Source organism: Streptococcus sp. CL5.50 (genome assembly GCF_049738015.1).
GTDB lineage: Bacteria > Bacillota > Bacilli > Lactobacillales > Streptococcaceae > Streptococcus > Streptococcus mitis_CA.
Genome location: NZ_JBKOTR010000007.1, coordinates 1 through 57,671 on the forward strand (window position 1 = coordinate 1; position 57,671 = coordinate 57,671).

54 protein-coding genes and 3 pseudogenes (1 of these 57 running past the window's edge) are annotated in these 57,671 nt (G+C 36.5%); 3 read left to right on the plus strand and 54 right to left on the minus strand.

The features are described from left to right. Positions 1-15 precede the first annotated feature (15 nt). The 26 genes from ACLNCV_RS05600 to rexB form a co-directional block, all read right to left on the minus strand. Positions 16-1,149 carry a helix-turn-helix domain-containing protein gene (locus ACLNCV_RS05600; protein WP_084926367.1) on the minus strand — a complete coding sequence of 378 codons (1,134 nt, stop codon included), beginning with the start codon at positions 1,147-1,149 and terminating at the stop codon, positions 16-18. After that, entirely contained in the window at positions 1,130-1,801 is a 672-nt protein-coding gene (locus tag ACLNCV_RS05605) for a hypothetical protein (protein WP_084926366.1), read from the minus strand. The genes ACLNCV_RS05600 and ACLNCV_RS05605 overlap by 20 nt, the downstream gene beginning before the upstream one ends. A gap of 519 nt (positions 1,802-2,320) precedes the next feature. Next, the gene (locus tag ACLNCV_RS05610) at positions 2,321-2,758 is read right to left on the minus strand and encodes a MepB family protein (protein ID WP_424844955.1); all 438 of its coding nucleotides are present in this window, start codon (positions 2,756-2,758) and stop codon (positions 2,321-2,323) included. A gap of 88 nt (positions 2,759-2,846) precedes the next feature. Beyond that, positions 2,847-4,397: a ClC family H(+)/Cl(-) exchange transporter gene (locus ACLNCV_RS05615; protein ID WP_049515231.1), complete on the minus strand. Its 1,551-nt coding sequence runs from the start codon at positions 4,395-4,397 to the stop codon at positions 2,847-2,849. 16 nt (positions 4,398-4,413) lie between these two features. Beyond that, positions 4,414-5,193, minus strand: coding sequence for a ribonuclease HII (locus ACLNCV_RS05620; RefSeq protein WP_261029183.1), 780 nt, complete (start codon positions 5,191-5,193; stop codon positions 4,414-4,416). Further along, positions 5,180-6,031, minus strand: coding sequence for a ribosome biogenesis GTPase YlqF (gene ylqF, locus ACLNCV_RS05625; RefSeq protein ID WP_261126119.1), 852 nt, complete (start codon positions 6,029-6,031; stop codon positions 5,180-5,182). Before ylqF ends, ACLNCV_RS05620 begins: the two co-directional genes overlap by 14 nt. A gap of 235 nt (positions 6,032-6,266) precedes the next feature. Next, a complete protein-coding gene (locus ACLNCV_RS05630; RefSeq protein WP_150923062.1) occupies positions 6,267-7,376 on the minus strand; it encodes a glycosyltransferase in 1,110 nt (369 codons plus the stop codon). Positions 7,377-7,386: 10 nt separating this feature from the next. After that, a complete protein-coding gene (locus ACLNCV_RS05635; RefSeq protein ID WP_150923060.1) occupies positions 7,387-8,937 on the minus strand; it encodes a lipopolysaccharide biosynthesis protein in 1,551 nt (516 codons plus the stop codon). Further along, positions 8,938-9,900 carry a capsular polysaccharide synthesis protein gene (locus tag ACLNCV_RS05640; RefSeq protein ID WP_424844956.1) on the minus strand — a complete coding sequence of 321 codons (963 nt, stop codon included), beginning with the start codon at positions 9,898-9,900 and terminating at the stop codon, positions 8,938-8,940. A gap of 5 nt (positions 9,901-9,905) precedes the next feature. Then, positions 9,906-10,901 carry a galactofuranosyltransferase gene (locus ACLNCV_RS05645; protein ID WP_424844957.1) on the minus strand — a complete coding sequence of 332 codons (996 nt, stop codon included), beginning with the start codon at positions 10,899-10,901 and terminating at the stop codon, positions 9,906-9,908. 1 nt (position 10,902) lies between these two features. Then, on the minus strand, positions 10,903-11,877 hold the full coding sequence (locus ACLNCV_RS05650; protein ID WP_424844958.1) for a glycosyltransferase family 2 protein: 975 nt from the start codon (positions 11,875-11,877) through the stop codon (positions 10,903-10,905). A gap of 13 nt (positions 11,878-11,890) precedes the next feature. Next, positions 11,891-12,850 (minus strand): glycosyltransferase, encoded by a 960-nt coding sequence (locus tag ACLNCV_RS05655; RefSeq protein ID WP_261141828.1) that lies wholly within the window; start codon positions 12,848-12,850, stop codon positions 11,891-11,893. After that, a complete protein-coding gene (locus ACLNCV_RS05660; RefSeq protein WP_084926357.1) occupies positions 12,843-13,853 on the minus strand; it encodes a glycosyltransferase family 2 protein in 1,011 nt (336 codons plus the stop codon). Before ACLNCV_RS05660 ends, ACLNCV_RS05655 begins: the two co-directional genes overlap by 8 nt. A 39-nt stretch (positions 13,854-13,892) precedes the next feature. Then, positions 13,893-14,858: a glycosyltransferase family 2 protein gene (locus ACLNCV_RS05665; protein WP_424844959.1), complete on the minus strand. Its 966-nt coding sequence runs from the start codon at positions 14,856-14,858 to the stop codon at positions 13,893-13,895. 14 nt (positions 14,859-14,872) lie between these two features. Further along, positions 14,873-15,982, minus strand: a complete 1,110-nt coding sequence (locus ACLNCV_RS05670) for a CDP-glycerol glycerophosphotransferase family protein (RefSeq protein ID WP_424844960.1) — start codon at positions 15,980-15,982, stop codon at positions 14,873-14,875. Beyond that, entirely contained in the window at positions 15,979-17,058 is a 1,080-nt protein-coding gene (locus ACLNCV_RS05675) for a glycosyltransferase (RefSeq protein ID WP_424844961.1), read from the minus strand. The genes ACLNCV_RS05670 and ACLNCV_RS05675 overlap by 4 nt, the downstream gene beginning before the upstream one ends. 1 nt (position 17,059) lies before the next feature. Continuing rightward, a complete protein-coding gene (tagD, locus tag ACLNCV_RS05680; RefSeq protein WP_000832254.1) occupies positions 17,060-17,458 on the minus strand; it encodes a glycerol-3-phosphate cytidylyltransferase in 399 nt (132 codons plus the stop codon). After that, positions 17,455-18,288, minus strand: coding sequence for a glycosyltransferase (locus tag ACLNCV_RS05685; protein WP_261050986.1), 834 nt, complete (start codon positions 18,286-18,288; stop codon positions 17,455-17,457). The genes tagD and ACLNCV_RS05685 overlap by 4 nt, the downstream gene beginning before the upstream one ends. 16 nt (positions 18,289-18,304) lie before the next feature. Then, on the minus strand, positions 18,305-19,405 hold the full coding sequence (locus ACLNCV_RS05690; RefSeq protein ID WP_084926355.1) for an EpsG family protein: 1,101 nt from the start codon (positions 19,403-19,405) through the stop codon (positions 18,305-18,307). A gap of 30 nt (positions 19,406-19,435) precedes the next feature. After that, on the minus strand, positions 19,436-20,089 hold the full coding sequence (locus ACLNCV_RS05695; RefSeq protein ID WP_045611653.1) for a CpsD/CapB family tyrosine-protein kinase: 654 nt from the start codon (positions 20,087-20,089) through the stop codon (positions 19,436-19,438). Between the two features lies 1 nt (position 20,090). After that, positions 20,091-20,795 carry a YveK family protein gene (locus ACLNCV_RS05700; RefSeq protein ID WP_084926354.1) on the minus strand — a complete coding sequence of 235 codons (705 nt, stop codon included), beginning with the start codon at positions 20,793-20,795 and terminating at the stop codon, positions 20,091-20,093. Positions 20,796-20,837: 42 nt separating this feature from the next. Then, positions 20,838-21,413 (minus strand): sugar transferase, encoded by a 576-nt coding sequence (locus tag ACLNCV_RS05705; RefSeq protein WP_052691054.1) that lies wholly within the window; start codon positions 21,411-21,413, stop codon positions 20,838-20,840. A gap of 233 nt (positions 21,414-21,646) precedes the next feature. Beyond that, a complete protein-coding gene (gene cps4B, locus ACLNCV_RS05710; protein WP_060628350.1) occupies positions 21,647-22,378 on the minus strand; it encodes a capsular polysaccharide biosynthesis protein Cps4B in 732 nt (243 codons plus the stop codon). Between the two features lie 305 nt (positions 22,379-22,683). After that, positions 22,684-23,862, minus strand: coding sequence for a hypothetical protein (locus ACLNCV_RS05715; protein WP_084926353.1), 1,179 nt, complete (start codon positions 23,860-23,862; stop codon positions 22,684-22,686). A gap of 17 nt (positions 23,863-23,879) precedes the next feature. Continuing rightward, positions 23,880-27,530 (minus strand): helicase-exonuclease AddAB subunit AddA, encoded by a 3,651-nt coding sequence (gene addA, locus ACLNCV_RS05720; protein WP_084926352.1) that lies wholly within the window; start codon positions 27,528-27,530, stop codon positions 23,880-23,882. After that, positions 27,527-30,802, minus strand: coding sequence for an ATP-dependent nuclease subunit B (rexB, locus tag ACLNCV_RS05725; RefSeq protein WP_424844962.1), 3,276 nt, complete (start codon positions 30,800-30,802; stop codon positions 27,527-27,529). Before rexB ends, addA begins: the two co-directional genes overlap by 4 nt. 116 nt (positions 30,803-30,918) lie before the next feature. Between rexB and ACLNCV_RS05730 the strand changes: the two genes are divergently transcribed. The 3 genes from ACLNCV_RS05730 to ACLNCV_RS05740 all read left to right on the plus strand — a co-directional run bounded on the left by ACLNCV_RS05730 (position 30,919) and on the right by ACLNCV_RS05740 (position 33,541). Further along, positions 30,919-31,728 (plus strand): HAD family hydrolase, encoded by an 810-nt coding sequence (locus ACLNCV_RS05730; protein WP_424844963.1) that lies wholly within the window; start codon positions 30,919-30,921, stop codon positions 31,726-31,728. A 141-nt stretch (positions 31,729-31,869) separates the two neighbouring features. Next, on the plus strand, positions 31,870-32,778 hold the full coding sequence (locus ACLNCV_RS05735; protein WP_424844964.1) for an ABC transporter ATP-binding protein: 909 nt from the start codon (positions 31,870-31,872) through the stop codon (positions 32,776-32,778). 10 nt (positions 32,779-32,788) lie between these two features. Continuing rightward, positions 32,789-33,541 carry an ABC transporter permease gene (locus ACLNCV_RS05740; RefSeq protein ID WP_424844965.1) on the plus strand — a complete coding sequence of 251 codons (753 nt, stop codon included), beginning with the start codon at positions 32,789-32,791 and terminating at the stop codon, positions 33,539-33,541. Positions 33,542-33,581: 40 nt separating this feature from the next. Here ACLNCV_RS05740 and ACLNCV_RS05745 read toward each other — a convergent pair whose 3' ends face one another. The 28 genes and pseudogenes from ACLNCV_RS05745 to ACLNCV_RS05880 form a co-directional block, all read right to left on the minus strand. Continuing rightward, positions 33,582-34,460, minus strand: coding sequence for a sensor histidine kinase (locus ACLNCV_RS05745; RefSeq protein WP_424844966.1), 879 nt, complete (start codon positions 34,458-34,460; stop codon positions 33,582-33,584). Then, positions 34,457-35,158, minus strand: a complete 702-nt coding sequence (locus ACLNCV_RS05750) for a response regulator transcription factor (protein WP_424844967.1) — start codon at positions 35,156-35,158, stop codon at positions 34,457-34,459. The genes ACLNCV_RS05745 and ACLNCV_RS05750 overlap by 4 nt, the downstream gene beginning before the upstream one ends. 190 nt (positions 35,159-35,348) lie before the next feature. Then, positions 35,349-36,224: an N-carbamoylputrescine amidase gene (gene aguB / locus ACLNCV_RS05755; protein WP_424844968.1), complete on the minus strand. Its 876-nt coding sequence runs from the start codon at positions 36,222-36,224 to the stop codon at positions 35,349-35,351. A 9-nt stretch (positions 36,225-36,233) separates the two neighbouring features. Further along, the gene (aguA, locus tag ACLNCV_RS05760) at positions 36,234-37,319 is read right to left on the minus strand and encodes an agmatine deiminase (RefSeq protein WP_424844969.1); all 1,086 of its coding nucleotides are present in this window, start codon (positions 37,317-37,319) and stop codon (positions 36,234-36,236) included. Next, positions 37,316-38,443, minus strand: a complete 1,128-nt coding sequence (gene nspC, locus ACLNCV_RS05765; RefSeq protein WP_125443663.1) for a carboxynorspermidine decarboxylase — start codon at positions 38,441-38,443, stop codon at positions 37,316-37,318. Before nspC ends, aguA begins: the two co-directional genes overlap by 4 nt. Beyond that, positions 38,443-39,702, minus strand: coding sequence for a saccharopine dehydrogenase family protein (locus tag ACLNCV_RS05770; RefSeq protein WP_424844970.1), 1,260 nt, complete (start codon positions 39,700-39,702; stop codon positions 38,443-38,445). The genes nspC and ACLNCV_RS05770 overlap by 1 nt, the downstream gene beginning before the upstream one ends. Beyond that, positions 39,699-40,559: a polyamine aminopropyltransferase gene (speE, locus tag ACLNCV_RS05775; protein ID WP_000366713.1), complete on the minus strand. Its 861-nt coding sequence runs from the start codon at positions 40,557-40,559 to the stop codon at positions 39,699-39,701. The genes ACLNCV_RS05770 and speE overlap by 4 nt, the downstream gene beginning before the upstream one ends. After that, a complete protein-coding gene (locus ACLNCV_RS05780) occupies positions 40,560-42,020 on the minus strand; it encodes an aminotransferase class I/II-fold pyridoxal phosphate-dependent enzyme (protein ID WP_261049643.1) in 1,461 nt (486 codons plus the stop codon). 569 nt (positions 42,021-42,589) lie between these two features. Beyond that, a pseudogene (locus tag ACLNCV_RS05785) lies at positions 42,590-42,667 on the minus strand (type II toxin-antitoxin system death-on-curing family toxin); the annotation flags it as partial. A 32-nt stretch (positions 42,668-42,699) separates the two neighbouring features. Next, positions 42,700-43,416 (minus strand): alpha/beta hydrolase, encoded by a 717-nt coding sequence (locus ACLNCV_RS05790; RefSeq protein ID WP_424844971.1) that lies wholly within the window; start codon positions 43,414-43,416, stop codon positions 42,700-42,702. A 3-nt stretch (positions 43,417-43,419) separates the two neighbouring features. Beyond that, positions 43,420-43,731, minus strand: coding sequence for a hypothetical protein (locus tag ACLNCV_RS05795; RefSeq protein WP_125393774.1), 312 nt, complete (start codon positions 43,729-43,731; stop codon positions 43,420-43,422). 119 nt (positions 43,732-43,850) lie between these two features. Continuing rightward, on the minus strand, positions 43,851-45,593 hold the full coding sequence (locus ACLNCV_RS05800) for a glycoside hydrolase family 13 protein (protein ID WP_424844972.1): 1,743 nt from the start codon (positions 45,591-45,593) through the stop codon (positions 43,851-43,853). Positions 45,594-45,769: 176 nt separating this feature from the next. Continuing rightward, positions 45,770-46,261 carry a hypothetical protein gene (locus ACLNCV_RS05805; RefSeq protein WP_004254407.1) on the minus strand — a complete coding sequence of 164 codons (492 nt, stop codon included), beginning with the start codon at positions 46,259-46,261 and terminating at the stop codon, positions 45,770-45,772. Positions 46,262-46,324: 63 nt separating this feature from the next. Beyond that, positions 46,325-47,206 carry a diacylglycerol/lipid kinase family protein gene (locus ACLNCV_RS05810; RefSeq protein WP_261020222.1) on the minus strand — a complete coding sequence of 294 codons (882 nt, stop codon included), beginning with the start codon at positions 47,204-47,206 and terminating at the stop codon, positions 46,325-46,327. A 216-nt stretch (positions 47,207-47,422) separates the two neighbouring features. After that, positions 47,423-47,788 (minus strand): insulin activator factor, encoded by a 366-nt coding sequence (locus ACLNCV_RS05815; protein WP_261036536.1) that lies wholly within the window; start codon positions 47,786-47,788, stop codon positions 47,423-47,425. A gap of 46 nt (positions 47,789-47,834) precedes the next feature. Next, the gene (locus ACLNCV_RS05820; protein WP_424844973.1) at positions 47,835-48,278 is read right to left on the minus strand and encodes a hypothetical protein; all 444 of its coding nucleotides are present in this window, start codon (positions 48,276-48,278) and stop codon (positions 47,835-47,837) included. Between the two features lie 62 nt (positions 48,279-48,340). Continuing rightward, positions 48,341-49,003 carry a DUF443 family protein gene (locus tag ACLNCV_RS05825; protein ID WP_424844974.1) on the minus strand — a complete coding sequence of 221 codons (663 nt, stop codon included), beginning with the start codon at positions 49,001-49,003 and terminating at the stop codon, positions 48,341-48,343. A gap of 56 nt (positions 49,004-49,059) precedes the next feature. Continuing rightward, positions 49,060-49,707, minus strand: a complete 648-nt coding sequence (locus ACLNCV_RS05830) for a DUF443 family protein (RefSeq protein WP_424844975.1) — start codon at positions 49,705-49,707, stop codon at positions 49,060-49,062. A 94-nt stretch (positions 49,708-49,801) separates the two neighbouring features. After that, complete coding sequence (locus tag ACLNCV_RS05835; protein ID WP_424844976.1) at positions 49,802-50,458, minus strand: DUF443 family protein; 657 nt, start codon at positions 50,456-50,458, stop codon at positions 49,802-49,804. A gap of 49 nt (positions 50,459-50,507) precedes the next feature. Then, positions 50,508-51,164 (minus strand): DUF443 family protein, encoded by a 657-nt coding sequence (locus ACLNCV_RS05840; protein WP_424844977.1) that lies wholly within the window; start codon positions 51,162-51,164, stop codon positions 50,508-50,510. 126 nt (positions 51,165-51,290) lie between these two features. Then, a complete protein-coding gene (locus tag ACLNCV_RS05845) occupies positions 51,291-51,980 on the minus strand; it encodes a hypothetical protein (RefSeq protein ID WP_424844978.1) in 690 nt (229 codons plus the stop codon). Between the two features lie 235 nt (positions 51,981-52,215). Beyond that, a pseudogene (locus tag ACLNCV_RS05850) lies at positions 52,216-52,642 on the minus strand (DUF7668 domain-containing protein). A 29-nt stretch (positions 52,643-52,671) separates the two neighbouring features. Then, positions 52,672-53,526 (minus strand): annotated as a pseudogene (locus ACLNCV_RS05855) (ADP-ribosylglycohydrolase family protein). After that, complete coding sequence (locus tag ACLNCV_RS05860; RefSeq protein ID WP_424844979.1) at positions 53,520-54,344, minus strand: alpha/beta fold hydrolase; 825 nt, start codon at positions 54,342-54,344, stop codon at positions 53,520-53,522. The pseudogene ACLNCV_RS05855 and the gene ACLNCV_RS05860 overlap by 7 nt, the downstream one beginning before the upstream one ends. A 207-nt stretch (positions 54,345-54,551) precedes the next feature. Next, entirely contained in the window at positions 54,552-55,169 is a 618-nt protein-coding gene (locus tag ACLNCV_RS05865) for an RpiB/LacA/LacB family sugar-phosphate isomerase (protein ID WP_424844980.1), read from the minus strand. Positions 55,170-55,526: 357 nt separating this feature from the next. After that, positions 55,527-56,270, minus strand: a complete 744-nt coding sequence (locus tag ACLNCV_RS05870; protein ID WP_424844981.1) for a lysostaphin resistance A-like protein — start codon at positions 56,268-56,270, stop codon at positions 55,527-55,529. Positions 56,271-56,449: 179 nt separating this feature from the next. Further along, complete coding sequence (locus tag ACLNCV_RS05875; protein WP_424844982.1) at positions 56,450-57,058, minus strand: Type 1 glutamine amidotransferase-like domain-containing protein; 609 nt, start codon at positions 57,056-57,058, stop codon at positions 56,450-56,452. A 351-nt stretch (positions 57,059-57,409) separates the two neighbouring features. Further along, positions 57,410-57,671 carry the final stretch of an ABC transporter ATP-binding protein gene (locus tag ACLNCV_RS05880; protein WP_424844983.1) on the minus strand. 1,421 nt of this gene lie beyond the right edge of the window, so only the last 262 of its 1,683 coding nucleotides appear in the window; its start codon lies off the right edge, out of view — the gene reads right to left on this strand; its stop codon occupies positions 57,410-57,412.

Below are 57,671 nucleotides of genomic sequence, written 5' to 3' on the forward strand. Positions count from 1 at the left end.
TATTATTGAGACTTTTCATTTAACTATTCTTAATACAGGACCTTTTTGTGACAATTGATAATTATCATTAATTGAAATATCTAATGATTTTTCTAACTCATCTTTGGGTAGAGATAAGTTAGAAATTAGTTCATTTTTTTGTAAAATATCATTACTGATAATTAAGTCAAATACTTTACGGTAAAGACTAGGTTTCTCAAGAGTCAATTCATTGTCCAAAGGCTCACGCTTCTTCCATTTATTAAAGCCAATTTTCCTAAACAAATATAATTTTTGATCATCATTGATTAACTCTAACTGATAAGTTCTCATAATCATTGATTGAATAGAAACTTTCCAATATTTTTTTAACTCAATATAAAAGTCTAAATTAGTAGATAACAAAGATTTTAAAAAACCATTCTCAGGTAACAATAAACAAGAAGCAAAATAGTTTGCCTGATTCTCAATAATATTCTTTAATTCCTGAGAGGTATAGTCGTGAATACTTTCAATATCTCCATGAAGTAAAATATGACCTAATTCATGTGCAATATTAAAACGACGACGTACAGCAGATTCTCCATTATCTGTCAGCATGATATACGGTCTGTCTTCAATCCATTCTGACACTGCATCCAATTTGTCATCAGACATATTGGACTCAACAACAATAATACCATTAACTTCTGCAATCTCAGTGAGATTAGAAATTGGTATATCTTTACCTAATCCCCATAGTTCTCTTAATTCTTTAGCTTTTTCCTCAATATCGTTATTAGTAATATCGTAAATAGTTTTCGTTAAAATGTCAGGTAGAGTTAATTCAGGAAAATTAACATACTGAGACAGCAAATCATAAATTTCCTTTTGAAATTCTAACCTGACAGCTTGCATATCCCTTGCTCTTTTAGTAGCCGCAGATTGACTACGAAAAAAAGTGGCCCCTTCGTAAAACCTTTTAGGTTCAGAAGTAAAATAGGTGTATGGAAAATCTAGTTCAGCAACAATTGTCATTAACTTACTTGCTCCTGGATGTGTTTTCCCTAATTCATAATTAGAAATCATTTGTCTAGATATTCCTGTTCGTTCAGCCAATTCTTTTTTAGTTAATCCTCTGGCTATTCTAGCCTTTGTTAATTTAGAGGGACTAAATATTCCTTGTTCCATTTACTTCTCTCCTAAGAAGCTCTTCTGACAGCTCCGTTAAAGTCAAATCTAGTTTCTTTTGAGTGGTCTGCTCTTGGTCTTTCGAGGCAACAATCCGCTGGGCATTCATAATATCTACTTTCTCAATCCATTGCTCTGTATCAACATTTGGCAAACCCAGCTGAACAAATTGCAGGTGATGATTCTTTCCGCCGTATGTTAAGAGGAGAAACGGTGGGTTATCAGCATCATAATGCTTATTGATATCCTCTTGGGTTGTAAAAAGATCAAATTGTTTATTTTTCACACTAGCCACACTTCTGTGAAGAGCTTTTTTTGGCATTGTTTTTATACTTCTGGTTTTTACTGGAGAAATAATGGCTCCTTTTGTTTCAATCATCGTATAAGTATAGCCGTTCACTTTATTATTCACTGCAGATAACATTTGCACATCTGTTCTCATTGATGAATCTTCTAAAACTAATCGCAGCGCTACATCGACTAATGCTTGTCGGATATGCCCATAAGTCTTTCGCATTTCTGGGTGTCGCAATACTGGTGTGGTATCAATGAGTTCCCACAAAAAGCGATAGGCCTCCTTAATACTGTATGCTAATTCACCGGCTAATCGTGGGTCACACTCTGCTTCTAAATGAGTTCTTAAAATTCCCATCTTATCTCCTAACTATTAACTTTATTCATGTCATGTTAATAGTTTACCTTTTTTTTAAAAAAATGTCAACACAAAAACATACTAAGAATAGTAGGTAGAAAATTTCTGACGGGAAAATTACGCACTACTTTTTTGGGGGCAAAGTAAAGGTGTCTTTTTAAATCAAGAGGTTTTTCCAAAATATCCATTTACTATTTAATATTTAGTATTCCCATCGATACAAACCTTATACAATATTCTTTTTTAAAATAATGTACAAACATAAATAAAGTACTTTTTTCAATATATGTATTTTATGTTTCTATCCCAGTATTATCAAGGCTTTAGACTATGTAAGGTCAATTGTTCATAAATTTTTAGTTTTTTCATAACATGTTATAACTAAAAAATTTTTTCGACAAAAATTGTCTATAATGTACTTTATTCCTGAGAAACTAACACAAAGATTTGGTTCTTTTTTCATAAGAACCAAATCTTTGTGTTTGATATGAATCTACTAGAAATTTTTCAAAGTCATTCTTATAATTCAATTTCTCTAAAAATTTTCAATTGCCATTTTTGTGTTGATTGAGCCGTTGTATTTAAATTTGTGCACCAAGGCGGATAAAATCGCATGGACATTTTTTCTTTGCTGTTTTTTGTTGAGAGAATTTTCTTACAAATAGCAACTTCGTTTGGAATAATAAATAGCCCCTTTTTATCATTATCGATGACAACGATAACAAGTTCAGTTCCCAAATCTTCATTGGTATAAGGAGTGTTCATGTTATTTTTGTCTTTTTTCCAAAAAACTGTAAAATATCCTTCTTTTTTCGGTGTTCTTTTTGCTAAGCGGCATCTTTTATATCCTTGCTCATCCTTTATTTTGATAAGAATACCTTCGTATTTTTCATTCCACTTTTCTTTAATGAATTCAAAATCACCATAAAACTCATATAGAACATCTAGTATTTTCATTATGATGTATGTCCTCCCTTATCAAAATCAACAAAATATTCTTGATACATTTATTACATAATAAAAATTATGTAAAAATATTTTTGATCTACAACAACAAATCTTTGACTTTCCCAATTTCACTTTTTGGAATCACCAGGTGAATCATATCACCGAGATACATTCTGGTTGAGCCGTTAACGGTTTGGCTTTTACCGTTATGAACTTGGGTTGTAATAAGGACGTTGTGTGGTAAGTTGAGTTCGTGAACTTGTTTTCCTGCTATTTTATCTGAAACAGGAATTTCAATAAGTGTGACTTCTCCTTCATCTGACGCTTCTTCAGGTAGCATTTTTTCCAACATAGCCTCATAGACTGGTGCACCCTTGAGTAAATCCATGATGATGTAGGCAACTAGGGTTACCAGTCCGAGTGGCATGAGGTTGCGAATATCTCCTACCATCTCAGTTACGAGTATCATGGCAGTTAAGGGAGCCTTTGATATTGCTCCAAAGTATCCACTCATTCCCAGAATGACAAATATAGGAAATTGTTCCTGACTGATAAGTCCAATATTCACACAAATGACACCAACTAGGGCACCGAGTAAGGAACCAAGCGCTAAAATTGGTAGAAAAATTCCTCCTGGAAGGCCACTTCCATAGCTAATCATGCTCCAAACAAAGCGAATCAAAAAGTAAGCTAATAGAACTTGGAAACTAAAATTTTGCTCAGTTAGGGAAAGAACAAGCTGATTTCCACCACCAAGAATTTGTGGCAAGAAGATCCCGACCGGTATGATGAGAATGAAAGCCAGAATTGGATAATATGCTCTATCTAAATGGATTTTTTGTCCAACCCAATCATAAACTCTACCGACATTGAGTACAGCTTTCTCATAGAGAAAACCAGATAGTCCAAGAAAAACTCCCATAAGGAGGTAAATCCAATACTGGTCTAGGGTCATGAGTGGTATATTGTCTGGCATATCCAGTACGGGTGTTAGGCCAAATATGAGAAGAGAAACAAAATTTGCTACGAGACTTGCTGCTAGAGTTGAGACCCAGAAAAAGCGTGAAAAATGGTGATAAACTTCTTCTACGACAAAGAGAAGTCCAGCAATTGGTGCATTAAAGGCTGCGGCTAGCCCTGCGGCAGCTCCACTGGCAATCAGAGAGCGTTCCTCTACTGGACTGGATTTGAGCCATTTAGCAATACCTTTACCACCAACCGCTCCGAGTTGAATACTTGGCCCTTCACGCCCCAGCATAAGGCCACTTGCAATAGCAAGAATTCCTAGAATATATTTTTTCCAAAGTACGCCCCACCAGTTGAGGGTCATGAGTCCCTTTAATTCGGCTTCGACTTGAGGAATTCCTGAGCCTTTTATGTCTTTTTCTGATCGAGTTAATTTCGCACTGAGCCAACAAACTATTAAATAAAATAGACCAATGATAAAAAGATTGCGCACTAGGTGCGCTTGATCTTGATAAAGTCCTTGTATCAGGTGGAAGCCTTTTTCGATTGAAAACCGAAAGGATCCGACGATGAGCCCGACAACGAGTCCCACAATGATTCCTCGTCCAACTTGGGATAGTATGGTGCTTGAGGCAAAGGCAAATTCTTTCTTGGAACTGAGTGTTTCTGACTGTTCCTCCATAATCATTCCTTCTAACTTAACTTTCTTTTTCTCCTGAAACCAGTGATTTAACTGGTTCAAAGCTGGTTCGGTGAATTGGGGTAACTCCTAGTTTTTCCAGTCCTTCTAAGTGTTTAGCTGTTCCATATCCTGCATTAGCAGCAAAATCATAACCAGGGAACTGATGATCGAATTCCTTCATCAATTCATCACGTGTCACCTTGGCTACTATAGAAGCCGCTGCAATCGAGAGGGAATTGGCATCTCCTTTGATGATAGATGTTTGTGAAATTGGTAAATCCAGTTTCATGGCATCTATCAAAAGGTGCTCAGGTTGCGGAGGGAGCTGGGAGATTGCTTCCTTCATAGCTAGTTTGGTTGCTTCATAGATATTGACTTGGTCGATGACCTGATTATCCATGATACCAATGCCGATTGACAAGGCTTGCTCCTGAACTTCTTGGAAAATCTCCAGATGTTTCTTTTTAGGGATTTTTTTGCTGTCGTTGAGACCTTTAATCTTACAATTTTTAGGTAAAATAACGGCTGCAGCGACTACAGGCCCAGCCAGAGGGCCACGACCAACCTCGTCAACACCAGCAATTAAGGTCAATCCTTGCTTGTAAAGTTCTTTTTCGTAGGAAAGCATGGATTCTAAACGAAGATCCTCAACCAATTCTGCCTGAATAGCTTTTTTACGTTTGCTGATTTCTTTTTGAACTCCTGAGCGATTATCCTTTTCAAGATCTAAAAAAATAGGGCTTTCTAACTCCTTGACCGTTGCAAGGAGTTCTTTGATTTCTTTAATCGTCGCCATCGAGGTCATCCAATGTATCTAAGGTGTAGTTACCGAGTTTGCCATCACGGACTTCCTTTACGAAGAGACTGTAAAAACGGTCATAGTCGTCACGGAAACCGAGGGCACGGGTCATATCCATAATGATAACAGGCGCTTCTTCTTCAATTTTCATTTGTTTGAAGCGTTCAGCCAGCTTTTCTGGATAATGTTCTTTGAAATAATTGAGACCAAAAATGGTTACCTCGTCCATAGGAAGCAACTGGTCTTTGATAGCTCCAGTCAAGGCCAACTTAAGAGCTACAGTTTCATCTTCAAATTTAGGCCAAAGAATCCCTGGCGTATCTAAGATTTCCAAGTCTTTATTGGTTTTGAGCCATTGTTGCCCCTTGGTAACCCCTGGTTTATTACCAACAACGGCAATTTTCTTACCAGCCAAACGGTTCATAAGAGTTGATTTACCAGCATTTGGAATCCCGATAATCATGGTACGCAAGGTTTCAATCTTGATACCACGTTCTTTCTGGCGAGCAATCTTATCCGCCATGAGCTTCTTGGCTGCATCTGTTACAACTTTTACAGTCACTTGCTCTTTGGAGTTGATAGCTAGCGTCTGAATTCCTTGTGATTCAAAATACTGGCGCCATTCCTTGGTTATTGCTGGGTCGGCCAAGTCCGCCTTGTTTAAAATCAAGAGTTTTGGTTTGTCACCAACAATCTTAGTCAACATAGGATTTTGACTAGACAGAGGTAAGCGTGCATCAACCAAAATCGTCACAAAATCAACAAATTTTAAATTCTCCTGCACCTGTCGACGCGCTTTAGACATGTGACCAGGAAACCATTGAATAGTAGCCATTGAGTTTTTTCCTTTCATAGCAAGGGTTTAGAACACCTATTGTTTGAACATCAAGGAGCTTTCAAATGAATAATGTCCAAACAGTTCTTGTTTTATAACATAGAAATCTACTTTATATTATATCATGCCTTCTCTATTTTGTCTGCTTTTGCTTCAGGATTAAATAGTGTTCCAAACTATTAAATCATTATAAAAAATTAGAGAAGACATGTTTGTCCTCTCCATCAATTTTTTATTACTCATCAAATAATTTCTCCAACTGTTTGGTTGCTGAGTCAATCTCGTAGCCGTTTTGTTCTATCAGCTGTTTCACCTTTGCTTTATCAAGCTCTCGATGATCTCTGACAGACAAAATCTTATCTGCCCATTCTTCAAGAGAATCATTCAAAGACAGACTGTTATCATAGTTATCTAGTATTCTTGCATCTGGTAAATGATTTGCAGTTACAACAGGTAATCCATTTGCTTGTGCTTCAATGAGTACAATTGGCAATCCTTCAAAATTAGATGGGAAGAAGAACACATCTAATAAATTTAGCATTTTTCCGACATTAGTGGTCAATCCTGTAAAAATGACTTTATCTTCTACACCATATTCTTTTGCCACATTTTCTAAAAATGCAGTATCACCTCTTCCGATAAAAACTAAACGGGAATTTGGTTCTTTTTTGACGATTTCAGAAAAGACCTTAATACAGAAACTTTGATTTTTTTGTTTCTCATTTAAGCGGGAAACTTGCCCAATGACCAAACAATTTTCAGGGATCTGATACTCCTTTCGAAGTTGGGTTTGCATTTCTTGATCATATAAAAACTTCTCAACTTCAATGGCATTATGAATAACCAAGGCTTTTTTTCTTTCTTGACCATGATAAAAATGGTTCAATGCTTCTGTTCCACAGGCCCAAAAATCTGTTGCATATTTTCCGACAAAAAGTCGATTAATTGGGTGAATAAAACGATAAAATTTATCTGCTGTCGCACAATGTCCATGAACAATTCTTTTTTCGATTCCATATTTCTTTGCTAATTTTAAAAATTCTAGATGAGTCAGGCCGTTTTGATTGGACCATAAAATATCATAACGATGAGCATTCTTCTTAAAAAAATCATCCCATTCTTTTAAGGCTTGCTGGATATGAGGTCTTAACTTGGGGATTCTATGAACGACTAGAGGATTGCGACAAAGCTTTTTAAAATGATCACTAAATTCAACATCTTCAGAACCTTGTAGTAAAAATTCCAGTTCAAATTCAGAGGTATCGATATGATTATAAAAATCTACCACAATTTTTTCCAAGCCACCAACATCTGGAACCAGACCACAAACCAATATTCTTTTCATTGATTTCTCCTTATTTTTTTAACTTTAATACTTTTTGAATCATCAGGATGATTTGTCTACCGCCTTCATGATTTCTAAATAGGAAAACGTAGACACCCAATACTATCAAATAAAGGACGATTTTGATGATCAAACCGAAAATGAAATCTAGCTGAGTTAAGAGGTAGTTATCCAGCAAACTCAAAAGTAGAAAGCTTATCCCTGCGACAGTGAAATCTTGTAACAATGTTTTAAAAAAATCCTTTGAGGAAGCTTTCAATCCATACTTAAAGGCGCTATAGGGTTCATACCATGTACAGGTCAAGACTGTTGAACAAATCGTACCCAATAAAATTCCAGATACCCCTAAATCTAAAATCACTAAAAAGTAGAGTGAAAGGGAAATATTTAATAAAATCTCGACGATAACTTTTTTATTTTGCTCATAACTTAATCCATAAACTGAAATCAACGTTAGAATCGGTCTTCTATAAAAAGTTAGGAAAAAATGAAGGACAATCAAAATCTCAACTGTACGATTAAATGAAAAATTTTCCCCTAACCAGATGGTCATAAATGGATGAATGAACATTAAATAGCCTAAGCTAGCAAAATAAATCAGGCTAAAAGCAATAAACTGGAATTTTTTTAGGAATTTAACTATATCTGCTACTGTCGTAGATTCCGAATGGACTAAGTTACCTACGGAAGAAACAACTGAATTGATCACAGTATTTAAAATCAGTGAAAGAAATCCTAAAACATAGGTATAATTCCCATAAATACCAATAGCTGCTAAGCTGACAAAACTTGCCATTAGAATACTATCTGTTTGAAAAACAATTGTTTCTCCAATACTACCGACTACATTTCCTTTGATATTTCGGATAAATTTTCCTTTTTCCTCCTGATTAATGGGGGTTATGTCATCCTTAAACAGGTAACCATACAATCTATCTACAATACGCGACATGATGATATTCCCAATCAAATTCATGATGATACTGATTAATAGATAAAAGATATAATTTTTGGTAAAGAATAAAATTCCGATTTGCAAGCATACACGAAGCGTATTTAATCCAAAGTCAATCAAAGTCATCATATAATTACGCTGATCGACATAAAGCAAGGTTCGTTTATAGGAGAAAAAATAGCTGGAAGCTGAGTTAAATACAAAGAGGAAAAAAATCAAATATACTTCACTATTTACAGTATAATCCTTTATCATATAAGGAAGAAATAAAGAAAGTATAGCGCCCAGTATAAAAATAGAAAAGCCAATGATTCTATATAATTTTTTGAAAAGAATCATAAAGGCATTGATTTTTCCATGTTCTTCTCTGCCTAAGGGTCCATATAGTGCATAGCTCATGGCTCCAGCAACCCCTAATTCTGCCAAAGACAGGATAGAAACTAAGCTAGACAAATAATTGTTTAATCCTAGATAGGTTACCCCAAGTAAATTGATAAAAATAGTTCGATTGATAAAGCCAAGAAGTACTTGAAAAGGTTGCAATGCCAGAGCAATACTCGTATTTAAGGTGGCAAATTCTGTTCTACTTTTTTTCGTGTATTTCATCTATTCCTTTAATTTTCCTTGTAAAAGTTGATCCAGATAACTTTCTGGAAGGACTTCTTCTTTCTTGATTTTATAAGTCGTTTTCAAAATCGGTGTTGTTTTTAACACTTCTTCCCATTCCTTTTCATCAAAAAGATCATGAGCATGGTCTCTTAAAAACCAAACACGCTCAGCTGGTGCTAGAATAGGTAATCTATCCACTAAGCTTTCAAAATAAGGATTGCACTTATATTCAGACAAAATAAAATAATCCATCATCAGGTAATGAATAAAAACTGGATATTTACGAACATAGTAAAGATATAAATCCCGAATATGTTTAAAATAAGGCTTGCCTTTTTTTCCTGCCAGAAAGAAACCTGCCCATTTAAAGTCACCAACAGTTCGTTCTATTTGTTCAGATCGTATAGGTGGATGATTCAAACTAAAAAAGTCCCCTTCAAACATTTCTAAAGTTGCATAGGGAGATACAAATAAGGTTGCATCCATCCAAATGCCACCGTATTGGCATAAGAGACTAAAACGAATAATATCTGAATAATGCGCAGCTGATAATTCTTTTTTCTTGTATTTTTCGGTGATGTCTCTTGGAATATTGATGAAATCCGCCAGATTTTCATCCGTCAACAAATAGAATTCACAATCATTTCTTTTGGCGAAGTTTTTTATGGTCTTTATTGAAGTCTGGACTGTCCCAGGCATTTGAGCTTCTCCCTGTTGCCACATTGTCCAAATTATTTTCGGAAATTCTGTTGTTTCTTCTTCTTTTTCATTACTCGAATCATCTATTTGAGCTTCTTTTCGTAATTTCAGTACAAAATCCAAAAGAATCTTTCTTCGAAAATCATAAAACATCTTGTCAGATTTTTGTGCAAGAAAGTAAACACATGTTAGTTTAAGGCCATAATATTTTAAAATTTGACAATAGCGAGCCATTTTATTTTGTAAGATTTGTAGTTTCATAAACTCTACAAGTTCCTTTCACATTTTTCTAAAGCTGTTTTTAGAAAATGTCCGTTACAAAGTTTCTCTCCTACTATTTTACTATTTTTAATCAATTCTTGATAATCTTCTTCATCAATCGAGTTTAAACAATCTGCAATTTCAAATAATGAATCAACAATGATTCCACATTGATTTTTCCGTACAAAATCAGCCAAGGCAGATTGGCTCCATACAATAATCGGAAAACCTGATGCTAAATATAAAGAGGCTTTATGCGGGTTATTCATCTTTAAATATTCTCCATACATTCCACTACAAGTATGGGGGCTATCTCCATCCCAGACCAAGCCAAAACCACCATGCAAGTGATTGGAAAGTTCATCAGGAGAAAAAGCACCTTGATAATGAACGTTGTGAGGAAGATTCTCCTCTTCAAAGTTAATGCCATAAATAGAAAAATCTGGTTTTTCAGGTAATTGTCGAGCATATTTTGTTTTTCGAATATCGAAATTTCCAGCTAACAAAATAGTTTCTTTTTCATAAGCTTTCTTCTCTTTATAATGTGGAATCAAATAGTCAAATATCTCTAATGAAACAATCTTCTCTTCCGGTATTCCTAATAGTACAAGTTCTGCTTTCATCTTTTCGTTATGGGCGATAATTCCATCTACTTTTTCAAGAACGGTTTTATTTTGTAAAAAATGGATAATAGAATATTTGAAATCTGTAAATGACTTGATTTTTTTGTTTCTCAGGGACTCGATATCATGAATCAGCAAATAAGCTTTGAATGTTCTATTTTTCAAAAATCTCGTTAAAATTTGTTTTTTTAAGGAATGCCATAATAATGGAAATTGAAGAACTAACACATCATTTTTTGTCAAAGTGATGGGATTTGAATCATTATTTAGGGAAAAAGGTTGATATCCTGCTTCTAGCATTATTTTTTCAGCATCTAATCTTGCTTTAGATCCTGCATGTTTGGCTTCTGCGTAAAATTCTTTTAAGTAATAATTCATACTACTTCAACCCTCTCCAAAATCTTTTTACAATATATTTTTCAAATCTCCATTGAATGGCTCCAACAACTCTTGAAATAAAGACAATCTTTTGAGGGAATAAGCGATAAGCTCTCATTAAAAATGAGCGACTTGAACTTTTAGCGTAACGATTCAGATACTCGACATATTTTTCTTGATAAGGATTTCCTTCAAATATACGATAGTCGACAACGTGCATCAAGACTAAATGAAATAAGCGACGATGTACGTATGGGAGTGAGTCAGCATTTCCATCATATAAATGCTCCACTTTATCACAAATAGTAAACAAATCCAAATTTTTCAAACTAAATTCGCGATTCATAATACTACCAGAACGTACACGGTAATAATATCCTATATAATCGATTTTCACCATTTTATGAATATGTTTTAAGATTCCCATTCCTCCATACACATCTTCATAAAATAAACCTTCTAAAAATGGAAAATTGACAATCACTTGTCTTCGAAAAAGTTTAGCAACTGCATTCAAACGGACAATATTATCTTTACATAAAGAAACTAATGCTTCATGGGCATTTCCTTGGAAAATAATTTTGACATTCTCAGGAGAAGGGATTTCTATTTCTTTTTGATCATTTGTATACCAACATTCTACGATGTCCATTTCTTCTGAAGTCATGTGCTTTAATAATTGTTCCAACATATCTTCTTTAAGAACATCATCACTGTCTACAAAAGTGATAAATTCGCCTTTAGATTCAGTCATACCACGATTACGAGCGCCACTTAATCCTTTATTTGCTTGATTGATTAAGTGAAAACGAGGATCTTGTTGACAATATCTCTCACAAATTTCTTTTGAAGCATCTGTTGAACCATCATTGACTAAAATCACTTCAATATTGTTATAAGTTTGACATTGAATACTATCTAAACATTCTTTCAGATACTCTTCAACATTATAAACAGGTACAATGACACTAATCATAAATAGGCTCCTATTAAATTTTCCATTTTTTTCGAATGTCTAAATATCTTAAATACAGAGGATAATATAAACTAAAAAAATATTTTGATGAATAACTGTACCATCTTAATAGTTTACTAGAATTGAAAATATCTGATGATTTCTTAGCTATTTTGGCATATTTATTAATCTCATCAATATATAACTGATAATATGGATGTCCAACTCTTATGTTATACTTTTTAAAATGTCCAATACCGACTAAAAATAACATATTCCCTACATAAGGTAACCAATTATCTTCTCTAAATTCCTCTAATAATTTTTCGCCAACTTTAAAAATATCAAGATTCTTTTCTGAATATTTCTGATTCATCGTACTAGAAGTATGATATCGATAATAATAACCAATATAGTTAATTTTTCTCATTTTATGAATATATTTTAAAGAGACGATTCCAGTATAAAAATCTTCATAAATTAAATTTTCTAAAAACGGAACTTTCTCCACTATTTCACGACGATAGAGTTTTGCGACTGGACTCCAACTTACTCCATGATTAAAACATTGGTATAACGCTTCATCTGAATCAAATTCTTTAACATGAATATCTTTTTTTTCTTCATTTAAAGATTGAATATCCTCGGTTCTATTACATTCTACAATATCAATTCCATCAGACATATACTTCATTAGTTGTTCCAACAGACCAAGACTTACAACATCATCACTATCGACAAACATGATATATTCACCAAGGGATTCTTTTACGCCACGATTTCTGGCTACGCTTTGACCTTGGTTTTTTTGATTGATCAATCGGAAACGCTTATCCATTTGGCAATAACGCTCACAAATCGCGTGTGAGCCATCTGTAGAACCATCATTGACTAAAATGACTTCTATATCTTGATAGGTTTGCTTTCGAATACTTTCTAGACATTCTTCCAGATATTCTTCCACGTTATAAACTGGAACGATTATACTAATCATTTTTGTTCATAAGCTCCTTCATTTGTCTTTTGTGAGTCAACTTTCTAAATTTACTCCATCCTTTATACAGAAACTGATACACTGGATGAGTAATCGTTAAAAAATATTTTGGCGCTATGAAATACATTCTTAGTAAACGGTATTTTCGAACAACTTCTTGAGATTGCTTCGCAATAAAAGCAGACTCCTTTATAAAATTCTCATACAAACTAACACAAGGACTCTTCTTCGTAATGCCATCTCTGTAATAATGACTAACCCCTAGATAAAACATAAAGTATCCAATATACGGTAATAAATATGCATCATCTTGGAAGGATGCTATTAATTGATTTCCAACTTTAAAAATATCTAAATTTTTCTCATTAAAAGAAGTTGTCATAGTACTATTCGGACTAAATCGGTAATAATACCCAGTTAAATCAACAACTACCATTTTTCGAATATTTTTTAAAAAATTAATTCCTGTATAAACATCCTCGTAAATAACACCTTCTAAAAATGGAACTTTTTCAATAATTTCTCTTCTATATAATTTTGCACATGGGGAATAATTCACTTCTTTAAGTGCTATACATTTAATAATGGCTGCCGTTGAATTACCTTCGAAAATAACTCGAATCGGTTTATTTTTATGCAATTCTTCTTGATTGCGAACAAGACTACATTCTACTAAATCCACATCCGCCTTCATATAGGATAGTAATACGTCTAGTATATTTGCTTTAATGACATCATCACTATCGACAAACATGATATATTCACCAAGGGATTCTTTTACGCCATGATTTCTGGCTACACTTTGACCTTGATTTTTTTGATTGATCAATCGGAAACGCTTATCTGTTTGGCAAAAATACTCACAAATAGCTTGGGAGCCATCTGTTGAACCATCATTGACTAAAATGACTTCTATATCTTGATAGGTTTGCTTTCGAATACTTTCTAGACATTCTTCCAGATATTCTTCCACGTTATAAACTGGAACGATTAAGCTAATCATAAAACAGCTTCCTTCTCATTCATTTTTATTCATCTGAATTTACTTTCTAATTCCATTTTTTAGTTTCCACAAAAAATGATAAACAGGGAAAATGATCGAATTATAATATTTTGGACAAATATTATAGAGGCGAATCATACGCGAACTTTTTGCAAGCTCAGGATTTTTCTTGGTGATAGTTACATAGTCGGCTAATTTCTGATTATAGACATCTGCATATGGATTTCCTTTTTGGATATAGTCTTGATAATGCATGGTTGCTACATGAACTAGGAAGCTGCCAATGTAAGGAAGAAGTTCTTCCCTATCAGAATACAAGTCTATTAATTGGTCACTGACTGTAAAGATATCTAAATTTTTAGGAGTAAAGGTTCGATGCATGATACTAGCTTGATGTTGTCGATAATAATAACCTTTATAATCAATCTTAATGATTTTTCGAATATATTTTAACATTCCAATTCCACAATAAACATCTTCAAAAATCACCCCATCTATATAAGGAACAGCTTCAACAATTGATCTTCTATAAAGTTTTGTAACTGCATTAACATTTAAAACATGTTTAGGGAAAATTTTTACTGCTTCTTGAGAGTTCCCTTCGAATAGAATACTTGGTTCTTTAAAACTTTTAGCAAGAAATTCCTCGTTAGATACGGTAAACTGACTTTCCACAATATCTACGTCTTCACGCATATAGTGCATTAAGGTTTCTAAATAGTTCGCTAGAATCATGTCATCACTATCCACAAATACAATAAACTCTCCTCTTGAAGCTGCTACACCAGTATTTCGTGCAGCGCTCAATCCTTGATTCTCTTGATTCAACAAGTGAAAGCGACGATTCTCTTTACAATAACGCTCACAAATAGCTTGTGAACCATCTGTTGAACCATCATTTACTAAAATGACTTCAAAATCTGTGTAGGTTTGGTTTTGAATGCTATCTAAACATTCTACCAGATAAGTTTCTACATTATAAACGGGTACGACTACACTAATCATTCTTTATCCTAACCTTATTTCTCTAATCCAATTTCATCCAAAAGTGTCTTTGTAAAATCTTTTTGAATGGCATTCACCTTGTTATTGATTTTTTTTCGTTCTTCAATATAAATATCTTCAGACTTCACGACACTCTCTAGGAACTCTAATAAGTCATGTGAATCACGAATGACACTGCCCACCATTAAACTCTTCACATTATCAAATACAAAGCCTCTTTTTTCTTTGTATTCCTCATAATCATTAATGGTAAATGCAACGGGCCTATTTAATAAATAATAATCTAAAAATACTGAAGAATAATCTGTAATCAATGCACTGGTTGTGCCCAAAAAGGTATATAAAGTCCCATACTGCTCACTAATGATATCTTCTGACAATAGATGAATCGTCTCATAATTCATCTCAAATTTCAACTGAGATTCCTCTAGAGGGTGAAGTTTAACGTAAAGTTGATAGCCATAGTTTGAAAGTAGTTCTTCAATGTTCTGAAAGTCCTCTTCTTCCAAAGAAAATATCAATGCTGCTTGGCTGTCATGATAGTTTTTAGAATTACGGTAGGTTGGCATCCAGATGATTTTCTTCTCTTTTTTCTCTTTAAAGAGCTCATCATTTCGAATATTACCAACAAGAATCATCTGCTCATCCTTAGCATTAAAGGCTGCTTTCATGATTGGAGTAAATAAATCTGAAGAAGAGACTAATTTCGTAAAGAAATTATAGTCAATCTTTTCCATGCCAATTTCAAGATTGCCAATTTTTTTCAAGGGCATTCCATGCCACAAGTTGACAACCATCTGCTTTGGAGCAGGCTTTACAGGATACTTGCCAAATGAATAGAAAAAATATTTAGATGTTAAAAAATAAAAGAAACCTCGATAAATAGAAACATACTTCACATCCTGCTCTTTTTCTAAATGATAGAAATCATTTGAAGCACAAACGATTTCGTATGCTTCTTGATAGCCATTATCCACTAAATAGTGATAGAGGGTTCTAAGATTATCTCTGAACCCCCAATTAGAATAGAGAACAATTCTGTTCCTTTTCTTGGGAATCATTTTATTTATTTTATAAGTAAAATCACTTACTTTAAAAAGTAAGGGTTTTAAATAGTTGATCATTCTCTTTTTAAACCTTGCTTATAAATTTCTTTTAAATTTTGAACATTTTCTTCAATGTCAAACCGCTTTAGGTGTTCATTCAGCTGTCGTTGCTTCTCCTTGAAAGGCATCTTTTCGATATAGTTTACCCATTTGGCCTTATCTAGTGGCATAGCTGTACAAAGTTCATCAACAATCTGAGTTGTTGGATCAATTGTTTCATTCATGATAATATTGACTCCAGAACATTGAGCTTCTACCAGTACAATTGGGAAACCTTCATACAAAGAAGGAAAGGCAAAAATATCAAAGGCTGAATAAAATTTATGAACATCTTCTCTTTTTCCTGTGAAGATGATATTCTTCAATTTCTTACTTTTTTCTTCTAAAACGGTACGATCTGGCCCTTCACCAACAAAGAAAAAAGTAACATCAGGCAATTCTTTAGCAATTTCAATCAAAAAATTCTGATTTTTGAAAGGATTTAAAATACCAATCATCCCAACTACTTTTTGATGTTCAGCTATATGAAACTCTTTGCGAATTTCTTCTCGAAAAGTTGGAGAAAACCGATACTTGTTGATGTCAATTGCATTTGGAAGGATTTGAAATTCTTTTTTTCCAAATATCTTCAATCCAGCTAATTGACCACAAGAGATACGATGGGTCGCATTTTTCAAAGCTAAAAAGACCAAAAATCGATTGCGAATACTTTTTAACCAAGTGTCTGAAAATTGGCTACTATGGTTGTGGTAAATCCTAACTGGAACACCATTTTTTCGAGCATAGTAATTATGTATAAAAGCGGTTATAGGATTATGAACATGTAGAATGTCAATTTTATTATTTTCATAAAATTGTCGGCACTCTCTCGCATAGGCAAATAGTTTAGAAATCTGTAGGGCAGGAAATACAATGCGTTTGATTTCTTTTTCATCTAGGTATTGATTAAATGGGAAATGAGCCTCTCCATTTGACTCTCCAACCATATATTCAAACTCTTGATCATTATTTGGGATATGATTTTTGATAAAACTTTGTACCCCACTCATGGTATTCCTTACACCACCTGTTACATGTATGACCTGATATTTCATCCTAGTTTCCTTGATTCAAATCATTCTTTATCTTAGAAGTTGAAATTTCTTTTGTTCGTGATAGGTAAACAACCTCTATTCCCAAATCACTTAAATAATCAAATTTTCCCTGCCAATCATCTCCAATGACAAACACATCAGCATGATACTTTTCTATGTCTGAGGTTTTTTGATCCCAATTTTCTTCTGGTATGACGAGATCCACATATCTGATAGCCTCTAATAGAGATTTTCTTTCTTCGTAATCAAAATAACATTCTTTATTTTTTTCTAGTCTATTAAATTCATTGGTAGAAAGCCCGACAATGAGATAATCTCCCAAAGCTTTTGCCCTTTTTAAAAGATTAATATGACCGTAATGCAATAAATCAAATGTTCCATATGTAATGACTCTCTTCATATCTTCTTAACCACCTCTACATCTTCTCTCATTTTTTTCTTATAGACCCATTTCCTAATTGCATTTGGAAGAATTCGAATCGCATTACGAAGGAAAATATTTCTAAATAATTCTACTAGAGTAATATCTCTTCTGCGATAAAAATCTAATTGGAGCATAAAGTCCGTCTTTACATACAAGAAACCGCCTCTACGCAGATAGCTAGAATCGTTAGTCTGCATGACAACCAAGGGATCCTGGATATTCAAAAAATCCTTGGTTGGATTATCGTGTAACAATCTCATTGTGAGGTCATAATCCTCTAGATAGCGGAACTTACGATAATTACCAGCCTTCAAGATATATTTTTTTTTCATCATACTCGATGGATTATTAAAGGGATTTCTCATTTTCGAATATTGACGAATTTCGGCTGTAGTTTCTGGTACTTTCTTTAAGGCGGTAAACTCTGTATTTTTCTCTAGGATATTGGAACCAACCATGATGAGGTTGGGATTTTTTTCAAAGGCTGCTGCTTGCTTTTCAAACCTTGTTTCTAGAGAATAATCATCACTGTCCATTCTAGCAATGAATTCTGTTTGGCATTGATTGACTCCAAAGAGAGAGGCTGGTCCTGAGCCTAAATTTTCAGGTAAATGAAAAACTTTTAAAATCGGAATCTCTCTCTGCAACTTTTGGATTTCTATTTCTAACTCTTCAGTCAATTCGCCATCACAAACTAAAATGATTTCTGTCGGTTTAAGGGTCTGCTGATAAGAACTTAGTAAACTTTTCCTTAAATTTGTAGGAGTCTCTTTTTTATAGACTGTCGTTAGAACTGAAAATTTCATTTTATAACTCCTAAACCTAATTTCCAAATAACCAATCTACAATAACTGAACGGTAGGGAACGACATGGTACCAGTCAGCTTTAAAATAAACAATGACTAGAAAGATTGAAGCGTAAACCAATATCATCAAATAAAATAAAATCCATTGAACTTTTTTGTCACCTATTTTAGATAAAATCATAGGGATATATAGGCAAATAAAGGGGGTAAAATAGTGTGCGAATCTGCCAAAAAGACTTGTTTGCAAAGTTGACGCAGTAAATAAAAAGGAGATAAAGAACAAAGTTCTTATAAATTCTTCTTCAGTCGATAACTTCTGTTTTCTAATCACTAATTCACCAAAGATCAGAACGATACCATACCAAATTGTTAAAAATACAGGTGCCCATTTATTGCTTTCCAAAAACCATGATGATTCCAGATAGGAAGTATACTGAGGGAAGAAAGAAATAAAGATAGTTGCAATTTGTTTGATAAAAGGTAAGATGATTAGAAATGCAAGGAACACAAATTGGTATATTCTTTTATTTAAAACGATTTTTTTAAGGGGGAAAAACAAGAGGCAGACGATACCAGATGTATGAAATAAGGGAGTTAGTAAGATAAATACCCATGCTAAAATCTTCTTGTTTTTTACTAAGTAGTGAAACCCTAAAAAACTTAAAGCAATCGCCAGACCTTGCCTGATATTTGATAAAGAATAAAAAAAGAGTCCTAACGAGCTGAAGTAAATCAGTAAACTCATGTAAACATTTTTAGAATGCTTATAAAGAACAAAAAACCAACTTAATAAGGTCAGAAATGCAAATACGAATAAGAGGAATGGATAATGATCACTGAAGTTTCTTAGAAAAATAGTGAACAGTAAGTACCCAATTTCAAATCGAGAACTAAATAAATGTGATAAATCTGGAATCTGAATATTATTTGATTCAAAAATATGGATATAAGTTCCTAAATCTCCACCTACACTAGAAGTACGAAAACCTGCAATGATTAAAAAAAAGAAAAAAGTCGGAAGAACAAGGAAACCTAACTCTTTTACTTTATCCTCATATTTCAATGAGAAAAAGGCAAGAAAAGAGACATAGACGAACATTAAAAGATAGATTGTCATTTTTTCTCTCCTGCCTTTCAAATAGTTAGTTTAATAATAGTAATAATAGGTATCTTTATGTGAATCAATTTTATTCATTATCACACCAAGTAGTCTAGCTCCAACATGGTCTAATCTTCTTTTTGCTTCTATTATTTGTCGTCGTTTTGATTTTTTGATATCTACTACCAGAAGGGTAGCATCCGAAATACTGGCTAAAACTTGGGCATCAGTTGCTGCTAGCAAGGGAGGGGTATCGATAATGACATAGTCATAAAAATCCTCAAATGCTTTAAGTGTTTCATCCATAGAAGAACTAGCTAACATCTCAGAAGGATTAGGCGGAACAGGTCCTGAAGTCAGCACATCTAAATTCACATCATTTATCGTCAAATGATTAATGGAATCTACTCCTGACTTCTTTAATAAAAAAGTGCTGAGTCCTTCAGTGTTATTTAGCTCGGTTAATTTATGTTGAGTTGGTTTACGCATATCCGCGTCTATGATAATCACTCTTTTCCCCTGTTGGGCCAAAGAGGCGGCAAGATTGATACTGACTTCACTCTTGCCTTCATTGGGGTTGGCACTTGTAACGACAATGATTTTAATATTTTTTCCAAATTCTGAGAACTGAAGATTACTCCTTAAAGTTCTAAAGGACTCAGCTACGATGGATTTACTGTTATGAATAACTTCGATATGCATGTCACTCACCTCTTCTCTTTCTCTCTATAGTCGGAATCATCCCGAGAACAGGTGTTCCCACTAACTCTTCCAAGTCTTCGTAAGAATCAATCGAATCACTCAATACATATTTGATGAAAATAACATTAAATCCTACAAAAGAAAATACTAGAATAGATACAAGAAGATTCTTCCATAGAACGGGATAAACTGGAGAATCACTTCCCAGTGCTTCTGTAACAACTGACAAGTTGTCGCGCCCTAATCTATCTGCTGTAAATTTCTTGTACTGAGACACATACTCTTTAATATAACGTTCTGCTAAATTTCGATCTAGTCCTCTCACTGTTATTGTGACCAACTGTGAACCTGAGTCATTTGTTAATTTAACCGATTTGATTTTAGCGATGTCATCAGGTGACAAACCTAATGCTTTATTGGTTTCATCTTTTACTGGGGGGAGATCTGCTATCTCTAAATAAGTCTTAGCTTGTCTTTGAAAGAGGTTTATAGCTTCAATCGTTTGCGCATCATTATTTTGCCCATTTGTTTGGCTTGAAGTGTTCTTCATTATGAGCTTAGAGGATACACTGTATATAGGAGAAATGATAAAAACAGTATATAGACCAACTGCTGTCGTCCCTACTATAGTAAATAGAAGTAAAAATAGTAGTTTGCTTTTTATCAAAGAAAAAACTCTATTAATATTTTTATTAAAAATAGTCATATTATTGTTTGTTTCCTTTTATTTATTTTTGCTTTCTTAGAACTACCTAGATCCGTTCCCGGTAACCATCACTTTAATTGTTTTTAATAGTATAAGAAAATCTAACTTGATACTTTCGTGATTGATATAGAATAGATCGTAGACTAATTTATCTTTAGGAGTTAATTCATAACCACCATTTACTTGAGCCCATCCTGTGATTCCTGGACGGACAGCTAAACGTTCATTAAAATTAGGGATATCTTTCAAAAATTCATTGATAAACTCTGGTCGTTCTGGTCGTGGTCCAATAATGGACATCTCACCTTTAATTACATTAATGATTTGTGGTAATTCATCAATTCGTGTTTTACGAATAAAACGTCCAACTTTTGTAATGCGTGTATCATTTTTGCTCGCCCATTTATGACCATTCTTTTCAGCATCTTGATACATGGATCGGAGTTTATAAATTGAAAAACTTTGTCCATTTAAACCAATTCGTTCTTGTATATAAATAGGATTACCACTTGATTCGATTACAATAAAGATACATGCTATTAAACAAATCGGGATAATTAATAGTAATGAGGGTATAGAAATTAGAAGACCTATAATTCTCTTAATTCTCCTATACATAAGCATCATTCTCCTAGAAAAAACTAAGGCGCACACATATATATGCGTGCGCCACTCACTACGTTGATGCATATATATATATATATATATAGTCCTGAGTATAAAAAGCTAGAACTAATAAAAATATGTATATTTACCAAGAATTAAATCATACAGTTCAATATAACATAAAAAAATAAGATTTTCAAGCTTACGTGATTAAAATACAGGAAATATACCTAAATTAAATGTTGCTAAATATTTTTGTTCGATATAATCAACTGAGGATTTACTAAAAATAATTCTTCTGCTCTTTCCTTTCCATACTGATGACTAATTGCGTCAAATGCTTGCTTCATATATGGTGGTCTTGAGCTTAGATTATGCATATCGCTAGCCACACAGTGAACTAGATTATAGGATAGAAAATACTGAGCTCTTTTTTTGAGTAAGCGATACTTATCCCCAAACATTTTAGGCTTAAGAACACTTGAACTATTTATTTGAGTATAACATCCCATATCTATCAGCTCTTTAACTCTTTTTTCATTTTTTTCTAGTTCAGCATAGCGTTCAATATGGGCAATGACAGGTCTAATACCTAACAATAAAACTTTATTTACTGCATTGCGGATTTCCCAATAGGGGGTGGTCGGGCTGAATTCAATCAAAGCATATTGTGTATCGTTCAGAGTAGGAATCTGCTTGCTTTCCAATTTGTCAAGAGCATCTTGGGTGAAGTATATTTCAGCTCCATATAAAAGAGTTAAGTCAGGCAGTTCTTTCTTAGCAAGTGCTTGAACCTCTTTAAAGTTGGTCATAATTGTATCTTCTGGAGTTTCAAACATATTTTTACGACGATGTGAAGTGGATACAATTGTACGAACTCCCTGTGAAAAAGCTTCTTTCAGAAGAGCTAGGCTTTCTTCAATTGTGCTTGGTCCATCATCTACACCAAAAACAATGTGAGAGTGGATATCAATCATGTAATATTTCCTTATATAATAGAGTTTTAGTTACTGTAATAAATAATTCCTGCATTTATATATAAGTATTTAGAATAACCTATAAATATTGGTTTATACAGTTTGTTTTCCTGATGTTATTATACTACGAAACATTAAAATAAGCTACTTATAATTAAGTCTCTCATAATATTTTAAAAGTTATCCAGTATAATAAAGCATATATAAATAAGCGTGTTTTGTTTTCGAATAAATCTGTTGAGAATAATAATGACACTGACTATTAAAACTAACACCTACCATGGCATTTCCACGGCAGGTGTTACTTATATCAATAATCGTTCTAAAAATGGTTTGATGCAGTTGAGAAGAATTCCATCTATCCAGCTTTCTTGTGCTGAGGATAGATGTTCTGTCTGAAGGCTTTCTTTTAAGAAGTCTCGGACTTGTTCTGGTGAGATTTCAAACTCAAAAGCTTTCATTTTATAGAAAAAGTTGATGAGATGATCTGACAGGTATTGGGTTGAAAAGGGAACTTCTCCACTTTTTCGATATTCTAATAAGAGTCGAGCAAATCGGGATTTTTCTTCAGGAAGGTCACGAAAATAGGAATTGAGGAGCCAAGTCTGCTTCTGTTTTCTTTCAACTGGATCCTGACTCGCAATTCGTTGGTCTTTTTCCAGCTCTTTTTGATATTGTTTGGCCTTGATGGCCCGTTCTGTTCGATTTTTTCCAAAAAGAATTTTCTCCCATTTTCTTTCTTCTTGAGTCAGGGTTTCTGTAAAGCCAAAGTAATCCTGATAAGCACGCTCTGCTGGTCCCATGGCTAGGACCAGATTGTCTGCATATTGCTTGGCGATTTTATCCCTCTTCTTGCGCTCTTTCTCTGCTTGGATACGGAGTTCTTGTTCGTAGTCGATTTTCTCCTTGCCTAGCTTGACAAGGTAGAGTTGGTCATCTGGTTTTCCTAGTAAAAGAGGTTTAATACATTTTTCTAGGACTTCCTCCATGCGAGCCTTTTTCTTTGGCTCAGCCTTGGTCCAACTTCCTCCTTGAAAGACTTCTAGAAATAGCTGGTAGTCTCTCTCAGGTGTGAATTGATTACCACGATTAGGCTTGAAAACACCTTTTTCCCAGAGCCACTTTAGAAGTCGCTCGTCAAAATCACTCTTATTGACCTTGATTTTTTCCTTTTTCTGGGCTTTTCTGGTCAGATTTTCAACCTTTCTGAGTAATTTTTCTTCCTCTTCTAGTTGCTGGTCAAGGGTCAATCGATGAAAATGCCGAACACAATCGCTACCAATCGGAAAGAGGCGTTGACCTGTGACACCGTTAAAGAGTTCGTAGGCGTATTTGATAGCATTTCCACAGACACAATTGCTACGGCCGATGCCGTTAAAAATCAAGGAAACTTCATTCCATTCCTTAGTAGCTTGTTCCCAAGTATCAGCTTTTGAAGCCTGTAAAACCGCATCATGCAGGGATTTTCTAACTGGAAGTGTCATGAGGTCTCCTTTCTAGATTATACTTTTACAACTTGAACCTCGTCTTTACCGAGTAAAATCAAGTATTTGTCAATATTTTCAATCGAATAGGCTCGTGATAAAGCCTCTCCGTATAGGGCTAACTGACCACGATAGCGGTCTATGAGTTGACTTGGATTATCATAGCGATCTGTCTTATAGTCGAACAGAACAATTTTGTCTTCGTAAAGTAGATAGCCATCAAGGATACCACGGACAACAAAGTCTTCCTGACTCTTTTGGTCTCGTTTGAGCATGGAGAAAGGTTGCTCGCGATAAAGATGGTTGGTATTAGCGAGAATTTCCTGACCGAGTGCTGTGTCAAAGAATGCAAGAATTTTAGCAAGATTGATCTTGTCTCTAACAGCTGGACTGGTTTGAACTTGTTTGAGAGTTTCTGTCAGGCTAGCAAGCGTTGGTCGCTGAGTGAGGTCCATTCTCTGCATCAGTTCGTGGGTAGCACTACCAATCTCAGCTCCTGTTACCTTTTCTTTGGTTGAAAAATCTGGCAACTCAAAGCTAATTTTCTTGTCTACTGACTGGCCTTGACCTGCAATCTCGACACCTTCCATATCCATAACTGGTTCGTAGAATTTCTTGATTTGACTTGGGGTTTGAACACTAGGAAGTTCAATGGCTGCGCGGTGAAGAGTATTATAAACTTCTACTTCTTTCAGCATTTCAAGAGCTTCCTTAATGGTTTCTGACTGGCGATTGTCTGCTTGAGAGCTATCTTGGAGAGGACTTTTGTTTTCCAACTCTCCGATAGCTTCTCTAGTCAGCTGATCTTCACCAACAAAACGATAGCTAAAGTTGAGATGATCCTTGGCAAACACTTTGCTGATAGCCCAAATCCAATCTTGGAAATTCCTTGCTTGCAGTCTAGTGTTGCTATTTAGTTTTCCATTTTTAGCTACTGGGTATTCCTTGGCTTCCAGCTTTTCACGAGACCCCTTACCGACAAGATAAAGCTTTTTCTCAGCCCGTGTCATAGCAACATACAGTAGACGCATTTGCTCAGAGTAGCTTGCCAGCTGTAATTCCTCTTCATTCTGCCTATAGGTCAGGCTAGGAATGGAGAGTTTGATGGTTTTAGGATAGTGATTTTCCGCTGCTCCTGTCTCCATTTTGGCAATATATTTGACACCAAGACCATTCTGACGGCTGAGAATGACTTCTGACATGCTGTCTTGCTTGTTGAAATCCTGATCCATATTGAGGATAAAGACGTAAGGAAACTCCAGTCCTTTACTTTTGTGGATGGTAATGAGCTCTACTGCATCTTTTGGCGGTGCGACAGCCACGCTTGCCAAATCGTGCTGAGCTTCTAAAACTTGGTTAATCATACCAATAAAACGCGACAAGCCTTTGAAATTGCTCTTTTCAAATTGATCAGCACGCAGAGCTAGTGCATAGAGATTAGCCTGTCTAGCAAGACCATTTGGTAAAGCCCCCACATAATCATAATAAAAACGGTCGTTATAAATCTTCCAAATCAAGTCATATAGGGAGTGGGTTTTGGCATACAGGCGCCAAGAAACCAAGATATCCATGAATTGCTTTAGTTTCTCAGCTAGAGCTGAGTGAATCAAGACTTTTTGGCTACTTACCATTTTTTGTGCATTGACCAGTTTCTCATAGAGATTTTCTTGGACTTTATCCTCCGCTTTCTGAAGAGATAAACGTGCTAACTCGTCCTCATCAAAGCCAAACATTGGAGACTTCATAAGGGCAACCAAGGCATAGTCTTGCAGGGGATTATGAATGACACGAAGAGTGTCTAGCATGACTTGCACTTCTAGGGATTGGAGATAATTGTTTTGCTCTCCGTCGGTTTTAACAGGAATCCCGTACTCAGACAGGGCGAGAAGAATCTGGTCATTACGACTGCGACTGGAGGTCAGAAGGGCGATTTCTTTAAAGGCAACACCTTGTTCCTTATGGAGTTTAAGGATTTCCTTGATAACTAAGCGCATTTCGCCTGTTAGTTTCGTTTCTGTTTGACTCTCGTCTTCCTCACCTGTATCGTCCTTGTCGTAGAGAAGAAATTCTGCCTTGTTGTCTGGATTAGGAGTCGGCTTGGTATTGGCAAAAACAAGCTGGTGCATGTTATCATAGTTGATTTCGCCGACCTCTTGGTCCATGAGACGTTCAAAGACATCATTGGTTGCTGACAGCACTTCTGAACTACTTCGGAAATTTTCCTTGAGGAGAATGAGCTTGCCTTCTTGGGGATTTTGCGCATAACGTTGGAATTTCTCATTAAAAATCTGCGGATCTGCCTGACGGAAACGATAGATAGATTGCTTGATATCTCCCACCATAAAGCGATTGTGACCATTTGACAGCAATTCCAGCATCCGTTCTTGAATGTGGTTGGTATCCTGATACTCATCGACCATGACTTCATGGAAGCGGTCCTGATAAACCTGACGAACTTGTGGGAAATTCTCTAAAATCTCAATGGTATAGTGGCTGATGTCAGCGAACTCAAAGGCATTTTCCTGGCGTTTGCGCTGACGATAGGCCTCTACAAAATCACTCATGAAGGCTTGGAAGGTTTTAGCTAGTTCCCATGTATCTCCATGATAACGTTCTTGATAGTCGAGAATGGTTATCTGGTCTGACAGTTGTCCTAGTTTAGCAAACTGGGTCTTTCTCTCTTCGTTGTAGGCATCGGCCAGTGGCTTCAAATCAGCCTTACGACTGGCATTAGTCAGGGCCCGACCGTTTTTCTCTTTCGAAATTGCGACGACACGCGCAAGCACTGCTTGATAAGCCTGACTATCGGACTCCTGATTTAAGGAGCCAATTTCATCCAGAACTAACTGAACATTTTCTAAATAAGCAGCCTTTGCAAATTCCTTGGCATCATTATCCAGATGATAACGGAAAAAGCTTTCCAAATTCCAAAGGGCTTGCTGGATTTGTGTGGTCAGTTTTTCTTTTTCACTGCTAAAATCAGTTTTCTCAAAGCCTTTGAGGAAAGATTCACTTAACCATTTCTGAGGATTGCTAGTGGATTGAAGGAAGTCATAGATTTTATAGACTTGCTGGCGCAGCCCCCGTTCATCTTTTCCACGTCCAGCAAAGTTTTTTAGCAAATGACTAAACTTCTCTTTCTGTTTGCCTTGGTAATGGGCTTCAAATACCTCATGAAAGACTTCGTTTTTTAGAAGAAGTTGCTCGCTTTGGTTTTGTAAAATACGGAAATTAGGCGCAATATCAAGCAGATAGCCATGTTTACAAAGGAATTTTTGTGTGAAAGAGTCCATGGTTCCGATGGCAGCGTTGGGAAGGTCTGCCAACTGGCGACCCAAGTGTTGTTTGAGTTCGACATCATCCGTTTCTTGGATTTGTTGGCTGATTTTTTTCTCCAAACGTTCCTTAAGCTCTGTGGCAGCCTTAACGGTAAAGGTTGAGATAAAGAGTTGAGAAATTTCGACACCACGCGCTAACTGATCCAGAATGCGCTCGGCCATGACAAAGGTCTTACCAGAACCAGCCGACGCTGAGACAAGGATATTTTGACCAGAAGTGTAGATGGCTTCGATTTGTTCGGCAGTTTTCTTTTGTTCCTTGCTCGAATTTGCTTCTACTTCTTGCAATTTTTTAATTTCCTCCTCAGTTAAAAAGGGAATAGGCTTCATTGATTCAACTCCTCTCTTATTTTTTCAAACCAAGCTTGCTTGAGTTTTTCTCCGACCAGACGCTTGCCATCAGCCAGGTCTAACTTCTCTAGGAAACGGGCTTGACCCAAGTGATAATTGGCTTCAAATCCTGTGATAGCTTGGTGTTGCTGGATGTATGGGGCAATGCTTCTACCATTTTCAGTATAAGGGTTAATGGCGAACTGACCTTCTAAAATCTTCTCAGCTGCTTTCTTGTAAAGTTGGGCATTGTAGTCAAGTAGAAGCTGGAATTCCTCATCTGTCAGCTGATTAGCCTTGTTTTTGTTGTAAAATTCGCCCAAATGACTGCTTTCTTTTTCTAAAAAGAGCCCTTGGTATTTCATTGACTTGCTAGCTTCTACTACTGCACCTGCCAGACTTTTAACGGCTATCAGAGATTGAACAGGTTCAGCCATTTCCAAGTACATAGCGCCGAAAAAGTTCTGCTCCCCTTCTCTTTTTAAGGCAGCTAGATAAGTTGGCAACTGAGAATTGAGGCCATTAAAGAAATGAGGAAACTGGAACTGGGTCAGGCTGGATTTGTAGTCTACTACTCCTATCGATCCATCAGCTTTCAAACGGTCAATTCGGTCCACCTTGCCTCGTACAAAGACACTGCGACCATTGTCCAATTGAATAAAGGCTTGCTCTTTCCCACCGAAATTCGCTTCCTCTTTGATGGTTTCGATGGCTGGATTGTGGCGGAGAATGTGTCCAGTTGTCCGTGCAACATCAAGCAAAACTTCCTTTGTAAATTGGGCTTCCAAACTTTCCTGATAAATGGCTTCAAATTCGCGTTCTTGACTGGTTTCTTGGATAGCTTGTTCTAAACGTCTGTCAAAGGAATCTTCGTTAGGCAACTGCAAGGTACGTTCAAAAATACGGTGCAAGAAATTTCCGTGACTACGAGCATCTGGACGCAGGCGCAATTCCTCCTGCAAACCTAACACGTAGCGAAGAAAATAACTATATTCATTGCGATAAAACTCCGTCAAACCAGAGGTAGAAAGGTAAAACTCCTGGTTAGAGGGGTAGAGAGCTTGTAAGGTGTCCTTGGCCAACTGCTTACTGCTTGGACTTGTTGGGAGGGCAGGATTTGCAAGGCCTTTTTGGTCTAGTTTTTTACCCATGACACGCGCCAGAACCTTAACAAAGGTCAAATCTTGCTCAGTATCACTCGTCTCGCCCTGCTGGTGATAGGCAACCAGACTGGACAAAAGACTGTGATATGACCCCATATCTTCCTTAGACAGCCCTTTGTGATTCATCCTCTTCTCTTTTCGACTAAATCCAAAATGGACCAGCTCTTGAAGATAGGCAGATTCCTTACTTTCACTTTCGTTAAAAAGGCTTGGAGCTGACAAGACCAACTGCTTACGAGCAGAATTGACCAAGGAAAGCATAGTGTAGCGATTTTTCTTGAGGTTCTCACTGCTGGCAATCAGCAATTGAGCCCCTTCCTCAGTTGCTTGGTTTAGACTTTGTCTTTCTTCGTCTGTCAAAAGACTGGTGTTTTGCGCAATTTTTGGTAAATTGTCCTGAGTCAGCCCAATGGCATAGACAAAGTCAGCTGTCAGAGGGGCAATCAAATCGTAACTCTGCACCGGAACGGTGTCCACTGTTGCTGGAATGGTGCGGTATTGGGACAAACTAATTCCAGAATGGAGCAAAGCTAGGAAGTCCTCCAGACTAACCTGTGAACCAGCAAAAACAGTCGCAAATTGTTCTAAAACATGACAGAAAGCCTTCCAAACTTCGGCTTGTCTTTCCTGCTCTACAGCTTCCATAGTGGCTGTCAAATCTTGTAACTGCTTGGTCACAGCTCCTTCTTTTAGAAAAGAATTCCACTTTTGCAAGAGATTTTCAGCCTTCTGTTTTCGACTGGCAAAGAGAGTCTCGAGAGGTGTTAAAACACGCAGACGAAGAGCATTTAAACGTCCTAAATCAAATTTTCCGTGGTGGGATTTGGTGAAGGCTTGCTGAAAGGCTGGCAAGCCATTGATACCAAGATAGCGGATATATTGCTCAAAAGCATCAATATCAGCCTGACTAAGGTCGGTGTACAAACCTGTTCTGAGAAGGTTAATCAAATCCTCCTGACGAAAACGGTAGCGTTTTAAAGCCAAGATAGACTCGACAAACTGTGTCAAGGGATGATGCGCCATGGATTCGCTTCTACCAAGATAGAAAGGAATCTGGTACTGGTCAAAAATGGTTTTAAGAGATAACTGATAAGAAGCCACATCCCCCAAGAGAATACGAAAATGCTTGTAGCTCAGGTTTGGATTGGCATGTAATTTCTGACGAATGCTGCGGGCTACTAACTCCAACTCTTCCTTTTGCGTCAAGCAAGACCAGATTTGTAAGTTTTCACGATCCTTCTCATCGACATCCAAAGTGAGTTCTGAAAAGTCATAAGAAGACTCTAGCAAACGAGAGGCCTTGTCAAAGCTATCCATCTGCTCATGCGTTTGAGAACAATCCAGAGCAGGAGTTTGGTATTTAGAGGCTAGATGTTGGAGAAATTCCACACTGGCTTGATAGAGATTGCCTTCAGCGAATGGACTGGTATAAGCTTTCTTGCTAGCATAGGCTCCAATGATAATCTCGACACCCTTGCCGTGAAGTAAGTCCACAATCCGCTCTTCCTCAGCAGAAAAACGGGTAAATCCATCAATAACCAAGGCTATTTGAGTAAAATCACTACTAACTTTGTTATTCTCAATAGCCTCAATCAAATGGGATAACTGACTTCCCTGAGCTAACTGCCCTTGATTGAGATAGGCCGTTACCTTCTCAAAAATCAAGAGTAAATCGGCTCGCTTGTCCTCATCCGTCAAACTCTCCAAGTCCAAAAAACTCATCTGAGCAGTCGTCATCTCGTGATACAGCTCTATCAACTGCTGGATAAACTGAGGATCCTGCTTGATGGCGCCGTATACTCGTAAGTCTTTGGGATCAAGTTCAGCAAGACATCTGTAAAAGGCCATACCAAGACCGATGTCATCTAGACTGGTTTTGACAGGTAGGTCATTCAAAATCAGGTAACGAGCCATCTGCGCAAAGCGCGTGACGGTAATCGCAAAAGAAGCCTGCTGGGACAAGCATTCCAGCACGGCGCGTTCCTTTTCAAAAGAAAGAGAGTTGGGAGCTATGTAGAAGACCCGCTTGCCAGCAGCAACTAGCTCTTCCGCCTCTCTGGTTAGAATTTCAGTCAAAGAAGTCCGAATATCAGTATAAAGTAATTTCATCTCAGCCTCGTTGGAATTTTTCATTACCTTTTATTATACCATGATTAGCCCGAAGATTACTCCTCCTTTCTCCAAAATATGCTATAATAATACCAAAAGATAAAGAAGGAAGTCTTATGATTAAACTACTAGCCTTGGATATGGACGGAACACTCCTCAATGAAGCCAAGGAAATCCCACAAGCTCACATTACTGCTATTCACCAAGCTATTGAAAAAGGTGTCAAACTGGTTCTCTGTACGGGGCGCCCCCTTTTCGGTGTCCTCCCCTACTACAAAAAACTGGGGCTTGACCTCCAGAACGAATATGTCATTGTTAACAACGGTTGCTCAACTCACCAGACCAGTGATTGGAGTCTGGTTGATTGGCAAGAACTCAGTCCAACTGACATTGAATACCTCTATGACCTAGCTGAAAAAAGTGATGTTCAGTTGACTCTTTTTGATGAGGAACATTATTTTGTCCTCGGTGGCAAGCCTAATGAAATCGTTCAAAATGATGCTAAACTAGTCTTTTCAGACCTGACTGAAATTTCTCTTGAGGAAGCGACTAGTGGTAAGTGCCGGATGTTCCAAGGTATGTTTTTAGGAACAGAGAGCCAAACGGACGATTTTGAGCAGCGTTTTGCTGGGGAGCTTTGCCAACGATTCAGTGGAGTTCGTTCGCAGCCTGTTATTTATGAAGCTATGCCACTTGGTACGACAAAGGCTACTGCTCTTTCACGACTGGCAGAGATTCTGAAGATTGATTCCTCAGAGATCATGGCCATGGGCGACGCCAATAACGATATCGAAATGCTCCAGTTTGCAGGGCTTGGGATTGCAATGGGAAATGCCAGCGATTATGTCAAATCGCTAGCTGATGCCGTTACAGCCAGCAACGAAGAAGACGGCGTCGCGCGTGCCATTGAGAAATATATTTTATAGTAAAGAAGCCCAGTTCATATCAACTGGGTTTTGATATTTAAAAATTCCTAAAACTTTAGAAACTCTTTAGAAATCCTTGAGCTTTCTTTGATTTCTATGCTTTATACTAAAGTTAACAAAATAAATCAAAAGGAGAGAATCATGAAAACAGTACTCGACATTCATGGATTGTCCAAAAACTTTGACAAACAAGCTATTCTTCAGGATCTTCATCTAACGATAAGAGAGGGAGATATTTATGGACTTATAGGAAAGAACGGAGCTGGGAAGACTACCTTAATCAAAATCATTACGCAACTACTGTTTGCGGATAAAGGGACTGTTTCCCTCTTCTCTAGCCAAACGGAAAATGAGTGGACCAAGGCTCTAACTCGAGTAGGTTCTGTTATCGAATCACCTGTAGCTCATAATCACTTAACAGCCTATCAAAATTTGAATTATTATTGTATGATTCGTCATATTCCAAATGCTGATCAAGTCATTCGAGAAACGCTGGACTATGTAGGTTTGGCAGATACAGGTAAAAAAGTCTTTCGTGATTTCTCTCTAGGAATGAAACAAAGACTTGGTATCGCCATTGCCCTCCTATCCAAACCAGACTTCCTGATCTTAGATGAACCTATCAACGGTCTCGACCCAATCGGTATCAAAGAATTTCGACTAATGATTCAACGACTAAATCAAGAAAAAGGGATCACCATTCTCATCTCTAGCCATATCTTGTCAGAACTCTACCTCGTAGCTAATCGCTTTGGTATTTTAGATCAAGGAAAGATTATCCGTGAAATCAGCAAAGCTGAATTTGAAACACTAAGTGAGGATTATATTGTTCTTAAGACATCTGATAAAGAGAAAGCTTGTCAAGTATTGAAAGAACAAATCCAACTCCAGTTTAAGGTAGTGAACCCTGAAAATGAAATCCATATCTTTGGAAATGAACAAGATGTCAAACAGATTCTTAAGGAATTAACCTTGGCAGATGTTGCCATTGACGAGATTTACTATGCCCGTCAAAACCTAGAAGAATACTTCACTCAATTGGTCCAATAGGAGGAAAATCATGATACATACCATTCAAGCAGACTTTTACCGTCTTTTCCGCTCCAAAGGATTCTGGATTACAGAATTCATTCTCTTTGTCCTCTTGCTACTGGGTGCCACTATCGGGGCTACTGGCCATCTGATGGCAATCCAGACAGAAGAACCAGAAATTCCAACCCATGGTTGGGACGGTATTCAAGCTCTTATCAATGCGTCTAGCAATGATTCAAACCTTGTTTTTCTCTGCATTATTCTAACATGTTTAGTTCTTGGGGTCGATCTAATCGGCAAGCTTTATAAAAATAGTTTGACAGTTGGCGTTTCTCGTACAGAGTTTTTCTTCGCTAAATCCTTTGTACTAGCAAGCATCGCTCTCTTGCAACTCATCGCCAGCCTTGTGATTGCTTTTGTTCCCTCAACTCTACTAAACGGACTTGGTACGATACCTGATGGTTTTGTTACTAATCTCCTCTCAATGATTTTCCTTCAATTTCTCTGCCTTCTCGCTTGGCTTTCGATTATTTCCTTTATTCTCTACCTGACTCATTCTTATCTTGCCGTATTTATTGGTTATCTGATTAGCTCTATCATCCTTTCTATGCCAATGATCATTTTTCCAAATATCAAATATTTACCATATTTGTCCTTGCATTTTTCCTATGCTATGACTGCTAATAGTGAATCCATTTTCTATACAGTTATAGTTACCTTAGCTGTTATTGTAATCTTTAATCTAAGTGGACTGGCAGTTTTCAAAAAGAAAAGTTTATAAAAAATGACCTCCTCTAGCCTACAGAGGAGGTTTCTTTTCGTTAAAAGTAAATAAAAACCGATAACCACTGCCCATCTGTGCTTAGTTTCATCTCTGCACCGAGAAGATGACATAATTCCTCAGTGATATAAAGACCTAAACCAGAGGATTCTTCCGTGTCTGATAGATTTTCAGAATAAAAACGGTTGCTGAGATTTTCTATTTTTTTGATGGGTTGTTTGACAAGGTTTGCAATCTCTAAGACAAGCTGTTCCTTTTCCATTCGCAAAGATAGACGCGCTTCTTCCTTGCCATGTTTGAGGACATTTCCGAGCAAATTTTGTAAAATTCGATCCAGCAAGTCTTCATCAGTCCTCATTTTTAAACCAGCTTCAACCTTAAAATCAAGCGAGATATTTGCCGCCTGAAAAACATCATAATAAGCCAGAGTCTTTTTGGTGATAAAAGCTGAAAGGTCTACTTCTTCAAGTTTTGGTTTGACAGCTCCTTCCATCAAACGACGATATTCTAGGAGAGCCTCCAAACGTTTGGAAACTAAATCAAGATGCTGGGCTACTTTTTGTAAGGTTTCTGATTTGTTTTCAGGAGACTTTATCAATTGTTGGGTGTAGCCTGAAGCGATAGTCAGAGGTGTCCGAATATCATGGGCGATATTGCTGATGGCCATATCCAGAGTCTGCTTTTCCCTTTTCATCACTAACCGAGATTGTTCCACTTCCTGAAATAGATTTTCAATCTGCTGGTAGAGATGTAAAAAATGTTTGGAAAAAATACTGACTCCTACTCTTTTCATACTACCTGTAAGAATCTTGACTTCAATCTGTTGACTCAGGCTTTCAAGAGCTAGATGATATCGAATCAATGTAATCGATAAAATGATTAGGAGAACCAGTAGGACAAAGATTATCATGTAGCTCATTGCTTGTCTCCTTTTAATCTTACCCCAACTCCCCAAATGGTTTCAATATATTCTTGAGTTGGGTCAAGTTGGTTTAATTTTTTACGAAGATTACTCAAATGCGTATTGAGGGTATTATCTCCAGGTAGATAGCTATCCTCCCAGACCAATTCATAAAGTTCTTCCTTGGTGAAAATTTTCTTAGGATGTTTGAGGAGAGTTTGGAGAATCAAGCATTCTTTCTTGGCAAGGCGAATGGTTTCCTGACTATTTTTGATTTCAAAACTTTCCGCATCAAACTGGATATTTTTCAAGTTTAGTGGCAGATTTTCAGTTTTTCCTAGTTCTATAGGCTGTTTTTCTACGCTTTGACGTAGTTGAACAGTAACTCTGGCAAAGACTTCGTCCAAATCAAAAGGTTTCACTATGTAATCATTGGCACCGTCTAAGAGGTATTGACTGATTAACTTCTTATCGCTCAAAGCCGTTAGCATAATGACTGGGATTTGACTTTGTTCCCTGATGGCTTTTAAAACCTGATCCCCATTTTTCCCAGGAAGCATGATATCTAGCAAAACGAGGTCAATCCCACCTTGGTCAAAAAGCATGATTCCTTCTGTACCAGAAAAGGCTTGAATCACCTCATGCTCCTCAGTAAGAAGTGTTCGTAAAATCTCTTGAATGTCACTATTGTCTTCAATAACCAATATTCTAGCCATAAATACCAACCTTTCTGCAACTATTATAGCATGTTTTATTGATAAAGCTTAAACAGAAAAGCTCCTCGCATAAAAGCACGAGAAAGCCTTAGAGGGTTAAAATATAAAATCCACTTGCTAGGCAACAAAGTGACTTATAGTTGCAAATAAGAAGTTAATCTAGCAGAGTGAATCTCTCATTTCTCCCCTACTAGTCCGTAATGCGTTGATACATTTCGGGTCTTCTATCTCGAAACAGTCCCCAATTTAGGCGCTCACTTGCTCCCTTGTCTAGGTCATAAGTAGCTAACAGAACAGCTTCTTCTTGTCTTTCAGCTCGTTCTAGAATAGCGCCTGTTTCATCTGTCATAAAGGAGGAACCGTAGAAGTCAAGACTGGAACTCTGTTCACCATTTTCCTCACTAGGAGTAACTTCCTCCAAACCATAACGATTGGCTACAATAACTGGAACAATATTTGCTGCTGCGTGTCCTTGCATGGTACGTTGCCAATGACCACAACTATCTGTATCCAAGATAGGTTCTGAACCGATAGCTGTAGGATAAAAGAGCAATTCAGCACCATTCAATGCAAGACAGCGGGCTGTTTCAGGGAACCATTGATCCCAACAGATACCGATGCCAATCTTAGCATAGCGAGTATCCCAGACCTTGAAACCAGTGTTACCAGGAGTAAAGTAAAATTTCTCTTGATAGTAATGGTCGTCTGGTATGTGGGTCTTTCGATAAACGCCTAGTACTTCCCCATCAGCATCAATGACGGCGATTGAGTTATACAAGACGTTGCCATCTTTTTCGTAGAAACTAATCGGTAAAACAACCTTTAGTTCTTTAGCAAGAACTTTAAAATGCTGAATAGCTGTATTGTCTGTCACCGACTGAGCATGCTGGTAGTAGTCATACTGGCGTTCCTGACAGAAATAGGGACGTTCAAACAACTCGGGCAAGAGAATAATTTGTGCGCCTTGTTCTTCAGCCTGACGTACTAAACGCTCTGCGGTTTGGATATTTGTTGCCACATCCTTAGCGCATTGCATCTGAATGGCTGCAACTCTTACATTTCTCATCTTTTTCTCCTATTCTGGGATTTGTTGGGTGATACAGTGGATATTGCCACCACCTAATAGAATATCTCTGGCTGGTATTCCTACCACTTCACGATCTGGGAAACAATTACTGAGGATATCTAAGGCCACTTGGTCGTTTACATCCTCAAACTGAGGAACAAGGACAGCCTTGTTGACGATATAAAAATTTACGTAGGAAGCTGCTAGTCGTTCACCTGCGTATCGCTCTTCTTCTCCTTCTTCATAGATGTAGCCTGTCAAATCCTCTTCTGTCACAATTTGTCGAACTGCAGGGATAGGCAATTTATGAATGGTGAAGGCACGACCTTTTGCATCTGTTTCCTTTTCTAAAAGCGCTAAATCAGCTGCTGACATGGCATACTGGGGATCGTTTTGATTATCTGTCCAAGCCAAAACAAGCTCAGCAGGACCAACAAAGGCAGCAACATTGTCAACGTGTTCATTGGTTTCATCCTGATAAATACCATAAGGAAGCCAAATAACTTTTTCAGCTCCAAGGCTGTCTAATAAGGTATTTTCGATTTCTTCCTTACTAAGATGAGGATTGCGACCGGGACTAAGTAAGCAACTTTCAGTCACGAGAATTGTTCCTTGACCATCGCTATGGATTGCTCCGCCTTCTAGGACAAAAGGTTTGGCATCGTAAACAGGCATTTCCAAGGCCTCAGCAAAACGACTGGCTACTTGGTCATCATCTTCATAATCTTGATAAAGACCATCTACAGCCCCACCCCAAGCATTGAAAGACCAATCCACGGCTAATTTCTGGCCTTCATCATTGACAAGAATAGTCGGACCTGTATCACGCGCCCAGGCATCATTGGTGGGAATGTCTAAATAAATAACGCTATCTCCAAGGTAGTCTTGGGCTTCAGCTAAGTAGTCTTGGTCCACCAAAAGATAGACTCTTTCCCCTTCTGATATGGTTTTTATAATCTGGCTAAATGCTGCTTTAGCAGCTTTTCCTTGAAAAGGCCATGATCCTGGTCGAGTCGGCCATATCATGAGGGTACCATGATGGGGTTCGTACTCTGCTGGCATGCGATAGCCTAATTTTTTTGGACTGTCCATCATGATAATCTCCCTTTAAAATCTTGATATCCGAAGGCTTTGACTAAGCTACAGTCACCCTGATCGTCCATGAGATAGAGACTTGGCAATCCAATACCGTTAAAGGTATTATTTTTAACAAATGAGTAAATAGCCATGTCTTCAAAATAAAGTCTATCACCGATTTGAACTGGATTTTCAAAACTATAATCGCCGATCACATCACCCGTCAGACAGGTATTGGAAGAAAGTCTATAGGTATGGAGTTTTTCCTGAGCAGCAAATCCATTTCTCAAAGGTGGACGATAGGGCATCTCAAGTACGTCAGGCATATGGCAGGTCGCAGAGGCATCTAAAACTAAGATTTCCATACCGTTTTCTACAATATCTAATACCTCAGTTGCTAGATAACCCGCATTGAGCGCAATGGCTTCACCCGGCTCGATATAGATTTCAAGATTGTAAGTTTCTCGGATACGCTTGATTTCTGAAATCAGTAAATCCACATCGTAACCTTCTCTCGTGATGTGATGTCCTCCCCCCATATTGAGCCATTTGACTTGATGTAAGTAGGGACCAAACTGCGCTTCTACAGCTTTCAAAGTTGTCTCTAAATCATCTGCTCCTTGCTCGCAAAGGGTATGAAAATGAAGGCCGTCAACCAAATCCAGCAAATCACTTGGTATCTTGTCTAGAGTAACTCCAAAACGAGAACCTGGTGCGCAGGGATCATAGAGAGCGTGATCTCCTTGAGTTGAACACTGAGGGTTAAGTCGCAAACCCACACTTATACCAGCATCCCGACAACGAGCCCCATGTTTACGCAACTGTCTCTCTGAGTTAAAGACGATATGGTCTGTTATCTCAAGCAATTCCTCCAAGTCAGCATCCTTGAAAGCTGGTGCAAATACATGAACTTCCCCCGGGAACTCTTCTCTAGCGAGCTTAGCTTCATAGAGACCACTTGCAGTTGTGCCAGATAGATACTGGCTAATCAAGGGATAGGTTTTGTAGAGGGAATAGGCCTTCTGGGCAAGCAAAACCTTGCAACCAGCTTCTTCTTGAACATATTGTAGAATGCGGCAATTGGCTTCTAACTTTGCCAAGTCAATGACGTAAGCTGGTGTTGGTACTTGTTCTAACTTCATCAGTCCACCATTTGTGGATTTTCAACCACAACCCAAGGTAAACCATACTCATTCAAAGCTTCCATGAATGGATCTGGATCTAACTCTTCAAGATTATACACTCCAGCTTGTTTCCAAGTTCCGTTCATAACCAATTTTGTCCCAATCATGGCTGGAACGCCTGTCGTGTAAGAAATTGCTTGTGAACCAACTTCTGCGTAACATTCCTGATGGTCACAAACATTGTAGATATAGATGGTCTTTTCAACGCCGTCTTTGACACCTGTAAAGATACAACCGATATTGGTTTTACCAACCGTGCGTGGTCCAAGGCTGGCTGGATCTGGAAGCAAGGCTTTCAAAAATTGGATTGGAACGATGTCTTGACCATTGAAATTAATAGTATCCGTACGAAGGAATCCAACATTTTCAAGACATTTCATGTGCGTCAAGTATGATTGACCAAAAGTCATAAAGAAACGAATACGTTTGACACCTGGAATGTTCTTGGCCAATGATTCGATTTCTTCGTGGTGAAGGAGATACATGTCTTTTTGTCCAACCTGTGGGAAATCGTACTCACGCTTGATAGACATAGCTTCGACTTCAACCCATTTTCCATCCTCCCAGTAAGAACCTGGCGCAGAAACCTCGCGGAGGTTGATTTCTGGGTTAAAGTTTGTTGCAAACGGATAACCGTGGTCACCACCATTACAGTCTAAAATGTCGATATAATGGATTTCATCAAAATAGTGTTTGAGGGCATAGGCTGAAAAGACACTAGTCACACCTGGGTCAAAACCTGAACCAAGAAGAGCGGTCAAGCCTGCTTCCTTGAATTTCTCCTGATAAGCCCATTGCCATGAGTAGTCAAAGTAGGCTGTAAAACCAAGTTCCTTGCAACGTTTCTCATAAATAGCACGCCATTCAGGATCTTCCGTATCCTCGGCTTCGTAGTTAGCTGTATCGATATAGTGAACACCTGTTGCCAAACAAGCGTCCATAATTGTTAAATCTTGATATGGTAAAGCTACGTTCAAAACAGCTTCTGGTTTGTAGCTTTCAATCAGGGCAACCACTTCTTCTACCTTGTCAGCATCAAGAGCAGCTGTCTCAATCTTTGTACTTGTTTTGCCTTCCAGTTTAGCCTTCAAGTCATCACATTTTGACTTAGTACGGCTAGCAATCATAATCTCTGTAAAGGTTTCGCTATCTTGGCAAATCTTTGAAATAGCAACTTGGGCAACGCCCCCGCATCCAATAACTAGTAAACGACTCATTTTTTTCCTTCCTCTTCTTCTAAAATGTCCTCAACATACTTGGGCAACATAAAGGCCCCTACGTGTAAGTTTGCAGTGTAGTATTCTGTGAAAAGCTGGCGTTTTTTCCAGCCTTCCTTGTCAAAATCTTTGACAGGGTGGTATTTTTTCGATGCAAATCCAAACAACCAATAGCCAGCTGGACTGGTTGGGATATGGGCCTGATAGACCCGACTGATTGGAAAGGCTTGATTGACCTTGCGGTGCATGCTTCGGCAAGCTGACTCATCCTCGTCAAAGAAGGGACTCCCATGCTGGTAAATCATGATACCGTCTTCTTTCAAGGCTCTATAACTGTTACCGTAAAATTCCTTGGTAAAGAGCCCTTCCGTATGGCCAAATGGATCTGTCGCATCGTTGATGATAATATCATAGTCATCTTCGCAGTTTCGCAAAAAGCGTAGCCCATTTTGGTAGTAAATGGTAACACGAGGATCGTCTAGCCCTGCAGCAAAGTCTGGGAAATACTCACGACAGACCTCTACCAACATCTCATCTGGTTCCACAATATCGATTTGCTCCAGTTCAGGATAAAGTGTTAATACTTGAGCAACACCACCGTCACCACCCCCAATAACCAAGACTTTCTTTGGATTTGGGTGCACAGCCATGGGAACATGGACGGTCATTTCGTTGTAGACAAAGTCATCCGCATCTGAGAATAAAACATGCCCATTTAAAATTAGTATTTTCCCAAAAGCTGGCGTATCCAAGACTTCGATATCTTGCCATTCACTTTTTCCAGCGTAGAGTTGCTTGGCTGTTCTCAGGGACAATTTCACATCTGGAGTATGAACTTCAGAAAACCATAAATCCATCTAGTTCTCCTTTCTCTTAATGACGTTGATGTGATTGACCTCTGGATCTTCCGTCCCTTGGAGGGAACAACCACGTTCCTTGGCAAATTGGATATAATCGACAATTTCTCGTGTAATGCGTTCTCCAGGAGCCAAGATAGGTATTCCTGGAGGATAGCACATGACAAATTCCCCACAGACTTGTCCAACAGATTCGTCTAAAGACAAACTTTTTCTCTCTGAATAGAAGGCTTCCTGAGGAGAAAGGACCAACTCGGGCTGGATATATTCTCCAGCTATCAAGTCCTTCCCATCTCGTGAATAGAGTCTCTTGATATCAGCCAAAGCACCGACCAAGCGCTCGATGTCTTGGATGCGGTCACCAATGGAAATGTAGGCTAATATATTGCCGATATCACCAAACTCGATCTGAATGTCATATTCATCCCGTAAGAGGTCATAAACCTCGATACCTGCTAAGCCAATACCCTGAGTGTAAACTGACAGCTTGGTTACATCAAAATCACAAACGGAAACACCGTCTATTAACTCTTTAGAGTAAGCATAGTAGCCACCTATGGCATTGATTTCACGACGAGCGTACTCAGATAGCTCAATAACTTTCTCAAACGACTCTTTCCCACGAAGAGCTAAGTTTCGACGCGAAATATCCAAACTAGACATTAACAAGTAGGAGGCAGATGTTGACTGGGTCAGGTTGATGATCTGACGAACGTATTCAGGATTCATCTGCTCCCCGATTAAAAGAAGCGAACTTTGTGTCAAACTCCCACCAGACTTATGCATGGAAACTGCTGCCATATCAGCACCTGCATCCATAGCAGAAATTGGAAGTTTATCAGTAAAATGCAAATGCGCTCCGTGGGCTTCATCTACTAAAACCATCATACCAGCTTCATGAGCCATTTCTGTCAAACCCTTTAGGTCTGAACAGATTCCATAGTAAGTAGGATTGTTAATCAAAATGGCCTTGGCATCTGGATGCTGCTTAATGGCCTGGGCCACACGGTCATTTTCAAGACCTAAAGCGATGCCGATTTTAGGATCTACACTCATCTCGATATAGATGGGAATGGCACCACATAGAACCAGCGCATTGATAGCAGATTTATGGACATTACGTGGCAAAATAATCTTATCTCCAGCCTTGCAGGTGGAAAGAATCATAGTCTGCACCGATGAAGTTGTTCCCCCAATCATGAGAAAGGCATGGCTAGCTCCAAAAGCATCCGCAGCCAATTCCTCCGCATCTCGGATAATCGAAATGGGGTGACCAAGATTATCCAAGGGTTTCATCGAATTGACATCAATGCCAACACATTTTTCCCCTAACAGTTCAACCAATTCTGGATTTCCTCGTCCACGCTTGTGACCTGGCACATCAAAGGGAACAATCCTTTTCTTGCGTAGCTTTACCAAGGCCTCATAAATTGGGGCTTGGTTTTGATCTAACTCTTTCAAGACATACTCCTTTCCATATTTTTAGAACCTCACCATAAATAAGGAACTAAAGGATACTTATGAAAAAAGAGCAGGTTTTCACCTGCTCTGCAATCTTCTGACGTTTTTATGTTTGTTTCTTTTGAGTATGTCTGTTCCTGATGTTTCCTAACTCTCTAGTAGCAAATATTACGTACTTTATTGATCGTTTCACAAGATGACGTGTGCTTTCACCACACTAAAAATTTATGAATTAGAACAAGTGTCCTAACATCAACTTATAAAAGTAGGCTTTTAACCCTATCAATAATGTGGCTTTTCAACCACGCTTCGGCATTCAACCCTGCCTGTCCGTAGGCATTTTTTACTCGGGTTTATATTTGCTAGAAAACATCATCTCATTTTCTAAGCTTTATTACTATATCATACTTCCAACACTCTGTAAAGTACTTTTTTGGAAAAAATATCTATTTTTGTTCGGAAAAATAATGTTTTATATAGATTTTTATAAACTGTATAATGTGAAAGCGGATATAAAAAAAACTAGTCCACTAGTTCTTTTAAATGTATCTTAACGAATCTTATGCTTATTTAATGGTAACAGAAAAACGATAGCCATTTAATTGTATAAATTTCACCAAAACGAATAAAGCAGTTCGTTTTGGTAAAAACATGCTTTTTTTCAAGCAATACAAGTAGCTTAGTGAGAATAAGCGAGCCACTCATTAATCAGACTAGCGATTTCTTTAGGTGCTTCAGTATAAAGTTCATGGCCAAAATTCTCTAAAAAAATAGTATCAAAACAGTCTGGCAATTCTTTTAGGGCTTCCTCTCTCCATCTAGCTTCATTAGGATAGCGAGGACTAATAAACAAGGTATCCCCCACTTCTCTCTTGAAAGCTTGTATTTTCCGCCGTAGTCGGAGAATCGCTTCTATATTTTCATAATTTATAGCCAACTCATATCTATTATACTTCGCATTCCAGTGATAGGACTGTCTTACAGCTTTCTCCATATTTTCTGACCAATGCTTTGCTTCAGATTTTTCTTTAGAAATAAGAACATCTAAGTCCGAAACGACTTGAGATTCGATATAGTTTTTAGCTTCCTCTAACTCAGTATCTAAAGGTAAAATCTTATCTAAATCTAGATAACCACCATCCAAAAGAATCAGTTTTGTCACTTCATAAAATTCCGATGCAAGATAACGCGCCAAATCTCCTCCAAGAGAATGACCTATCAGACATATAGATTCTTCCTCTACAATCTCATTTTTAAACCATGATTTCAACTCTGTTTCATCTTGAAGATGCTTTTCATATGGATTTAGAAAATAAATCTGCGAATTTAGTTCTTGAAAAAAATCCTTGCTATGATAGACATTGCTTCCCAAACCGCCAATAAAATATTTTTTCATTCTCTACTTAATACTATGCTTATTCATCTTTTGTTCAAAGATAGTCGTGATAATTTGACGCAATTCTTCGCGTTCTTTTTCTGGTATTTCACCACTTGTTTGAGCTACAGCGTAGAGTTCAGGGTGTTCAATTGAAATGCGTTTAATAGTACGTGTCGTAGCATGCTTTCTGACGAAAAATGGGATTCGCTTAATCAATTCTTGTGGTACTAGAGCAAGAATTTTTTTAGCAGTTTCCTTGTCACTAATCTTAGAAGTAGTTAGCCCATTCTTAATCATTTCCTGTTCTTTTTCTGTAAAATCTTTTAATTCCATTCAATTAGTCCTCCTATTTTCACTAAGTTAAATTATATACCAATTGTAGCAAGACGACAAATAGTCTGTTTGTAAAATCTTCTCTATACTATAACTTTCCTGTCGCTCATAATTGCTCTTTAATGAAAAACCACAAATCCTTTTGAAGAGATGACAAGCTGATTTTCTAATTCTTGGTAATTGCTTGCTAGTGATACTGCTTCTTTCTCTAAAAGATAATCATCTTTTGATTGGTTAAAGATCGCTTTAAGGACCCGGCCTTCGTATGTCCATTCCAGAGCTACTACATCTTGTCTGATTTCTTTTAGGCTATACTTACCATGCTGAATGGTCGCTGACGCATGTTTGCGAATCTTAATCAGCCTCTTCATGAAATTCAGCATATCATTGTCACTTGATATACGTTCCCAAGGCATACAACGACGACAATCTGGGTCCGGTCCTCCAGTCAAGGATAGCTCGGTTCCATAATAGATGCAGGGTGTTCCCTTTTGCAAAAAGAGAAAGGCTAGGGCTGATTTAACCAGTTGAACATCCTCATTGGCCGTCCACAAGATTCGTTCTGTATCATGCGAATCCAAGAGATTAAACATAACCTCTGAAATCTGTTGCTTGTAATACATAGACTGACCATTGATTTCATCGATGAACTGGTCTGTCTTCTTAAAACCTCGTAAGAAATAGTCCTTGATACTATCGGATAAAGGATAATTCATGACCGCGTGGAACTCATCTCCATTTAGCCAAGGCTGAGACGTATGCCAGACTTCTCCTAGGATATAAAGATCAGGCTTTTTAGCTAAAACTGCCTTGCGAAAATCCTTCCAGAACTGATGGTCAATCTCATTAGCCACATCCAAACGCCAAGCATCGATATCAAATTCTTCAATCCAATAAGTCGCAACCTTTAAAAGATAGTCCTTGACCTCTGGATTGGCTGTATTTAGCTTAGGCATATAGTCCTCGAAACCAAAAGCATGATAGGGTAAGTCTCTCTTATTAGCTAGCTTATCAGTCGTCACTGGGAATTGTTGTATATGGAACCAATCTTTGTAAGCAGACCCCACCCCATTTTTGACAACATCTTGCCATTGAGGCGATTGCGAACCAATATGGTTAAATACAGCATCCAGCATGATTTTCATACCACGCTGATGAGCTTGCTCGACCAGCTCCCGAAAAGTCTCCTTGTCTCCAAAATGACGGTCAATTTCCAAGTAATCTGTCGTATTGTACTTATGATTGCTCGTAGATTCAAAAATTGGACAAAGATATAGTCCAGTAGTGCCCAAGTTTTGCAAGTAATCCAGATGGTCAATAATCCCCTGTAAATCACCACCGAAGAAATCATCACTCTTAGGTGTGACAGATGAATCCCAGTCTAAAGTCCCTTCTGGGTTTAATCGAGCATTTCCATTAGCAAATCTCTCAGGAAATATCTGATACCATACCGTATTTGAAACCCAGTCAGGAACCTTGCATGCATCAATCTCATGTATATAAGGCAACTTAAATCCATTTCCAATAGCATGAAGATTTTCTAGAGAATTTTCCACACACCCTTTATCGCCATACAAAATACTTTGACCTTCTGTATCCTTGAGTTCAAAGAGATACTGGATACGTGCAAAGTCAACGGACACTTCAACCTGCCAATGGTCAAATAAGGCATCAGAAGTTATCTTGGCCATTTTCTTTGTATCCTGATAAAACTCCTCCATAAAGATAAAAGGGTCACCATAATGCAAGGTGATACTCTCAATATCCCCTTTCTTAGTTCGAATCCGAATATGGAGTTTCTTATCCTTATAAAGATAGGCATACTCCGACTCAGGTCTATGGTAAATGGCTGTTAATTCCACTGTATTTGTCTCCTGATTTACTTGGTTGCATTTACGACGCAAACGTTTTCATAATTGTGATTCTAGTATACTACTTTCGTATTTTATTTTCAAGGCTTGTCCGTAGATTCTAGTGGTTTGGTTCTATAAATAAAAAAGCAGCCAGTCTTACAACTTGCTACTTTTCAAATAATGATTTACAAATATCTTTGCAACCACTCTATTTTTTTAAAATCCTTATTGTTATTGTGATCATTTCGATAGGAATCTTGGGAAGAAGCCTTGTAAATACTTAAAAACTGTTCCAAACTTGGAACGCGAAAAGTGATGTTTTCGAGATGAATCAGCTCTATATCCGATTCCGAAACTCCTGCAAAATCAGGTAAAGAATCGATACTTCCGAACTCAACACTCAGACCATCTTTTTTGAATTCATGCTCATGAATATCTATTAAGGCGTAGCCTAAGTGTTTCATCACTTTCATTATCTTGTCCCACTCATAAATTCTGAGATGATCGGGTGCTTCCCAACCTCTAGGGTCACCAGGCACATGAATGTCAATGTCAGACGGCCCCCATTCTTCATTTGATCGGTATTCAAACCCCAAAGACCCCATGAGCGTCGGAGTGATTCCGACTTGGTTTAAATGAGAACAAATTGTTCGAAATTCATCAAATAGAGAATTCATTCCTCCTCCAATCGTTGATATAGAACTTAATTTCGTTGTGAATAATAAACTAATTTTTACCTTCTACTCTTTCGGTTTTGAAAATACTTCAACTCGCTGAGCTAGAACTTTTATTTCTACAGGTAGGTTATCCGATTTATCGCCATCAACGTCTGACTCCAACTCACTATCTGAAGAGATTTTAATATTACGCGCTCTGATATACTCAATATTATCATTGCCGACAACATCTCCTTTTAGTAAATCAGGGATGACGGATAATTTGGAGAATAGAGACGCATCTTTCAGAATCAAAATATTGGCATAGCCGTCTTTGTTTTCTTCAAAGATTTTCTTATCAGCGAAGTAATTTGTCAAGAGAACCAAAACATGGCTAGCTTCACCAACATAATTTCCATTTTCTGTCTCAACCTTAATGTTAAATACCTGATCCGTCATGACAGACTTCATGGTATTTACAGCATAGGCTAAAATACCGAATTTTGTCTTATCCTCGATTTCAACATTGTGAATCGCTTCAGGTAGAGAACCGATACTAAAAATATAACCAAAATAATTGTCATTCGCTTTTCCGATATCAATCTTATTGGTTAAATCAAAATCCAGTTCATCAATTGCGCCATCGATGTCTTGATTGATTTCCAAAAGTTTCGTAATGAGATTACCAGTACCACCAGGGATAATCCCTAACTTAGGAATGTAGTCTCTCTCAGCAATACCCGAAATGACTTCATTGACAGTCCCATCTCCACCAAAAACAACCACTGCATCGTACTGCTCACGAGAAGCTTCTTCAGCAAAATGTGTTGCATCCAGCGCTTTTTCTGTAATTTTGGTTTCCACTTGCTCAAAATATTCTTTTGCTTTATTCTCCAGCTTTTCTTTATAATCCAGAGCCTTCTCCCCACCAGAGGTAGGGTTGATAATTAACATTGCTTTTTTCATTAATTTCTCCTCAATATTCGTTAGAAATCTTTATATTTCATTATATGAAACTAAATGTAACCCTATTATACAATGAAAACTCAGAAAAAAGAAATATGACGTACTGGAGATTAAAATAATCGGTGATACGGTAAGCATATTGTCTAGTAGAAAAAATGAAAATAACATTTTTTACACTTTAGTTTTTTAAAACAAAGTGTTATTGTTGCTAACTTCTTACTTAATTTTTTTAGCTAATTTATTAAAGTCACCTATATACAATATTCCCGAAATGAATGCAAAAATTGCAGAAAAAATTGAGAGAAACGGTACGAAACCTGTGATAGATGCCGCTAAGAGAAATAAAAAGCTTTTTTTACGACCATTTTCTTCTTTTTTATAAATGAAAATTGCAAGTATAGCACAAACAAGAAACATGAAACTAATTAGGTTCATTGAGAATGCCCATCCCGGCTTATCAACAAAACGAAGAGCACCGTTAATAAACCTTAACTCCCATCTATATAAAAAAGCATAAGCAATAAAGGGAGAACACGTTAATGATATTACTCCATTAAAACAAAACAAACTATGTGACTTCATACTAGTCTCTTTTCTTAATTTTATGAAACTTTTCTTTCTCTCTTAATCAATCCCTAGCAGGATCATCTAAGATCTCAATCTCACCTATAAACCATCGTGACATCTTCTTCTTTTTGTCTTTAAAGGGATCGGGTTTAATCAAAGTAAAAGGTGAAATGCTTGCATCTGGAAAATACAACTCCACTTTTAAAGACTGCTTAGGATTATCGTTAACATAGGCTGAAAAATGAATATGATAGCTTCCACCCACATCACCACCATTATCATACCCTCCCCTAGCTGTATTTGGTAAAAGTTTAATAGAATTTATTGATTGTTTTTCCTCATCTTCCAGGTAGGTAGTAATTGCACTCTTGATAATCTTTTCATTCTCATGGACAAATTTTCCGTTGTTGTTAAGAAGAAAATTCCCATAGCTTAGAAATGTTAAAAAAAGAAGCAGAAAAGGAATGGATAGTAAAAAGTACAGCCATTTATTGGATTTAAACATAATGTCTCCTGTTTATAAGTAAATAGAGTAATTGTGTAACAGTACCAATTTATCCTCGTATTTTAAGAATTCTTGATTTTTTCGAAAATAATCTCTTGTTTTTCGTAACTTTCTCGGAGTGGTAACATTCCTAAAATTACAGTAAAGAATCCCAGTAATATAATATAATTAATAATAAGGATAGAGGCCTCTGTCCCATTATCAGTAACCATATAAAACACCAAAGATCCTATAACCGCAACAAAAAGAATAGGCAGAAGTTTATACAATTTTAACTGACGTTGTGACCTTGCTAGTTTGAATACTATTTGATACTTCGTTCCTTTACTTGAAATCTTTTGGTGAAGACTACGACGAACTACAAAAGCAATGAACCTGAAAGTAAGATAAGCTAGGACAATAAAAAGGACAAATAATCCTAATTTAAAAGAGATATTATGGCTAATGTCATAACTCTTAAAAGCATTCGTAACAATCCCATAACAAGCTCCACCTATTGCTACACCTACTCCAATACCAAGAGATTTGCTCATAGTTGGAGCTAAGCTCTCAAAACTTGTATCTCTTTTATCTAACTTTAAGCATTTAGCTGTGATTTCACTCGGAAGAGAACCCCAGAAATAATTTTTAGGACTAATGCTAGTCATATCCAAAAGATATTTTTCACCTTTAAATTCTACAATTTTATGAAAAGTTTTATTTGTTTCTTTAAATTTTAATTCCACATTTATCACCCAAAAACTTTCTAAAACAATCTGCTACCAGAAACTAAACATCACTATTACAACTCTTCAATTTCAGTTAATGTTAGTGTCTTATAGTACTCTGGGATTTGTGGCATTCTCAGTATTACAAAAAACCACCACGAAATTATGCCATTTATAACCAATATAGCACTTTCATAACCACTGTCAAGTCCTATAAAAAATGCTAAACAAACAGCATTAATTCCAAGAGTAATATACCACCAATCAATCATTCGTTTCCCTTTGGGTTCCAAAACAAGTCGACAACGTTTACTATTTTTGGGAATTCTTGATTCAAACTTTCCTACCGCACTTTTTTCATAAAAGACAGCCATAAGATATGACAAAAATACAGAGAAAGCAAATAACGCTACTTTCATTAAAATTTGCTGATTGATTCCCCAGCTAATAAAGGCATCTTTCATCAGCGTATGAGAGAAGCCCACAAGTGGCTGAATCATGATAACTAGAGCAGTAGATGCACCTATTGGTGTTTTCGATTTTATTCTAAAACTATCATTAGACGGAGATAGCTCGACCATCTCAGCAGTAACCTCTTTCGGAAGCGAACCGAAGAAATAGGATTTGCCTTTTATAGTAGTCGGATCTAAGATATAACTTTTATTCTTAAACTCTACGATTCTAAAAACTGCTATATTCGAATTTTTAAATTTTAATTCCAAAATTTTCCTCCAAAAACAATGATGGTAATTCAATATTTTTTAAAACCATTATCAAATCCATCAAAAAATCTCTATAAAGACTGCTTCATCGTTATTACAATTCTTCAATTTTTTCAACTGTCAAAAATTTATTTCTATAAGAAAAACTTATTGGAGGCATCGTCCAAACGCTCAAGAATAAGGCTAATGAAATTAAACCATTAATTACTAAAATTGCTCCCTCTTCACCATCGTTTAACATTAAAAAGAAAAGTAAGCATGCTAAGTTTAGGAAAAGAAATATATACCCAGTTAACTCTCTTCTTTTAGTCGTTCGAAGTGTTAATCTAGCTTTCTTACTTTCCTTAGGCAACCGTTCAGCTGCAATTTTATGAGCTTTTCGCAGAGAATTCCAAATAACAAGATAAGAAATCAACATAGAAATAAAATATAAAACTATCTTTAAGAATATTTGTTGACTTATCTCATAATTTACAAATAAATTTCTTAACATATCGTATCCAATTTTTACAATCGGTTGGACCATTATAGCTATAGTGCTAGTTCCCAATAGTGTTTTTGATTTTGTTGCAAAACTAGTATTTTTCTTATCCAATTCCGTCATATCAAGAGTGATATTTTGGGGTAATAAACCCCAACAGTATCTCTTAGGTGACAGAGTGCTAGTATCCATAATATATTTCTGAGAATGCCCATCTATTTCGACTATTTGATAGCAACCAATGTTAGAATTTCTAAAACTTATCTCCATCTTTTACTCCTACCACCTAAATACTTTCTGAATTTCGTTATAAGTTACATTATAGCTTTTTAAGTTCTTTAAATTCTAGGTATTTCTGTTGATAAGCATAAGTCAATGGAATAACGCCAGATTCAATCCAAATAAATAGATAAGCCAACAAACCATTCAACACTAGAATTGCAGCTTCTGTTCCATCATCTAGTCCCATATAAATAGAGAAAGCAATTGTATGTAAAATGGGAAATAGATAAGCATGGAATTGTCTTTTTTTCTTATTATTCTGAAAGACTATTTTAAACCTCTTCTTTTCCTGCGATAAACGACTTGAAATCTCCTTCCTCGATTTCATTAAAATACCTTGATAGACAATATAGGCTACCAAAATAGATATGAGAAATAAAGATACTTTTAAATACAGATAATGACTAATATCATAATATCTAGAAATTGATGTTACTACTCTATACAGAAGAAGACTAAAACCAATAGATACCATACGCATTCCTGAGGGTCCCATCTTAATTTTTTTATCAAAATTTTTATTCTGACTATCAAGTTCTATCAAATCAACTTCAAGAGTTTCAGGGGAAAGTCCCCAATAATAACTCTTTGGTGTCGTGGAGTTGGAATCGAGAACGTACTTTTTCTCTCCCATCTCTAACACATCAAAATAAGCAACATCTAATCCTCTAAAATTAATTTTCACATTTACCACCCCAATACTTTCTAGCTAATTTAATAAATTCTTATTCAGCTTCTCGAATTCCTTACATTGTGACATTTTAAATTCTAAACAACATTCGATAAGATTACTGACATTTCAACTCGACAATTACTCTTTTCAATTTCGTTCATGAAAACCTGATTCTTTTTCAAAAATAACACTACTAATTTGCACAATCTTTTGATTAGATTTTAGTTGAATAGTTACTCTATATATAGTTGAGCTGGAATGATTTACTAATACTATACATGTTGTTTCCTCTGGTAAATCATATTTGCTTTTTAGATGTTTATAGAGGTCAGAGTTATTTTCTGGCTGATATACAATCTCACTAAGTTCTGTTTCTGCACTCTTAAAGGTCTCCTTTACATCTAAAGAAGTAAAGAAATCTCTTTGTACCACTAAATTTAGAATTTCTTCATCAAATAAAGGATTTACCTCCGACCCATAATTTAACTTCCCATTAGAATATGTAACCGGAGCAGTTTCATTATTTTCCCCAATTGTTATTGTATAATCACCTTTAATATCAGCTTGAGTGATATCTAAGTCCACTTCGTATTTTTTAACTTCAGTTTGATTTTTTATATAAACTCTACTAGTGTATGCCTTTAATCCCGTAAAGTCCTTCTTGTCTTGTTCTAAAAATTTAAACATGGGCTCAAACGTTTTTTCAAATTCGTACTGTTTCTTTGTTCTGTTTTTGGGAATGGTTTCACCCCCAAAACTACATCCATTCAAGGAAAACAGTGATACCAGAATGATTACCAAGCCGGCAAGCCATAATAAATGCTTATATTTTTTCATTTATTTCTCCAAAAATACAAAGTCTAAGACTATTATAACATGAACATACTGAAAATGACTTTCTATAACCATTTAGATTCATTCATAAACTTAATTTAAAGACATTCAAGATACTGATAGGAAAACTTAATAGTTTTAAAAGGTTTAACCTTACTCTTGCACAAAAAAGACATTCAAGAAAATCTTAAATGCCTGTATAAATAGTGTATTAAGGATATTGCTTATTAAACTTCTCCTAACCAGGATCGACATTAAGAAATCTTACTGTATAGCCATTATCGGTATATAGAAACTCTACTTGCAACACCATATCTACTAATTCAGAATTTGAAGTCAAATCATAATCAACAGCAAAGCCAGTCTGGTCATCATAATCATAAATCTCCAATTGGGAATACTCATAAGGCGGATTGAAATGACATTCCACACCATACTCATAAGTCGGATTGAAATGACATTCCACACCATACTCATCAATCGTGTCAAAATCATTCAATTCCAATGTCTTTTCAACATAACCAAAGAATTCATTTAAATCATCAATCTCTGATTCGTCGACATAATTCATAATTTCTTCATATTTTTTTCAGGTGAATAGCCTTTAAAATATTAGTGATAACGTCTATAACATTTTCTTTTTTATACTTATCAAGTAATTCCATCGGTGCCACCTTTCTACTTAACTAAACCATCATTTTCCTGCTATGTAAAGCTCCCATCGCATAACTACATCTTTTAAGGGGTCATCCAAGTAAGAATAGGCCTTATCCTTTATCCAATCAGGAATACCATAAGCTGCCTCGGCAATGCTGCCAGTAATTGCAGCTAGAGTATCACTGTCACCACCAAGTGAGATGGCATTTCTTATTGCATCTTCGAAGTCCCTACTTTCAAGAAAGGCAATAATGGCTTAAGGGACAGTTTCCTGACATGTTTCGTTAAAACGATAGTTAGGACGGATTTCATCTAAAGTTTGAAATAGATTGTAGCCGTATTCCTTCTCTATATAATCCTTAATCCGTCTTTTACACTCCGTAGGATTGTCGTTAATTGATTGCTCGTATTCTCTACAATAACCACCAAAGTAAAAACGACATTGAAAAATAGCATCAGCTGTAGCCATAGCGCCTTTGACACCTTCTGGATGATTATGAGTTACCTCTTCAGAAAGACTCGCAAGTTCTCTAGATGATGGCCACGTACCAGTTCTCTCATAGACATCACAGTCCATGAACCAAGCACATGGAGAAACACGCATAGCTGATCCATTCCCAAAGCTATTATAAGGCTCACGGTTATCGCTGTTTAGCCATGCATTAAACCGAGCACCATAATCAGCATTCGGATACAGTCTGCCATATTTCTTCATCGCGTCAATGAAGTCGTCTTTTTGTCCCCCATTCATAATCGCTTCTGCAACAGCACAGGTCATAACCGTGTCATCTGTAAAAAAGCAGTCCTTCCGAAATAAAGGAAAGTCCTTTGTTTTGATATTGTTCCATTCGTAAACAGAACCGACAATATCTCCAACGATTGCTCCTAGCATGAGATTCCTCCTTGTGACATATCAGATTCATTACACATTCCCAATGGTTCACTCTTTAAAAATGGTGCCACCAAATCAATCCACTCTTGAGGCAGGTAAGCTGATAAATAGCCGTGATTATAGCCCTTTGCTTCATACAAAATCGTATTTGGATGTAGCTGCTGAAATAATTTCGCCGATGCTTTGACACAGTTCAATTCTTTTTCACCATAGATATACAGAACCTGAGCCTTGCTAGCAGAAATCATATCTTTCAGCTTGTAATGCCCCATATAGTTTTTGTAAATGGTCACCAATGTTTTGACAGGCGTCCTTGGCAGATCCTCCAAATAATAAGCTTTTATTTCCTTTGGATAAGCTAGTTTAGGATAGAGTTTGTTCATCATGCTTAACTGAAGTTTGCAAGAGAATTTATTGAACATCAGTTTACCAAATAGAGACACTAGAAAGATGCTGATTTTAGATAACATTTGTTGAGGAATACAGAGGCTTCCGTCTATGATGGCCTTCTCAGCAATTTCACTATCTAAAGACAAAAGCTCCATGACAATTTGACCACCAAGTGAAACACCACCGATTGCAAACAATTTCCCACCACAGTTTGCTTTGATATAGTCTAGAATCTCCAATGCAGAATCTTCAGTAGAAACATAATCAAGTTGATATTCTTCGCCGTGACCATTCAAAGTGGGTAGAATAATACGGTATTCTTCTTTTAAGATTTGTGCTTGACGAAGATAATTCCACCAAGAACTGCCACCACCATGTATCAGTAAAATAGGAGGCAAATTCTTATCACCAAATTCATGGAATTTCATGTTTAAACTCCTTACTGTAGGACTTTCACTAGCTAATTTTCCTTGTTCAATCAGCTCTTAAAAGCAGTACCACACACTCGACATAAAACGAGTGAACACTATGTATGCCAAGTGAACATGTATGTATGTGCGAACATGTCTATAAGCCTTTTGACAATAGCATAAGGTTATTGTTAAAAGGTATTACCCCGACAAACTATGATTTACTCATTTCATTAAATCAGCTATTTCTTTCTTCCCATACGCCTTTACATTCTGAATTACATTCTGTTTCCTCTTTATTGATTCAAACAATGATATATCTAGTACATTTGCGAATTCTTCAAACTGAACCTGTCCGATTCTTCTTATTTCTTTAAGTTTCTCGGCATCTCTTACCTTTCTCTCTGCCTCACTCTTGGGGTATCCTTGCCCAAATGGCTCCGAGAAAAGAGCTTCTATTGTTCTTTCAAGATTTTCAGTACCTGACCATGTATAATCTTCACCTAATGGTAATGATATCGCATTTCCATTATTAATCTGAGCAAATAAATAGGCATCATTCGGTGTAGGTGCATACCCGCAAATGACATCAGGCATACTATTACAAGCAAGCATCATTCCTTGTCCAGAAGAACAGCCCGTAACAACGAAATCAACTGTCCTGCTTGCCAACAAGATACCTATAAGAATAGAAATTTCTATATACGAGTATTTTTCATTTTCTTCCATCGTACAGCCAAAATTTATAATCTCAGATTTCTTTGGAGCATACTTTAATACAGCATCATAGATTATTTGATTTTTAGTCGCTTGCGAACTTGCTTGAATAACTCCGATTCTCATTCTTCCCCCCTACAACTTCTAATTTAATGATTTCTTTTTCTTTGGTTTGGGTGCCGGTAATTCATCATATGTTGAATTGAACAAGCCTTTATTTTCTACACTTCATTTATTCACTGGTTGCAACTTTTGACATCAAAACTACCGCCTCCACATATGATAATATTTTTCTTTTATACTAATAAACAAAAGGCAATGAAAATCATTTTAAAATGATACTATGGAACGGAAAGATTTTCGCCAGTTCCAAAAGAAACGACATTCATCATTCCACTTGAAATTACAACAGAAAATTCTTTATCATCTATTATCTAGATAGACTGATTGTTACCTTCAATAATGGATATGCTGCTTTAAATTTTAAAATGTTGTTTCCTTACTAATTCTATTACTCGCCAATATTGTATAAATTAAATAAGTAATTAATATGATAATAAAAATAAGATTAATTTTTAACACAAAATAGAGATTTAACAAATTTGCGAACGCATGAAATAATAGACAGTACCCCACAGATTTCGTTTGACGATAAAGAAGCCCTAAAACAAAACTTAAAAATAATGTATATATAAAAAATAAAATAAAAGGAAATCCTTGATGGCTTTCTCCAACTATAAACCATAAAGGCAGATGCCAAATCCCCCAAATTGATCCTACAATCAAATTAGATTGCCAATAAGTATATTTTTTATCAAGTAACGGTTGTAATATACCTCTCCATCCTAATTCTTCATGTCCACCACCAAAAAAAATTAATTGTATAAAGAATAGTGGCATCAGATAAATTGATACTCCGTTTAATTCTAAGGAAGATACAGAAAATAGTATCAAAATTGCTAACAAATGAATAATGAAATAAATACTACCATTTTCTTTCTTACTAAATACAAAATGTTTAAATTTTATATTATTCCTTTTCAAATAAAAGCCACTTGCAATAGCTGGTCCAAGTGCACCAACTATATGTAATATTCTCCCTATAAACGTCCCTAATCCCAAAATATGAGATTGTGTAAATATGGCAAGAAGCACCCAAGCTATATAAGTAATTCCAAATGTACAATAAAGATAATTTTTTAAATTCTTTTTGTCAATTTCTGTCATTTTATCTTCCTTATCTTGATTATTTTATGAATAATATTTTTACTGCTTCTTAGTTGCTGTCAATTTTAAACTACCTATATTCTATCACAAAAACACAAAAAAAGCCTTACAATCAAGGCTTTTCATTATTCATTTCGTCAATACTTTAGTTTCGTAGATTCAGATTCTCATGATTAAAACTAGTCAATTTTCTCAATAATGTTTCCAAGTTTATCTAATACAAGACATGAATGATCATTTAGTGGAATTATGGGAACATTAACGAGTTCTTCAGCTCTATCCTTATTTGCTTTATCATTCCATGAATCATAATGGACACTAATTAAAAACTGACTAAAGACTCCTAATCCATTTTTTATCTTTATCTGATGATCTGAATTATCATTAGGTGAGACATAGACTTTTTCTCCTAATAATAGGGCTCCTGCAGAAAACCCTATAACTTTTGCCCCTTTATTAAGCATATGATCGATATAATTTTTGAACTCCTGATTGACATAAGTAGATATATATTTTTCCGTATTTCCTCCACCGATGATGATTAGATTAGCATCTAAATAGATATCAAAATCAATCTGCTCAGTGTCCAAAAGTAAGTAATCAGTGTTTAGGTTAGAAATATAGCTTCGGAAAACTTCCGTGTACTTTTTCATATACGGTTCCCAATTTTCTCGATAAACTGTAAAAATGACAATTCTTTCGATCTTCCTTGATGACACAATTTTATTAACAATCGTATGGTTCTTAATCGGCGGATTTCCACCCATCAAAAAAATTTGTTCGTCCAATCTTTCACACTTTCTAAAGAGACATAAAGTTTAAACAAGTCTATTCACGTTTCTAAATTATAATTTTTTCTTAAAACACATCATTAAACATATCATTTTATTATAAACTGACTAAGATTGCACCAGAAATACTACATACTAGACGATTCGGACTTACCGTATTATTTCGTCGGTTTCCCTCCTCGTTCTACAAGTCCTATCGCATGGGCGTAGCATCTACTTCTACTTCGCTGATACCTCAGCTCGTACAAGCAGTGATACCACCTTAACATGTCGTGATAGCAAACTTCTATATTATAGAACGAAAATGATAGAGTGTTTTATAAAATTATACTATAAAATGAAAGAGAATTACACACTCAACTCAAACAACTTATAAAACTCACCTTTCCTATCCATCAAGTTATCAAAAGAACCATCTTCAACAATAACTCCATTTTTCATAAAAAAAATTCTATTGTATTTTTTCAACATGCTCTTATTTAACTTATGGGTAACAACAAGAACCGTCAAATCTTGAATTTCTAAAATTGAATTTTCAATTTCAGTAGTAACTTTATTATCTAAAGACGAGGTAGCCTCATCTAATAATAAGATTGGTGTTTTTCGAATT

Bases quoted from the DNA above. Each gene is read 5' to 3' on its own strand.
- ACLNCV_RS05635 (WP_150923060.1), bottom strand. From the start codon at position 8,937: ATGAAATACACGAAAAAAAGTAGAACAGAATTTGCCACCTTAAATACG.
- aguA (WP_424844969.1), bottom strand. From the start codon at position 37,319: ATGATGGACAGTCCAAAAAAATTAGGCTATCGCATGCCAGCAGAGTAC.
- addA (WP_084926352.1), bottom strand. From the start codon at position 27,530: ATGAAGCCTATTCCCTTTTTAACTGAGGAGGAAATTAAAAAATTGCAA.
- speE (WP_000366713.1), bottom strand. From the start codon at position 40,559: ATGGATTTATGGTTTTCTGAAGTTCATACTCCAGATGTGAAATTGTCC.
- ACLNCV_RS05630 (WP_150923062.1), bottom strand. From the start codon at position 7,376: ATGAAAAGAATATTGGTTTGTGGTCTGGTTCCAGATGTTGGTGGCTTG.
- ACLNCV_RS05610 (WP_424844955.1), bottom strand. From the start codon at position 2,758: ATGAAAATACTAGATGTTCTATATGAGTTTTATGGTGATTTTGAATTC.
- ACLNCV_RS05645 (WP_424844957.1), bottom strand. From the start codon at position 10,901: ATGAATTATTACTTAAAAGAATTTTACGCAGAAGCCAAACATGCAGGA.
- ACLNCV_RS05750 (WP_424844967.1), bottom strand. From the start codon at position 35,158: ATGGCTAGAATATTGGTTATTGAAGACAATAGTGACATTCAAGAGATT.
- ACLNCV_RS05820 (WP_424844973.1), bottom strand. From the start codon at position 48,278: ATGTTTAAATCCAATAAATGGCTGTACTTTTTACTATCCATTCCTTTT.
- ACLNCV_RS05640 (WP_424844956.1), bottom strand. From the start codon at position 9,900: ATGAAACTACAAATCTTACAAAATAAAATGGCTCGCTATTGTCAAATT.
- ACLNCV_RS05700 (WP_084926354.1), bottom strand. From the start codon at position 20,795: ATGACTATTTTTAATAAAAATATTAATAGAGTTTTTTCTTTGATAAAA.
- ACLNCV_RS05730 (WP_424844963.1), top strand. From the start codon at position 30,919: ATGATTAAACTACTAGCCTTGGATATGGACGGAACACTCCTCAATGAA.
- ACLNCV_RS05745 (WP_424844966.1), bottom strand. From the start codon at position 34,460: ATGAGCTACATGATAATCTTTGTCCTACTGGTTCTCCTAATCATTTTA.
- ACLNCV_RS05845 (WP_424844978.1), bottom strand. From the start codon at position 51,980: ATGAAAAAATATAAGCATTTATTATGGCTTGCCGGCTTGGTAATCATT.
- ACLNCV_RS05790 (WP_424844971.1), bottom strand. From the start codon at position 43,416: ATGAAAAAATATTTTATTGGCGGTTTGGGAAGCAATGTCTATCATAGC.
- rexB (WP_424844962.1), bottom strand. From the start codon at position 30,802: ATGAAATTACTTTATACTGATATTCGGACTTCTTTGACTGAAATTCTA.
- ACLNCV_RS05810 (WP_261020222.1), bottom strand. From the start codon at position 47,206: ATGAAAAAAGCAATGTTAATTATCAACCCTACCTCTGGTGGGGAGAAG.
- ACLNCV_RS05685 (WP_261050986.1), bottom strand. From the start codon at position 18,288: ATGAAATTTTCAGTTCTAACGACAGTCTATAAAAAAGAGACTCCTACA.
- ACLNCV_RS05770 (WP_424844970.1), bottom strand. From the start codon at position 39,702: ATGAGTCGTTTACTAGTTATTGGATGCGGGGGCGTTGCCCAAGTTGCT.
- ACLNCV_RS05690 (WP_084926355.1), bottom strand. From the start codon at position 19,405: ATGACAATCTATCTTTTAATGTTCGTCTATGTCTCTTTTCTTGCCTTT.
- ACLNCV_RS05650 (WP_424844958.1), bottom strand. From the start codon at position 11,877: ATGATTAGTGTCATTGTACCTGTTTATAATGTTGAAGAGTATCTGAAA.
- ACLNCV_RS05805 (WP_004254407.1), bottom strand. From the start codon at position 46,261: ATGAATTCTCTATTTGATGAATTTCGAACAATTTGTTCTCATTTAAAC.
- ACLNCV_RS05600 (WP_084926367.1), bottom strand. From the start codon at position 1,149: ATGGAACAAGGAATATTTAGTCCCTCTAAATTAACAAAGGCTAGAATA.
- ACLNCV_RS05670 (WP_424844960.1), bottom strand. From the start codon at position 15,982: ATGATCAACTATTTAAAACCCTTACTTTTTAAAGTAAGTGATTTTACT.
- ACLNCV_RS05815 (WP_261036536.1), bottom strand. From the start codon at position 47,788: ATGAAGTCACATAGTTTGTTTTGTTTTAATGGAGTAATATCATTAACG.
- ACLNCV_RS05865 (WP_424844980.1), bottom strand. From the start codon at position 55,169: ATGAGAATCGGAGTTATTCAAGCAAGTTCGCAAGCGACTAAAAATCAA.
- ylqF (WP_261126119.1), bottom strand. From the start codon at position 6,031: ATGGCTACTATTCAATGGTTTCCTGGTCACATGTCTAAAGCGCGTCGA.
- ACLNCV_RS05695 (WP_045611653.1), bottom strand. From the start codon at position 20,089: ATGCATATCGAAGTTATTCATAACAGTAAATCCATCGTAGCTGAGTCC.
- aguB (WP_424844968.1), bottom strand. From the start codon at position 36,224: ATGAGAAATGTAAGAGTTGCAGCCATTCAGATGCAATGCGCTAAGGAT.
- ACLNCV_RS05615 (WP_049515231.1), bottom strand. From the start codon at position 4,397: ATGGAGGAACAGTCAGAAACACTCAGTTCCAAGAAAGAATTTGCCTTT.
- ACLNCV_RS05860 (WP_424844979.1), bottom strand. From the start codon at position 54,344: ATGAAATTCCATGAATTTGGTGATAAGAATTTGCCTCCTATTTTACTG.
- ACLNCV_RS05655 (WP_261141828.1), bottom strand. From the start codon at position 12,850: ATGATTAGTATAATCGTTCCAGTTTATAACGTGGAAGAATATCTGGAA.
- tagD (WP_000832254.1), bottom strand. From the start codon at position 17,458: ATGAAGAGAGTCATTACATATGGAACATTTGATTTATTGCATTACGGT.
- ACLNCV_RS05740 (WP_424844965.1), top strand. From the start codon at position 32,789: ATGATACATACCATTCAAGCAGACTTTTACCGTCTTTTCCGCTCCAAA.
- ACLNCV_RS05705 (WP_052691054.1), bottom strand. From the start codon at position 21,413: ATGTATAGGAGAATTAAGAGAATTATAGGTCTTCTAATTTCTATACCC.
- ACLNCV_RS05715 (WP_084926353.1), bottom strand. From the start codon at position 23,862: ATGACACTTCCAGTTAGAAAATCCCTGCATGATGCGGTTTTACAGGCT.
- cps4B (WP_060628350.1), bottom strand. From the start codon at position 22,378: ATGATTGATATCCACTCTCACATTGTTTTTGGTGTAGATGATGGACCA.
- ACLNCV_RS05605 (WP_084926366.1), bottom strand. From the start codon at position 1,801: ATGGGAATTTTAAGAACTCATTTAGAAGCAGAGTGTGACCCACGATTA.
- ACLNCV_RS05870 (WP_424844981.1), bottom strand. From the start codon at position 56,270: ATGACAGAAATTGACAAAAAGAATTTAAAAAATTATCTTTATTGTACA.
- ACLNCV_RS05660 (WP_084926357.1), bottom strand. From the start codon at position 13,853: ATGATTAGCTTAATCGTTCCAGTTTATAACGTGGAAGAATATCTGGAA.
- ACLNCV_RS05620 (WP_261029183.1), bottom strand. From the start codon at position 5,193: ATGGCGACGATTAAAGAAATCAAAGAACTCCTTGCAACGGTCAAGGAG.
- ACLNCV_RS05835 (WP_424844976.1), bottom strand. From the start codon at position 50,458: ATGGAGATAAGTTTTAGAAATTCTAACATTGGTTGCTATCAAATAGTC.
- ACLNCV_RS05735 (WP_424844964.1), top strand. From the start codon at position 31,870: ATGAAAACAGTACTCGACATTCATGGATTGTCCAAAAACTTTGACAAA.
- ACLNCV_RS05795 (WP_125393774.1), bottom strand. From the start codon at position 43,731: ATGGAATTAAAAGATTTTACAGAAAAAGAACAGGAAATGATTAAGAAT.
- ACLNCV_RS05665 (WP_424844959.1), bottom strand. From the start codon at position 14,858: ATGATTAGTGTAGTCGTACCCGTTTATAATGTAGAAACTTATCTGGTA.
- ACLNCV_RS05675 (WP_424844961.1), bottom strand. From the start codon at position 17,058: ATGAAATATCAGGTCATACATGTAACAGGTGGTGTAAGGAATACCATG.
- nspC (WP_125443663.1), bottom strand. From the start codon at position 38,443: ATGAAGTTAGAACAAGTACCAACACCAGCTTACGTCATTGACTTGGCA.